The 57671-nt window shown below is 36.4% G+C and carries 56 protein-coding genes and 1 riboswitch (1 of these 57 only partly in view); of the genes, 37 read left to right on the top strand and 19 right to left on the bottom strand.

Going from position 1 to position 57671, the window contains the following annotated elements; translation table 11 throughout:
• Positions 1-300, bottom strand: partial view of a bZIP transcription factor gene (locus AMD00_RS20475; RefSeq protein WP_053418853.1) — the 5' portion only. 264 nt of this gene lie to the left of the window's left edge; only the first 300 of its 564 coding nucleotides appear in the window; it begins with the start codon at positions 298-300; the stop codon falls past the left edge of the window.
• A gap of 273 nt (positions 301-573) precedes the next feature.
• Between AMD00_RS20475 and AMD00_RS20470 the strand changes: the two genes are divergently transcribed.
• The 11 genes from AMD00_RS20470 (at position 574) to AMD00_RS20425 (ending at position 13150) form a co-directional block, all read left to right on the top strand.
• A complete protein-coding gene (locus AMD00_RS20470) occupies positions 574-1836 on the top strand; it encodes an alpha/beta hydrolase (RefSeq protein ID WP_053418852.1) in 1263 nt (420 codons plus the stop codon).
• 598 nt (positions 1837-2434) lie between these two features.
• Entirely contained in the window at positions 2435-3661 is a 1227-nt protein-coding gene (locus tag AMD00_RS20465; protein WP_053418851.1) for a hypothetical protein, read from the top strand.
• Between the two features lie 761 nt (positions 3662-4422).
• Entirely contained in the window at positions 4423-5019 is a 597-nt protein-coding gene (locus tag AMD00_RS20460) for a VanZ family protein (protein WP_053418850.1), read from the top strand.
• A gap of 57 nt (positions 5020-5076) precedes the next feature.
• On the top strand, positions 5077-5229 hold the full coding sequence (locus tag AMD00_RS23025; protein ID WP_083446317.1) for a Fur-regulated basic protein FbpA: 153 nt from the start codon (positions 5077-5079) through the stop codon (positions 5227-5229).
• A gap of 215 nt (positions 5230-5444) precedes the next feature.
• The gene (gene asnB, locus AMD00_RS20455) at positions 5445-7265 is read left to right on the top strand and encodes an asparagine synthase (glutamine-hydrolyzing) (RefSeq protein ID WP_053418849.1); all 1821 of its coding nucleotides are present in this window, start codon (positions 5445-5447) and stop codon (positions 7263-7265) included.
• Between the two features lie 95 nt (positions 7266-7360).
• Positions 7361-8293: a C39 family peptidase gene (locus AMD00_RS20450; RefSeq protein ID WP_245639569.1), complete on the top strand. Its 933-nt coding sequence runs from the start codon at positions 7361-7363 to the stop codon at positions 8291-8293.
• A 130-nt stretch (positions 8294-8423) separates the two neighbouring features.
• Positions 8424-9644, top strand: a complete 1221-nt coding sequence (locus tag AMD00_RS20445; protein WP_053418847.1) for a carboxylate--amine ligase — start codon at positions 8424-8426, stop codon at positions 9642-9644.
• A 3-nt stretch (positions 9645-9647) separates the two neighbouring features.
• Complete coding sequence (gene cuyB / locus AMD00_RS20440) at positions 9648-10349, top strand: cysteate racemase (RefSeq protein ID WP_053418846.1); 702 nt, start codon at positions 9648-9650, stop codon at positions 10347-10349.
• A 100-nt stretch (positions 10350-10449) separates the two neighbouring features.
• A complete protein-coding gene (locus AMD00_RS20435; protein ID WP_053418845.1) occupies positions 10450-11595 on the top strand; it encodes a DEAD/DEAH box helicase in 1146 nt (381 codons plus the stop codon).
• Between the two features lie 2 nt (positions 11596-11597).
• Positions 11598-12827 (top strand): aminopeptidase, encoded by a 1230-nt coding sequence (locus AMD00_RS20430; protein ID WP_053418844.1) that lies wholly within the window; start codon positions 11598-11600, stop codon positions 12825-12827.
• Positions 12828-12928: 101 nt separating this feature from the next.
• Positions 12929-13150 (top strand): hypothetical protein, encoded by a 222-nt coding sequence (locus AMD00_RS20425; RefSeq protein WP_053418843.1) that lies wholly within the window; start codon positions 12929-12931, stop codon positions 13148-13150.
• Positions 13151-13208: 58 nt separating this feature from the next.
• On the opposite strand, the gene AMD00_RS24060 is transcribed toward AMD00_RS20425, so the two are convergent.
• The 3 genes from AMD00_RS24060 to AMD00_RS20415 form a co-directional block, all read right to left on the bottom strand.
• Complete coding sequence (locus AMD00_RS24060; protein ID WP_245639568.1) at positions 13209-13343, bottom strand: hypothetical protein; 135 nt, start codon at positions 13341-13343, stop codon at positions 13209-13211.
• A 58-nt stretch (positions 13344-13401) separates the two neighbouring features.
• Positions 13402-13716 (bottom strand): DUF4870 domain-containing protein, encoded by a 315-nt coding sequence (locus tag AMD00_RS20420; protein ID WP_053418842.1) that lies wholly within the window; start codon positions 13714-13716, stop codon positions 13402-13404.
• Between the two features lie 69 nt (positions 13717-13785).
• Positions 13786-14856 (bottom strand): M20 family metallopeptidase, encoded by a 1071-nt coding sequence (locus AMD00_RS20415; RefSeq protein ID WP_053418841.1) that lies wholly within the window; start codon positions 14854-14856, stop codon positions 13786-13788.
• Between the two features lie 147 nt (positions 14857-15003).
• A riboswitch (TPP riboswitch) is annotated at positions 15004-15109 on the top strand.
• Positions 15110-15240: 131 nt separating this feature from the next.
• On the opposite strand from AMD00_RS20415, the gene thiT reads away from it, so the two are divergent.
• Positions 15241-15801, top strand: a complete 561-nt coding sequence (thiT, locus tag AMD00_RS20410) for an energy-coupled thiamine transporter ThiT (RefSeq protein WP_053418840.1) — start codon at positions 15241-15243, stop codon at positions 15799-15801.
• 204 nt (positions 15802-16005) lie between these two features.
• Positions 16006-16758: a type I methionyl aminopeptidase gene (gene map, locus AMD00_RS20405; protein WP_053418839.1), complete on the top strand. Its 753-nt coding sequence runs from the start codon at positions 16006-16008 to the stop codon at positions 16756-16758.
• A gap of 55 nt (positions 16759-16813) precedes the next feature.
• Here the strand turns inward: map and AMD00_RS20400 are convergent, their stop codons facing one another.
• Entirely contained in the window at positions 16814-17542 is a 729-nt protein-coding gene (locus AMD00_RS20400; protein WP_053418838.1) for a tryptophan-rich sensory protein, read from the bottom strand.
• Between the two features lie 242 nt (positions 17543-17784).
• Here AMD00_RS20400 and AMD00_RS20395 point away from each other — a divergent pair, with 242 nt between their 5' ends.
• From AMD00_RS20395 to AMD00_RS20385, 3 genes are all read left to right on the top strand, one after another.
• Complete coding sequence (locus AMD00_RS20395; protein ID WP_083446326.1) at positions 17785-18534, top strand: polyphosphate kinase 2 family protein; 750 nt, start codon at positions 17785-17787, stop codon at positions 18532-18534.
• A gap of 63 nt (positions 18535-18597) precedes the next feature.
• Positions 18598-20388, top strand: a complete 1791-nt coding sequence (locus AMD00_RS20390; RefSeq protein WP_053418836.1) for a M3 family oligoendopeptidase — start codon at positions 18598-18600, stop codon at positions 20386-20388.
• A 6-nt stretch (positions 20389-20394) separates the two neighbouring features.
• Positions 20395-20940, top strand: coding sequence for a GNAT family N-acetyltransferase (locus tag AMD00_RS20385; RefSeq protein ID WP_053418835.1), 546 nt, complete (start codon positions 20395-20397; stop codon positions 20938-20940).
• A 162-nt stretch (positions 20941-21102) separates the two neighbouring features.
• On the opposite strand, the gene AMD00_RS20380 is transcribed toward AMD00_RS20385, so the two are convergent.
• The 4 genes from AMD00_RS20380 to AMD00_RS20370 form a co-directional block, all read right to left on the bottom strand.
• A complete protein-coding gene (locus AMD00_RS20380) occupies positions 21103-21663 on the bottom strand; it encodes a beta-class carbonic anhydrase (RefSeq protein ID WP_053418834.1) in 561 nt (186 codons plus the stop codon).
• Positions 21664-21735: 72 nt separating this feature from the next.
• On the bottom strand, positions 21736-22743 hold the full coding sequence (gene mreBH, locus AMD00_RS20375; RefSeq protein ID WP_053418833.1) for a rod-share determining protein MreBH: 1008 nt from the start codon (positions 22741-22743) through the stop codon (positions 21736-21738).
• A gap of 240 nt (positions 22744-22983) precedes the next feature.
• Complete coding sequence (locus tag AMD00_RS24195) at positions 22984-23118, bottom strand: hypothetical protein (RefSeq protein ID WP_281173097.1); 135 nt, start codon at positions 23116-23118, stop codon at positions 22984-22986.
• Positions 23119-23311: 193 nt separating this feature from the next.
• The gene (locus AMD00_RS20370; protein WP_053418832.1) at positions 23312-24544 is read right to left on the bottom strand and encodes an aminopeptidase; all 1233 of its coding nucleotides are present in this window, start codon (positions 24542-24544) and stop codon (positions 23312-23314) included.
• A 181-nt stretch (positions 24545-24725) separates the two neighbouring features.
• Between AMD00_RS20370 and motA the strand changes: the two genes are divergently transcribed.
• From motA to AMD00_RS20350, 4 genes are all read left to right on the top strand, one after another.
• Positions 24726-25529, top strand: a complete 804-nt coding sequence (gene motA / locus AMD00_RS20365) for a flagellar motor stator protein MotA (RefSeq protein WP_053418831.1) — start codon at positions 24726-24728, stop codon at positions 25527-25529.
• Complete coding sequence (motB, locus tag AMD00_RS20360; protein WP_053418830.1) at positions 25513-26298, top strand: flagellar motor protein MotB; 786 nt, start codon at positions 25513-25515, stop codon at positions 26296-26298. The genes motA and motB overlap by 17 nt, the downstream gene beginning before the upstream one ends.
• 99 nt (positions 26299-26397) lie before the next feature.
• Positions 26398-27489: a carbohydrate kinase gene (locus AMD00_RS20355; RefSeq protein WP_053418829.1), complete on the top strand. Its 1092-nt coding sequence runs from the start codon at positions 26398-26400 to the stop codon at positions 27487-27489.
• Between the two features lie 3 nt (positions 27490-27492).
• A complete protein-coding gene (locus tag AMD00_RS20350) occupies positions 27493-28401 on the top strand; it encodes a pseudouridine-5'-phosphate glycosidase (RefSeq protein WP_053418828.1) in 909 nt (302 codons plus the stop codon).
• A 55-nt stretch (positions 28402-28456) separates the two neighbouring features.
• Here the strand turns inward: AMD00_RS20350 and AMD00_RS20345 are convergent, their stop codons facing one another.
• Both AMD00_RS20345 and AMD00_RS20340 read right to left on the bottom strand, forming a co-directional pair.
• Positions 28457-28681: a DUF1128 domain-containing protein gene (locus AMD00_RS20345; RefSeq protein WP_038178574.1), complete on the bottom strand. Its 225-nt coding sequence runs from the start codon at positions 28679-28681 to the stop codon at positions 28457-28459.
• Positions 28682-28752: 71 nt separating this feature from the next.
• Positions 28753-30135 carry an alanine/glycine:cation symporter family protein gene (locus tag AMD00_RS20340; protein WP_053418827.1) on the bottom strand — a complete coding sequence of 461 codons (1383 nt, stop codon included), beginning with the start codon at positions 30133-30135 and terminating at the stop codon, positions 28753-28755.
• 213 nt (positions 30136-30348) lie between these two features.
• Here AMD00_RS20340 and AMD00_RS20335 point away from each other — a divergent pair, with 213 nt between their 5' ends.
• Positions 30349-30699 carry a YtxH domain-containing protein gene (locus tag AMD00_RS20335; RefSeq protein WP_053418826.1) on the top strand — a complete coding sequence of 117 codons (351 nt, stop codon included), beginning with the start codon at positions 30349-30351 and terminating at the stop codon, positions 30697-30699.
• A gap of 23 nt (positions 30700-30722) precedes the next feature.
• Positions 30723-31664, top strand: a complete 942-nt coding sequence (locus tag AMD00_RS20330) for a YihY/virulence factor BrkB family protein (RefSeq protein WP_053418825.1) — start codon at positions 30723-30725, stop codon at positions 31662-31664.
• 22 nt (positions 31665-31686) lie between these two features.
• On the opposite strand, the gene AMD00_RS20325 is transcribed toward AMD00_RS20330, so the two are convergent.
• The 3 genes from AMD00_RS20325 to AMD00_RS20315 all read right to left on the bottom strand — a co-directional run bounded on the left by AMD00_RS20325 (position 31687) and on the right by AMD00_RS20315 (position 35686).
• Positions 31687-33591, bottom strand: coding sequence for a heavy metal translocating P-type ATPase (locus tag AMD00_RS20325; RefSeq protein ID WP_053418824.1), 1905 nt, complete (start codon positions 33589-33591; stop codon positions 31687-31689).
• Positions 33592-33834: 243 nt separating this feature from the next.
• Positions 33835-35370 carry a fumarate hydratase gene (locus AMD00_RS20320; protein ID WP_053418823.1) on the bottom strand — a complete coding sequence of 512 codons (1536 nt, stop codon included), beginning with the start codon at positions 35368-35370 and terminating at the stop codon, positions 33835-33837.
• A 127-nt stretch (positions 35371-35497) separates the two neighbouring features.
• A complete protein-coding gene (locus AMD00_RS20315; protein ID WP_038178566.1) occupies positions 35498-35686 on the bottom strand; it encodes an SE1561 family protein in 189 nt (62 codons plus the stop codon).
• Between the two features lie 428 nt (positions 35687-36114).
• Here AMD00_RS20315 and AMD00_RS20310 point away from each other — a divergent pair, with 428 nt between their 5' ends.
• From AMD00_RS20310 to AMD00_RS20300, 3 genes are all read left to right on the top strand, one after another.
• Positions 36115-37290 (top strand): MFS transporter, encoded by a 1176-nt coding sequence (locus tag AMD00_RS20310; RefSeq protein WP_211258681.1) that lies wholly within the window; start codon positions 36115-36117, stop codon positions 37288-37290.
• 128 nt (positions 37291-37418) lie between these two features.
• The gene (locus AMD00_RS20305; protein WP_211258680.1) at positions 37419-38306 is read left to right on the top strand and encodes a D-alanyl-D-alanine carboxypeptidase family protein; all 888 of its coding nucleotides are present in this window, start codon (positions 37419-37421) and stop codon (positions 38304-38306) included.
• 111 nt (positions 38307-38417) lie between these two features.
• Positions 38418-39257 carry a class I SAM-dependent methyltransferase gene (locus AMD00_RS20300; RefSeq protein ID WP_053418821.1) on the top strand — a complete coding sequence of 280 codons (840 nt, stop codon included), beginning with the start codon at positions 38418-38420 and terminating at the stop codon, positions 39255-39257.
• A gap of 44 nt (positions 39258-39301) precedes the next feature.
• On the opposite strand, the gene AMD00_RS20295 is transcribed toward AMD00_RS20300, so the two are convergent.
• From AMD00_RS20295 to AMD00_RS20280, 4 genes are all read right to left on the bottom strand, one after another.
• Positions 39302-41050: a methyl-accepting chemotaxis protein gene (locus AMD00_RS20295; RefSeq protein WP_053418820.1), complete on the bottom strand. Its 1749-nt coding sequence runs from the start codon at positions 41048-41050 to the stop codon at positions 39302-39304.
• A 266-nt stretch (positions 41051-41316) separates the two neighbouring features.
• A complete protein-coding gene (rlmD, locus tag AMD00_RS20290) occupies positions 41317-42687 on the bottom strand; it encodes a 23S rRNA (uracil(1939)-C(5))-methyltransferase RlmD (protein WP_157059306.1) in 1371 nt (456 codons plus the stop codon).
• Positions 42688-42720: 33 nt separating this feature from the next.
• Positions 42721-43542: a polysaccharide deacetylase family protein gene (locus AMD00_RS20285; RefSeq protein WP_053418819.1), complete on the bottom strand. Its 822-nt coding sequence runs from the start codon at positions 43540-43542 to the stop codon at positions 42721-42723.
• A 50-nt stretch (positions 43543-43592) separates the two neighbouring features.
• Positions 43593-44492 (bottom strand): TIGR01777 family oxidoreductase, encoded by a 900-nt coding sequence (locus AMD00_RS20280; protein ID WP_053418818.1) that lies wholly within the window; start codon positions 44490-44492, stop codon positions 43593-43595.
• 181 nt (positions 44493-44673) lie between these two features.
• Between AMD00_RS20280 and recX the strand changes: the two genes are divergently transcribed.
• From recX to AMD00_RS20265, 3 genes are read left to right on the top strand one after another with little or no spacing between them, the layout of a single operon-like run.
• Entirely contained in the window at positions 44674-45483 is an 810-nt protein-coding gene (gene recX, locus AMD00_RS20275) for a recombination regulator RecX (RefSeq protein WP_053418817.1), read from the top strand.
• On the top strand, positions 45476-45802 hold the full coding sequence (locus AMD00_RS20270; RefSeq protein WP_053418816.1) for a YfhH family protein: 327 nt from the start codon (positions 45476-45478) through the stop codon (positions 45800-45802). Before recX ends, AMD00_RS20270 begins: the two co-directional genes overlap by 8 nt.
• A gap of 1 nt (position 45803) precedes the next feature.
• Entirely contained in the window at positions 45804-46064 is a 261-nt protein-coding gene (locus tag AMD00_RS20265) for a YfhJ family protein (RefSeq protein WP_053418815.1), read from the top strand.
• Positions 46065-46799: 735 nt separating this feature from the next.
• On the opposite strand, the gene AMD00_RS20260 is transcribed toward AMD00_RS20265, so the two are convergent.
• Positions 46800-47777 carry a metal-dependent hydrolase gene (locus tag AMD00_RS20260; RefSeq protein WP_053418814.1) on the bottom strand — a complete coding sequence of 326 codons (978 nt, stop codon included), beginning with the start codon at positions 47775-47777 and terminating at the stop codon, positions 46800-46802.
• Between the two features lie 127 nt (positions 47778-47904).
• Here AMD00_RS20260 and mutY point away from each other — a divergent pair, with 127 nt between their 5' ends.
• The 9 genes from mutY to AMD00_RS20215 all read left to right on the top strand — a co-directional run bounded on the left by mutY (position 47905) and on the right by AMD00_RS20215 (position 57571).
• Positions 47905-48978: an A/G-specific adenine glycosylase gene (gene mutY / locus AMD00_RS20255; protein WP_053418813.1), complete on the top strand. Its 1074-nt coding sequence runs from the start codon at positions 47905-47907 to the stop codon at positions 48976-48978.
• Positions 48979-49043: 65 nt separating this feature from the next.
• Positions 49044-49268, top strand: a complete 225-nt coding sequence (locus tag AMD00_RS20250; RefSeq protein WP_053418812.1) for a hypothetical protein — start codon at positions 49044-49046, stop codon at positions 49266-49268.
• Positions 49269-49404: 136 nt separating this feature from the next.
• Positions 49405-49950 (top strand): nucleoside tri-diphosphate phosphatase, encoded by a 546-nt coding sequence (gene ntdP, locus AMD00_RS20245; RefSeq protein WP_053418811.1) that lies wholly within the window; start codon positions 49405-49407, stop codon positions 49948-49950.
• 55 nt (positions 49951-50005) lie between these two features.
• Positions 50006-51754 (top strand): ABC transporter ATP-binding protein, encoded by a 1749-nt coding sequence (locus AMD00_RS20240; protein WP_053418810.1) that lies wholly within the window; start codon positions 50006-50008, stop codon positions 51752-51754.
• A gap of 178 nt (positions 51755-51932) precedes the next feature.
• Positions 51933-52952, top strand: coding sequence for an ABC transporter ATP-binding protein (locus tag AMD00_RS20235; protein ID WP_053418809.1), 1020 nt, complete (start codon positions 51933-51935; stop codon positions 52950-52952).
• Positions 52927-53910 (top strand): ABC transporter ATP-binding protein, encoded by a 984-nt coding sequence (locus tag AMD00_RS20230; protein WP_053418808.1) that lies wholly within the window; start codon positions 52927-52929, stop codon positions 53908-53910. Before AMD00_RS20235 ends, AMD00_RS20230 begins: the two co-directional genes overlap by 26 nt.
• 31 nt (positions 53911-53941) lie before the next feature.
• The gene (locus AMD00_RS20225; protein ID WP_053418807.1) at positions 53942-55555 is read left to right on the top strand and encodes an ABC transporter substrate-binding protein; all 1614 of its coding nucleotides are present in this window, start codon (positions 53942-53944) and stop codon (positions 55553-55555) included.
• 97 nt (positions 55556-55652) lie between these two features.
• Complete coding sequence (locus tag AMD00_RS20220; RefSeq protein WP_053418806.1) at positions 55653-56657, top strand: ABC transporter permease; 1005 nt, start codon at positions 55653-55655, stop codon at positions 56655-56657.
• A gap of 26 nt (positions 56658-56683) precedes the next feature.
• A complete protein-coding gene (locus AMD00_RS20215) occupies positions 56684-57571 on the top strand; it encodes an ABC transporter permease (RefSeq protein WP_370588358.1) in 888 nt (295 codons plus the stop codon).
• The last annotated feature ends 100 nt before the right edge of the window (positions 57572-57671 follow it).

The following is a 57671-nucleotide window of genomic DNA, read 5'->3' as shown; positions in this document are numbered from 1 at the left end:
TTTTTGCAAGGCATCTACATCTGTTGCATTAACCGCATCCTCATATGAAGTAATTAAATCTGTAACTTCAGAGTCTAATTTCGAAAGATCGCTTTCATTTTCCAACGGTTTTGATGAATCTTCTGAGTCGATTTTTGCAGTTATAGATGTCATTTCTTTTTCTATTGTTTCAAGTTGTTGTTTAAGTGTATTGTTTTCTCTTTGAAGTGTATTCACTTTCTTTTCTAGTGCTTCTGTATCGCTTCCACAACCCACTAGTAATGCTGTCCCTAATACTATAGGAATCCATTTTAATTTCATTAAAAAAACCTCTTTTCTTCGCCTACACAGGTGTTTTTCTGTAAGTAAGGATATATTTATGTTATTCATCTTGAAATAAAAATTCACTTAACATAAAGCAATCTCAGATTATTTGATCAAATCAATTACACTTGTAAAAACATGAATTCCATAATATTTCCATAAAACATTTGAAATTACCAGTTGTATTTGTGATACTAAAGATAGAACAGATTGAACAAAGGTATAGTATACGTATTTATTATTTGAACCAGGTAGAAAAGGAGTTTATAAATGAAAAAATATGTAATTTGGCTTTGCGTGCTGGTGTTTTTAGTAGCTTGTTCTAAGGAAGAAAGTCCAGAGGTTAAGAAAGGTGTGAATGATGATATGTTAGGACAATGGCAAGGGAATATTGATCTTCCGCAATCACCATTAGAAATAGTTTTATCGCTTAAAGAGAAAAGTGGCACTTTATCAGTACCGGCTCAAGGGGTAAAGGACTATCCATTTAAAGAAGTTTCATATGACGGCAATAAAGTTGTGATTACAATTGATTTACAAGGTTCGAATATCGTAATAGACGGTAAGTTACAAGGTAATTTGATAACAGGAACATTTAAGCAAAATGGCAATACACTACCTATTAAATTAACTCCTTACAAAGAAGAGAAGGCGAGTTATGAATCCATTAATATCCCAGTTAATGGAGGGAATCTAAAGGCAGCTTTGCAACATCCTGAAAAGGAAGGCTCATATCCATTGGCGATTATAATAGCAGGGTCTGGCCCGACCGACAAAGATGGAAATACTATAGGCGCTGGCAAAAATAATAGCTTGAAAATGCTAGCTGAAGACCTAGCTAATCAAGGGATTGCATCAATTCGTTATGACAAAAGGGGAATTGGTGATAATGCTCCATTAACAACAAAAGAAGAAGATTTATCAATAGAAAAATATGTAGAAGACGTTAACCAAGTTATTAAATACGCAATATCAGAAAATAAATTTAAAAGTATTCATATTATTGGTCATAGTGAGGGCTCATTAATTGGCATGTTAGCAGCACAGAATAGTAACATTGCTTCATTTACTTCGATAGCAGGTGCAGGACGTCCAGCAGATGAGATATTACTTGAACAATTAGAAGGCAAATTAACATCGGATCTTACAAAAGAATCTACTGAAATCTTAGCATCATTAAAAGAAGGTAAACCTGTAGCAACCATATCAACAGAATTACAATCACTATTTAGACCTTCTGTTCAGCCGTATCTTATGTCTTGGCTAAAGTATGATCCAGCTAAGAGTATTCAAAAAGTAACAGCACCTGTCTTAATTATTCAAGGAGCACACGATATTCAAGTTCCAGTAAGTGATGCGAAAATATTAAAGGCCAATAACGAAGAGGCTAAACTGATGATTGTAAGCAAGATGAATCATATTCTAAAAGATGCACCAGAGGAGATACAAGGAAATATGGCTACTTATTCTGATCCGACACTTCCGTTATCTAAAGAATTAGTTGAGGCGATTAAAGAATTTATAAATGAGTAGATGTCAGTCTCTGTAGAAGTAAACTGAGGAATGACCTTTGTAGAGATTTAATTTGTATTAATACGATAGTAAAACATAATATAAAAAGACTGAACGCTGCGAACGTTCAGTCTAGTGGCTAGTAACCGCAGATGAAGCGGTTGGTCCGAGGTCAATAATAACCGTCAAACCTTATGTGGAGGGGACGGTTATTTCTTTTTTAATAGAAAAAAGAGTACCGACAACAAAACTGAAAGGAATGCTATCCATCCAACTGAAAGTTGAATCAATAAGCTTATTATTTCGAAAGTTGTCAATAGTATCACCTCCAATCCCTTGGAAGTGACCAACCGTCCAACCTGCACAACTAGTTATTATTATTTTACCAGATAAGGCATTTACGTTCTAATATTTACCCTGAATATATATATAATGGTATAATTTAGGTATATGTGTTTAGTGAACTAATAAATTTATTGTGAAAATAAGTTTCTTTAAAATGGAAAACTTATGATGAGTGGAATTAAATAATGTGAATAAATTTATTACAGACTGTGTTGTGCATGAAGATAGGCTTGAAAAGTACGGAGTAAAAATACTAAAATTGGAGGAATATAAGATGAAAAAAATGTTAGTAACAGCATCTATTGTATTGATGGCTACGCTCCCGGTGACAGCAAGTGCACAGAGCGTTCCAGCCAAGCCAATTCTTAATGGTCAAGGGGTTGCTCAGAATAAAGTGAAAGCTTCTCCGGGGACAATTGGTCAAATTACAAATTACGTAAACGATAAGACTGGGAAATTTATTACTGTAACTGGACATGGGCTTGTTACAACAGATCAAAGTGAAATAATTCTATCTATCACTAAAAGTACTAAAATTATCGATTCCAAAGGAAAAAAAGTGTCTTTTAAAAAAATCATCGAAGACAATAAGACTGTAAAGGCATATTATGATCCTAAAATTACGAAGAGCATTCCAGCGCGAGGAAAAGCACTAAAGCTAGTTGTTCAAGATCAGGATTTTACAGGAATTAATGGCACAATATCTGAAGTGAATGAAAATGGGATTGTTGTAGAAGGTACAGATATCTACACAACACATAAGGATAAGATTGTTTTGCATTTCGCTGATAAAGCGCAGATATTAGACCAAAATGGAAAAGCAATAAAGATAAGTGCTATCAAATCAGGCATGACGGTCAAAGCCTTCTATGGACCAGCTGTTACGATGAGTATTCCGGCTCAATCGACAACGGATTATGTCGTTGTTAACTTGGCAACTGATGAGGTGGTTCAAGAAGACGCTGTAGGTACAAACGGTATTATTACAAATGTAGCAGATAGCAAGTTTACCGTGATTGGGAATTCGATGAAAAAAGGCGGAGTGGATTATGTAATTCTATCGGTGGATGAGAATACGCAAATAGTCAACCAGCTAGGTAAATCATTAACCCTAGAAGCTTTGAAGACTGATGTTCGGGTTGAGGCCTACTACGGTGAAATGATGACCATGATATATCCAGCTCAAACACATGCAGAGAAAATTGTTGTGAAAGAAACGGAACACAATAAAGTTGAAGGCACAATTGTCACATCAAATAGTACGACAAAAGATCAGCTGTATATCAATGTTGGATCTGACCAAATCTCAAACAATGATGTAATTCTGAACATCTCGGAAGACACAAAAGTAATCTCATTACTAGGTGGAGAAACGGTATTGAGAGCAGGTATGAAAATTACGGCATACCATTCCCCGATGATGACGAAATCATTGCCAGGTATCACAAATGCTGAGATTGTGATTGTAACTTTTGATGATAAAGTAGAGGCGCCAAAATAATAGAACATGGCGATTATATAATATAAGGCAATACAATCCATTTATTGAAAATTTATTATCAGAATTGTATAATAGAGTTAGAAAAGCATACCATAACAAGACCGAACGCTGCGAACGTTCAGTCTACTGACTAGACACCGCAGAAAAAGCGGTTGGTTCGAGGTCAGAAATAACCGTCAAACCTTTTGTGGAGGGGACGGTTATTTTTTTGGGATTAAAAAATCAACAAGTAGATAATATAAAATGAAAATAATATTAAACTTACATATTTAATCGAGCATCTCACAGATGCTCGATTTTTTTGGGGAATAAAGTGGTCTAATTGAATAGAGAAAAGAAGGAGAAAACAGCAAATTATTATGGTATATAATTACATTGGCTCATGATGAATGGACTTAATTAATTGAATAGATGAGAGAGAAATAACATATAAAGAAATTGAACGTTTTATAGATGAAAGTATTCAGTTTTTTATAAGGTCAAATCTTACATATCCTTGTCAGTACTGAATTAGTAAAGAAATAAGAGACTATTAAATTTAACGTTTATTACTCACAAGAAAAAGAATAATATGCTATAGTTAAGTTAATTGGGATTGTTTAAATATGGCATTTGTATAAGACGATTCCCCTGTCTTAAGGTGAGTAAATTTATATTAAATTATTTTGATATAAGATTGTAATTGAATTTTAATATTTCCTTGCAACCAAATCCTATATAATTTGTCCTGTTAAATAGAAAGTATGAAATGAGTGAAAAGGTTGTCAGATATACTGTATTACCTACTTGAAATGATCCCTGTTATGCTTGTAGCGATTCCTTTTGTCGTTTATTTACGATTCAAGTCTCGCAAAAGAAAAGGGAATCCTCCGACTAATAGGTGGCATGAAATAGGATTATTGTTCTTTTCTGTGTATGTAATTGGTTTGTTTTATGAAACAATCGTACCTAGAAATGGAATAAGTCTACAGCATTTTCAAATGCGCTTCCAAGAGGATATGATTTTAGGTGTGAATTTAAAGTTGTTCCAAGTATTTAAGGATGTGTATAACGCCATTCATTATTTAGATTTATGGCAGCCTTTTTTCATTAACTTTCTTGGGAATATAGCCATTTTCATGCCAATTGGTTTTTTACTACCACTGCTATGGCGCAAGATGGAGAAGTTTCCTTATGTTTTTATTACAGCGCTGAGTTTATCTATCTTTATCGAAACGATGCAACTACCACAAATGCGTAGTACTGATGTAGACGATCTTTGGTTAAATACATTGGGCGCGATATTAGGTTATCTTGTATACAAAGGGATGAAAAAGGGGATGCCAAGTATCGGGCTAAAATGTAAGCAAATTGTTTAATATTCGAACTTTCGGGTATGGGTAATATAGCAATTTAAGTAAGAAGGGGTTTTTTATATGATTGAACAACGAGAACAATTAGAAGAAAGCAAAAAGATGCATATTATAGATGATTTAATGGCTTTAGGTGTTTTTAAAGTTAATGATCAACAGCTTTATCAAGTATCTATAGAGGAGCTTGTGGAAGAATATCAAAAGCATTGTCAATAAAAGATTGCTACTAGGTGGCAGTCTTTTTCAATTTTGTGAGAAAATAGTATAATAATCGTAGGTTTTAGGCGACAAAATGACTTTATCATCATAGACAAACATTGGAGAAATCGAGAAAATAGCGTATAATTACTATGTAATTTTTTATTATAAAGCAAACTAGTGCATGTTAAAAATATAAGACTGAATGTAACAAGATAGGAGAATTTAGATATATGTGTGGATTTACAGGATTTATAGGTGAGGTTTCAAACCCTGACGTAGTGTTAGAGAATATGATGAACCAAATTATTCACCGTGGACCAGACTCTGCAGGTACTTTTACAGATGATGAAGCTGCACTTGGTTTCCGACGTTTAAGTATTATTGACTTAGAAAATGGTAGCCAACCTTTGTATAATGAAGACCAATCTTTAGTATTAATTTTCAATGGTGAAATTTATAACTATCAAGATATCCGTAAAGACCTAATAGAAAAAGGGCATACATTTACAACTGAAACAGATAGTGAAGTTTTAATTCATGGCTACGAAGAATACGGTACTAAATTAGTAACTAAATTACGTGGTATGTTCGCATTCGTTATTTGGGATCGTAACAAAAAACGAGCATTTGCTGCACGTGATATGTTCGGTATTAAACCTTTTTACTATGCCCATATGAACGGTACTTTAATGTTCGGTTCAGAAATTAAAACCTTCTTGCCACATCCACATTTCGATAAAGTATTAAATGAAAAAGCGTTAAAACCTTATTTAACATTCCAATTCCCAGTGTTAAACGAGACATTCTTTAAAGGTGTTTTCAAATTGCCAGCAGCTCACTATATGACGTACGAAAACGGTAAAGTGACAACTACTCGCTACTGGGAACCAAAATTTAATCCTGAAGAGCGTCCACTTGATGAAATCGTTGAAGAGATCGATAGTGTCGTACGTGACTCAATTAAAGCACACCAAATCTCAGATGTTAAAGTTGGTTCATTCCTATCAAGTGGTGTTGACTCAAGCTATGTAGCATCTGTTTTAAAACCAGATAAAACTTTCACGGTAGGTTTTAGTGCTCAAAACTTCTCTGAAATTGACACTGCAAAAGAGCTATCTAAAGAGCTTGGTATTGAGAATGTCAATGAAGTACTTGATCCAGAGGAATGCTTTAACAAAATCGACGAGATTCAATATATTATGGATGAGCCACATTCAAACCCATCAATCGTACCACTTTACTTCTTAGCAGAGCTTGCACGCAAACATGTAACGGTTGTGTTATCTGGTGAAGGTGCAGATGAATTATTCGGTGGTTACGAAGAGTATGATGAATCAGCATCTATGAAAAAATATAAAAAAGTACCAGGCTTCATCCGTCGTCCTGTATCTGAAGTTGCGAAAATGCTTCCAGAAGTTAGAGGTAAACACTTCTTGATGAAAGGTGGCTTACCAGTAGAGGAAACGTTTATTGGACAAGCGCATATTTTCGAAGAGCAAGAAGCAGCTAATATTTTAACAGCAAAATATAACGATGCACCATCTGTCAAAGATATCGTGATGCCTGTTTATAAAAAAGCAGCGGGCGAAGACGATTTAACGAAAAAACAAATCTTAGACTTAAATTTATGGTTAGTCGACGATATTTTATTAAAAGCAGATAAAATGAGTATGGCGCACTCAATTGAATTGCGCGTACCGTTCTTAGACAAAGAAGTAATGAAAGTGGCTTCGAAAGTGCCATCTCGCTACCGTGTTAATGATGTTGATACGAAATATGCATTCCGTGTAGCTTCTAAACGCGCATTGCCTGAAGCTTGGGCTAACCGTAAAAAAATCGGTTTCCCAGTACCAATTCGTTTATGGATACAAGAAGAAAAATACTTCAACAAGATTAAAGAATCATTTGAATCTCCAGAAGCAGCACAATTCTTTGACCAACAAGCAATTGTTAAATTATTAACAGACCATTATGAAGGTAAAGCGAAAAATCAACGTAAAATCTGGACAATTTATATGTTCTTAGTTTGGTACAAAAAATATTTCAGCTAAAAACAAGCGATAAGTAGAAGGGATCATCAGCATTGGATAAGAGAAGTAAGATGCCAATGAGGCTGCTCCTCTTTTGCTTTGTACTGCTGGTAGCAGTGAGCGGTTGCAATAGTATTTCCACAGCAAAAGAAAAGCAGCAAGATGAGGGCATAAAAGTACTCATTGTTGAATTCGGCAGCCGCACGCCGATACCTGATATGAAAGTGACCGTCCGAGATATGGAGACAAATGAGGATGTAACGACAGCGACTGGAGATATAGAAGGAGAAGCTATCGTTACGGACTTACAGGAGGGGCATCAATATTTGTTTGTCCCTTCATCTATTTACACAGATGATAGTGAGCAAGAAAAAAGTGTCGGTAAAGTTGTGACGATTCAAGAAGATATGGGCTATGTAGTATTGGAGACGTATTTTGAGCGTGAGGAGCAGCAATTAGATGTGCCGATCATAATGCAAAACCCTGAACTACCCCATGGATGTGAAATCACGGCTTTAACTGCAGCACTTAATTATTATGGATTAAATCTGTCAAAAACAGATATGGCTAAAAATTATTTACCAAAACAAGAGATTGTTGATAAAGGGAATAAACGCATAGGTCCTGATCCAGCAAAAGCTTATGCTGGTGATCCCTTTAACAAACTTACAGGTACTTATGTCTTTGCACCAGTTATTGAAAAGGTAGCAAAGAAGATAGCAAAAGATAAGAACGTATCGTTGAAAGTAGAAAATGTAAGTGGTCAAAGTGCAGAGGAAATAATCTCGCTCGTACAAGAGGGAGTACCTGTCGTAGTTTGGGTTACACTTGATCTATCTAAGCCTACTTTTAAAGAGGGCTGGTGGATTAAAGGAACAAATAGAAAACTGGATATGTATCGTAATCTTCATGCTGTTGTTCTAACTGGGCATATGGATGATAAAGTAATTGTGATGGATCCGTTACACGGCTATGTTTCTCACGACGAAACTAGCTTTTTCAAAAGTTATAAGAAACTCGGATCACAAGCTGTTGCAATTTGGAAGTAATCATCACAGGGGATTAACCTCTGTGATTTTTTGATAAGGGTACATAAGTCGTATATGAACATTCAAAAAGAATTTACGAAATATGTTACACTAATGGCAAAACAATAGACTATAAGTGAGATGATATACAATGGCAGAACAACCATTTTTACCAATATTAATCGGATCTGATATGAATGCATATGGAATGGCTCGTTCATTTTATGAAGCATACGGCATTAAACCAATCGTTATCGGTCGTTCACATTTAACTGCAACACAAAATAGTAGTATTCTACACTTTGAACAAGTACCCAATATAAATAAACAAGAAAATTTTGTAGATGAATTGGTGAAAGTTGCAAAGAAATATTCTCATAAAAAATTATTACTACTAGCTTGTGGCGATGATTATGCAAAACTAATTATTAAAAACAAACCAGAGTTAATCAAATATTTCACAGTGCCATATATCGATGAATCATTAATGGATCAAATTTTGTTGAAAGAAAACTTCTACAAGATGTGTGAGAAATATAATTTCAGCTATCCAAAAACTGATACGTGCACGTACGAAACATATGAAAGCTTTGATGTGAAATTTAAATACCCTATTATTATTAAAGCGTCTAACTCAGTTGAATACTGGGCATGTAGCTTCCCAGGGAAGAAAAAAGTATTCGTTGCACATGATGAAGCGGAGAAAACTGCAATATTAAAAGCTATTTATAGCTCAACATATAAAGACCATCTAATTATCCAAGAATTCATCCCTGGTGATGATTCGTATATGCGAGTATTGAACGCTTATGTTGGACAAGATGGTAAAGTGAAATTGATGTCTCTTGGTAATCCAATCCTTGAAGAACATTCACCAGAAGGAATTGGTAGCTATGCAGCTATCATTAACACATATGATAAAGAAATTATGGACCGAGTACGTTTCTTCTTAGAAGATATCGGCTATACAGGCTTTGCTAACTTCGATATGAAGTTTGATTCTCGTGATGGTGAATATAAATTATTCGAAATCAATTTACGTAACGGTCGTAGTAGCTACTACGTAACAGCAAGTGGACATAACTTGATGAAGTATGTAGCAGATGATCGTATGTTAGGTAAAGATTTAGGTTTAACGTATGCGAAAGAAAAGCATTTATGGATGATTATTCCTAAAGGGGTTCTATTCAAATACGCTCAAAATGAGGAACTTAAAGCAGAAGCCAAACGTTTAATCAGAGCGGGTAAAATGACGAATTCGTTATTTTATAAAAAGGATTTTAACATTAAACGTTGGTTTAAATTAACGCTTAACAATTTAAACTACTACCGTAAATACAAAAAATATTTTAATAACAAGGGTTTGTCTTAAGTCATGAATAAAAAAACATTAGGTATTATTGGTGGAGTAGGACCGCTTGCAACAATGCTTGTAGGGGAAATGATTGTCCGCAGAACGAAGGCTTTCACAGATCAGGAACATGTGCACTTCATTATAGATAATGATACGCGTATTCCTGACAGAACAGCTCATATTCTGAATCCATCTGAACCAAGTCCGGTACCTTTAATGGTTGAGGATACGCATAAGCTAGCAACTGCTGGAGCAGAGCTAATTGCAATTCCTTGTAACACAGCACATACATTTTATGATGAGCTACAAGAAAACTCACCAGTACCAGTACTGCATATGATTCGAGAAACAGCTAATAAAGCAAAGCAACTTGGTGCAAAACGCGTTGGAGTATTAGCAACAATTGGTACCCTTACCTCTGGTGTGTATCAACATGCATTGGAAGAGGTTGGATTAGAACCAGTTATTCCAAATGAACAGCTGCAAAAGCAAGTCATGTCTATCATTTATGACTGTGTGAAAGCTGGAAAAACCGTTACACGTAACGAATGGAATATGATTGAAGAAGCGATAAAAGCTGAAGGCTGCGATCGTATAATTTTAGGATGTACTGAGCTATCAATAGTAAATCGTGAGCTTGCTCTTGATGATTCTTATATAGATTCGTTACTTGTACTTGCTGATTGTGCTATTGTTAGTTGTGGATATGAATTACTAGATTAGAGCGCAAAAACCTGTCCTTTCATCTCAATTAAAGGGCAGGTTTTTATATAAAAATTATATTTCACATTATTAAATGTGAATGAGAGAAGGTGGAACAGCAATGTCTTTTTTAACATTATTAAATGAAGATTTACAAAAAAAATGGACTTTTGAACATACAATGCCAATCCAAGATGAAATGATACCAGCATTACTTGAGGGCAAAGACGTCGTTGCAGAATCACCAACAGGAACAGGTAAAACACTTGCGTACCTTTTACCAATTTTACAAACAGTTGATGGTTCTAAAAAAGCGACACAAGCATTAATTATTGCTCCATCACAAGAGTTATGTATGCAAATTGTTGAAGTTACCCGTGCGTGGGTTGCAGGAACGAACATTACAGTTGTGCCATTAATAGGTGGTGCAAATCCACAACGTCAAATTGATAAACTAAAGAAAAAACCAACAATCGTTGTCGGAACACCAGGTCGTCTAAATGAATTAGTAAAAGCAAAAAAACTAAAACTTCATGAACTAACGAAAATTGTCCTTGATGAAGGGGATCAACTTCTAAGTCGTGACTATCGCGTATTAGTTAAATCATTTATCGATGGAGCAAGCCATGGTCGCCAAGTTGCTGTTGTTTCTGCAACAATTACGGAGGAAATCGAGCTAGTTGCTGCACGTATGATGAATGAGCCTGTACGCTTCAAAGTTAGCTTAGATGAAATGCCAAACCAAGGCAAAGTAACGCATTCATTTATGAAAATCGAAGAGAGAAATAAAACAGAAATGTTACGTAAGCTTTCAAATGTAGAAGGATTACGTGGTTTAGCATTTGTAAATAATTTAGATCAATTATTGATGAAAGAAACAAAATTATCATACCGTGCTGCACCAATTGTTGTTTTACACTCAGAAATGAAAAAAGAAGAGCGTAAAAAAGCACTAGATTCGTTCCGTAAAGGCGAAGCACGTGTTTTAATCGCGACAGATGTAGCTGCACGTGGATTAGATATTGAAGGTCTAACACATGTAATACATGTAGATGTACCACATACAATGGAGCAATACTTACATCGTTCAGGCCGTACAGGACGTGCAGGAGCAGATGGTGAAGTATTAACATTACTTGCACACCATGAAGAGCATACGTATCGTAAATGGACTCGTGAGCTGCCATCAAAACCCGTTGAAAAAACGTGGACAGCTGGAAAATTAATTGAAGGAACAACAAAACCTACTGTGAAAAGGGGCAAATAAGAATGACATTCCAGGAGAAATTAGCACAATTTGCTGAGCTTGCTGTAAAAGTAGGCGTTAATATTCAAAAAGGTCAAACACTTCTAATTAACACAACTACAGATACAATTGAGTTTACACGCTTAGTTGTAAAAGAAGCATATGCAGCAGGAGCAGGCCGCGTTACAGTCAATTTCTCTGATGGAGAGATTGACCGCGCTTTTTTTGATAATGCTCCTGAGGATGAATTCGCAAAATACCCTCGTTGGATTAGTGAACAGCGTGACGAACTAATCGAACGAAAAGGTGCCTTATTATGGATTGATGCCGCAGATCCAGATTTATTATCGGGTGTCTCTGTGTCTAAGTTATCTGCACAACAAAAGGCAGCAGGTAAAGCATTAGCGAATTACCGTAATGCTGTTATGAATGATAAAGTTGCATGGGCAATCATTGCCGTTCCGTCGAAGCAATGGGCGGCGAAAGTATTCCCGAATGTAGAAGCAGATAAGCAAGTTGAAGCCTTATGGGAAGCAATTTTCAAAACAGTTCGTATTGGCGAGGGAAATGCTGTTGAAAACTGGCAAGGGCATTTAGAGAATCTAGACACTCGTGCTGCAATACTGAATGCTAAACGCTTTGCAAAACTTCATTACACAGCACCAGGAACTGATTTAACAATCGAATTGCCTGACAAACATATTTGGCAAACTGGTGCTAGTAAAACACCAGAGAATACTTCATTTGTGGCTAATATGCCGACGGAAGAAGTATATACAATGCCATCAAAATATGGAGTAAACGGAACTGTATCAAATACAAAACCTCTAGTCTTCCAAGGTAATATCATTGATGACTTCAAATTAACATTTGAAAATGGCAAAATCGTTAAAGCTGAAGCTGGCGTGGGCAATGATCTATTACAAGAATTGATCAAAGCTGATGAAGGTTCAAAATATCTTGGTGAAGTAGCATTAGTGCCACATGAATCGCCAATCTCTGCTTCAAATATTCTTTACTACAACACATTATTTGATGAAAATGCTTCGAATCATTTAGCTATTGGTGAGGCATATCCAACATGCTACGAAGGTGGAAGTGCGCTATCTCCCGAACAACTAGAAGAGCACGGTATTAATACTTCTATTACACATGAGGATTTCATGATAGGTAGTGCCAACATGAATATCGACGGTGTTTTAGCAGATGGTACAGTAGAACCAATCTTCCGCAATGGTAGTTGGGCATTTTAAATAAATGAGTTAAAACTGGTACGCCTCCTTGATGGGGCGTACCAGTTTTTTTATTGTATAGAAGAATGTAAAGTGGAGGATGTTTAGCTGTAATTTGGAATGTGGGGGGACGTGAATATTCTGCTAAACAACAAACAGGCGAGTTAGCGCAACAAACAACTCGGTTAGCGCAACAAACAGGCGAGTTAGCGCAACAAACAACTCGGTTAGCGCAACAAACAACTCGGTTAGCGCAACAAACAGGCGAGTTAGCGCAACAAACAACTCAGTTAGCGCAACAATCATCTCAGTTAGCGCAACAAATCCCAGAGTTAAAGAAATAATCATAATTCCATAAAAAAACCCCTATGCTTGGATTTATCCGCATAAGAGCAATTAATACTATGGTTTATATCTTGTTGTGGGCGTTTGTTGTGCTTGTGATTTTGCTTTACGAGAATCAATAACTTTAATAACAATAGGATAAATAATTGGCGCTAATTTAATAGCAGTTTTTACTACGTTTCTTACCTTCATTTAGTAGCACTCCATTTCTTATAAGCTAATAATAATTTATTCCCATAGATGCTGCATCTTAAACACGTAGTACACGAACACCTTGGATGATATTCCAAATGATCACTGCTACAGATAGTAGGATTTCTAAAATGATAAACGAGACAATTAAAATAGGCCCTGTACTTATAAAATTATCAGAACCACTGCCATAAACTCCAAAAACGATAAAGAAAATAATGAAACCGATAATGGATGGGATAATGAGTAAAAGATGTGATATGAATGCTCGTTTCGCATGGTTTTTTACACTCGAATCAGCACTGATAAAATAAACAATTACTGGCAAAATAAATCCTGCAAAAAATATACTAAAGTAACATAATGCCGACATTACTCGATTGTTATCCAGCCCAAGCACCTCCATTCATATTATTATTTACGCTAGAAAGCCCAAAAAGATTCAACTCAATACATGTGCCTTTATTATATTTGCGTAACGGTATACAGATGAAATGCTGACATATTCAGCGGGACCATGCCAATCTGCTCCAGTAGGACCGAATTCAATGGCTCCTACGCCATCTGCAGCATAAAATCGAGTATCAGCAGATCCATGTTGTCCAAATAGTGTGGCTTGCTTGTCGCAAATTGCAGCAGTTGTTTTTAATAATGATAAAACAAATGGATCGTCAGCACTTGTTGTAACTGCAGGAGCAATACTGTGAATAATGATTTCAGCTTGGATTTTTTCTTCATCTAGAATTTTTTGAATATCATGTAGAATAACTTCAGCTGATTGTCCTGGAACGTATCGGATATCATAGCGTACATTGCACTGATCTGGAACGACATTAAAACGTTCACCTGCCTGTATTGTAGCCAAATTAATCGATGGAGAATCATAAAATGTATTATGAGCATTTGTTATTGGTGATTCTAACAGTTTTGAGTGGAAATGCATGGCTTGTAAAACAGCATTTAGTCCCTCCCAAGGACGACTACCATGGGATGCTTTACCCTTGAATTGAATTTCGAATTGAAGAATGCCTTTTGCTTGTAAACCAATTTGCAGTTGTGTAGGTTCACCACAAATAACAAATTGACCATTATACCCATTACGAACAAGCCAGCCTGATGTATTTTCACCACCGGTTTCTTCGTCTGTCACCAAGTGAAGTTGAAGGCGTCTAGGCAGCTTGTCAGATGATTTAGATAGCTCTACAAAACTGAACATCATCGCCGCGACTCCGGCCTTCATATCAGCAGCTCCACGCCCGAATAAAAGGTCCCCATCTACAAAGGGGGTATATTGTTCAATTGCTGCTGGTACGACATCGACATGGCCGTTCCAGATAAGACAATCTGCGCCTTGTCCAATTTCAGCTGTTAAAATATCAAGTCCGTTATTTTGATGTAGGTTAACTTCTATACCTTGTTGCTCTAGCCAATTAGCACAAAATTGTAAAGCTTCATTTGCCCCAGTAGGAATATCACTTTTGTGTATTATTAGTTTTTTTAGTAAATCAATCATTTAATTACCACTCCTATAATTAAATTCCATTTCGTTTATTATATACGTTTTTGAAAGAGATCTGTCATTCATTTCAGAGTAATCTATTGAAATAAAAGAATTGTTTGAGTACAATAGGGGTGTTCTACAATTACAATTAAATGATGTATTTACCACAAGGGGAGCCGAAATGGTCGGCTGAGAGTGAACCCAAAGTTCTAACCCTTTGAACCTGTAAGTTAATGCTTGCGTAGGAATGTGGATAGAAACCGACATATAACCGATGTCAGGACCTGTCCTGATGTCGGTTTTTTATTTCTAAGTTTTACTATCTAGAGCCCATTACAAAAGGGATACGTTTAGGTCTTGTGTGTTCTACATCAGAACTACGGGAGGATATTTATTTTGGATAAAAAGAAATTGTTGTTTTTAATTGAGATTGCAATTTTTTCCGCAATCGGTTTAATTTTAGATCAGCTGTCATTTAAGCTGTGGGCTCAAGGCGGCTCTATTAGCCTCGTTATGGTACCAATTGTATTAATGGCGTTCCGATGGGGTGTATCAGGTGGTTTGATTACCGGTTTTTTAATTGGATTATTGCAAGTGGCGATGGGCGCTTCAATTTTTACACCGATTCAAGGATTTATCGATTACTTTATAGCATTTACTGTAGTCGGACTTGCTGGAGTGGTGAGACATCTAGTGTTTGCTGCAAGTAAGCAATTAAACAAAAAAGCAATGACTTTGTACATTGTGCTAGGTACAACACTTGGTGGTTTGCTGAGATACATTGCTCATACTACAGCAGGGATTGTCTTCTTTGGCGAATATGCAGGAGATCAAAATGTATATTTGTATTCTATAATTTATAATGGTACGTATATGTTGCCAGCTACTATACTAACAGCAGTTGTAGCTGTACTTTTATTTACATCAGCACCTCGTTTATTACAACAACAAAATTGATAAAAAAGAGGATTCCTTATAGATGGAATCCTCTTTTAGCACTTTCAGTAACGTATTTTCATATGTTTAATATAAGAACTAAACAAAATTATTCTAAATATATAGACATTTGAAATAGCAAGATACTCGGTTTTCATGTTCTTCATTTCGCAAAAAAAGTGTTATAGTAGAGAGTAGACATATGAGAAGAAGGGATCGTATAAAATGATAGCTATAACTCAAGAGGATATTGCAGGATTAAAAAAAGCTGGACGTGTGATGGCCCAAATTCGTGAAGCGATGAAGGCAGCAACAAAACCAGGAATTACAACTAAAGAATTAGATGAAATTGGTGGCCGTTTATTTGAAGAAAATGGAGCCGTTTCAGGACCTAAAAGTGAATATGATTTCCCCGGATATACATGCATAAGTGTGAACGAACAAGTTGCACACGGCATTCCAGGGAACCTTACTCTAAAAGAGGGAGACCTTATTAATATCGACGTTTCTGGTCATGTTGATGGCTATTTTGCAGATACTGGCGTGTCATTTGTTGTTGGTGGTGGATCTTACCCAGAAATCGACAAACTTTGTCAAGTTGCAGAAAGTGCATTTGATCGTGCGATGACAAAAGTAAAACCAGGTGCTCGTTTAAACCAAATTGGTAAAGCGGTTGAACGTGAAGCAAAAGCAAACGGTCTAGCGGTTATTATGAACTTAACAGGTCATGGCATTGGCCGTTCACTTCATGAAGATCCACAACATGTATTAAATTATTTTGATGCATGGGATCGCACAATTTTAAAAGAAGGTATGGTTTTAGCTGTTGAACCGTTCATCTCTCAAAAAGCAGAACATATCGTTGAATCAGGTGATGGTTGGACATTTATAACGCCTGACAAATCACTAGTTGCACAATATGAACATACAATCATCGTAACAGATGGTGAACCAATTATTACAACTAAATTAGACTAAAATATTGAAAAGCCTCCCTTGAATATCCGCCAAGGGAGGCTTTTTTTTTCAATTGTTATTTAGCAGGCTTTTGTTTTTTTATAAACAAGATTCCTGCCAATAATACACCACTTAGAAAAAGTGCTGCTGTTGTTACTAATAATTCCTCAAAGCCATTTTTTATCGCAATTCCTATATAAGCCCAAATGAAGACGATAGGAAAATAAATATCATAATGATGGAAACGAATATGAAGTGCAATAGCCGTACCTAGGGTAAGCATAATAACAGCCCACAAAGGATTACTTAAACCTAATCCATTCCAATGATTAGATGTTAAAACGAAAGAGATATTTGTTATTGTTGCTACGCAAATCCAAGCAAAGTAAATGGAAATGGGTATGCGTTTTGACCACTTTTGTTCATCATTACTATATGAGAAATATAGAAGTGCTAAACAAGTTAACAATAGTAGCATTACGACAATAGTCAGTTGGAAGTAATTAAAATGCCATAGGAAAATCCACAAAATATTAAGTAGTGAACTGGCTGTAAATAACAGTGTTTGTTCAATAGAAATTGAGTTCTTAATCTGATGATTGTTCCAATGTTTATAAATCCAGTAAGCTAAAATTATGTATATAAAGCCCCAAATAGTAAAAACATATCGTGCTGGAGTGAAAAGAACCGTATAACTGTCGGAGATTTCGCCAGTAGTTTGACCATTTAGTGGAAGAATATTAGCAGTTAAGTTCACGGTTACCATTGCAATATAAGCGATGGTAATAATAATTAATCTCCCCAATAAAATCTCCTCCTTCATGTTGAGAATAGTATAAAAATCTGAATTTTGTTGCACTCTGAAGTAGAAAAGTATCTAGGTATCCATTGCGTAAATATACAAACAATCTCTTCGAATTTTAAAGTGTATGTTTAAATTATACATTCGATTAGTTAGAACAACAAATATCATTTCAGAACAATTTACTGTAAAATAATAGTATAAAAGTAAAAGGAGTGGTTAAAGTGAGTAAACGCATTGAAGATATGAAATTAGACAAACATCTAAACGATAAACCTTCCTACAAAAAGGAACTAAAAAAATTACAATTAGAACTATTAAATATTCAACAGTTCTTGTTCAATCATAATATCGGGCTTGTATTAGCATTTGAAGGAATGGACGCAGCTGGTAAAGGTGGAGCCATAAAACGTTTAACACAACGACTGGATCCTCGAGGATACATCGTACATCCAATTGCCGCACCACAACCCTTCGAGCTGAAATACCACTATCTACATCGCTTTTGGACGCGCTTACCTTACAAAGGGCAAATCGGCATTTTCGATCGTTCATGGTATGGACGAGTACTAGTAGAACGTATAGAAGGCTTTGCTGAACAAGAAGAATGGCAACGTGCCTACGAAGAAATTAACCAATTTGAAAAACTACTTACAGATGATAACTATATCGTAGCAAAATTCTGGATTCAAGTGTCAAAAGAAGAACAATTAAATCGATTTAAAGAACGACAAGAAGATCCTTATAAAAAATGGAAATTAACAGATGAAGATTGGCGAAATCGTGACAAGTGGCCACTCTATGTAGAAGCAGCAAATGAAATGTTCAAGAAGACAGATAAACCTCATGCACCATGGATTTTAATCTCTGGTGATGATAAAAAGTACGCACGAATTCAAGTGTTAAAACAAGTAATTGCACATGTTACAAGAGAATGTGAACTAAGAGGATTACAAATTACTGATCCTTCTGAAACTATTAGCAAAGAAGTCTAACTATTTCGGGTCCGGAAGTATTATACTGAATATGTAAGATAATTTGGTAATGGAGGCTTGAATATGACAAATGTAAAATTTCCAGAAGTATGGGATTTAGAGAGCGTATTTGCAGGAGGTAGTAATTCAGAAGAATTAAGAATCCAATTAGACAAAATCCAAGTTGAATTAGAAGAACTACAAAATGCAGTTTCAAGTATTGTAGCAGAAGATTCGAAATCCATTTTAAATGTTCTAGAATTAATGAAAGAAGTATATATTAATATGGGGCAAACCGGTTCATTTGTATCGTGTTTACAAGCACAAGATATGACTGATAAAAAAGCATCTTTACTACGTAGTGAGATTTCATCATTAGCTGCGAATTTCGCTCCAATTAAATTGCAATTTCAACAAGTACTAAGTGGCATAGAAGAAGGAAAATGGGCAGAACTACTTGCAACTGAGGAGTTATCACAATTTAAATTCACTTTAAATGAATGGCGCGATGAAACTAAGTTAAAACTTTCTGAGCAGGAAGAGAATATTATTTCCGCTTTAAAGGTAGATGGTTATAGTGCTTGGGGAGAAATGTATGATCTATTGATTAGCGATATTAAAATCCCTTTTACAATTGATGGTGAGGAAAAAGAGCTTTCTGTAGGTCAAGCAAATAACTTAAGTTCACATCCAGATGCTACAGTGCGTCAAGCGGCTTATGAAGCTCTTGAAAAAACATGGACTGAAAAAGAGGAATTCTTTGCAAAAACGTTGAATCATATAGCAGGGTTCCGGTTAGCTACATACAAAAAAAGAGGTTGGGATTCGGTATTACAAGAGCCGCTTCAAACTAACCGTATGCAACCTGAAACAATTGATGCAATGTGGGGTGCAATTATAGATCATAAAGCACCTTTCGCAGAATATTTAAAGCGTAAAGCAGAGCTATTAAACACAAGTACAATGGATTGGTTCAATTTAGATGCTCCAATTACTGCATCAACTGAAACGATTTCTTATCAAGAAGGTGCAGCATTTGTTATCGAAAATTTCGGAAGATTTGGCAAGAAGCTAGAAGCCTTTGCTACAAATGCAATTGAAAACGGTTGGGTTGAAGCTGAAAACCGCCCAAATAAACGTCCGGGTGGATTTTGTACCGGACTACCATTAACGAAGGAATCACGTATTTTCATGACTTATAGTGGTACTATGTCTAATGTTGCAACATTAGCGCATGAACTAGGTCATGCATTCCATTCGTATGCATTACGCCCTATTCATACTTTGAATACTGGCTATGCAATGGGTGTGGCAGAAACAGCTTCTACATTTGCTGAAATGATTGTTGCAGATGCAGCTGTTCAAGAAGCAAAATCAGAAGATGAAAAAATAGCATTACTTGAGGATAAAATTCAGCGTAGTGTAGCATTCTTCATGAATATTCATGCTCGTTTCTTATTTGAAACACGTTTTTATGAAGAACGTGAGTCAGGAATTGTACCGGCTCATCGATTGAATGAAATAATGGAAGAGGCACAGAGGGAAGCATATGCAGGTGCGCTAAATGTTGCTCATCCACATTTCTGGGCTTCAAAATTGCATTTCTATATGACAAGTGTGCCGTTTTATAATTTCCCATATACATTTGGCTATTTATTCTCATTAAGTATTTATGCTAAAGCAAAAGAAGAAGGTAGTAGTTTTGAAGATAAATATATCGCTTTATTACAAGATACAGCTGTTATGTCAGTAGAAGATTTAGCGATGAAACATTTAGGTGAGGATATTACAGAAAAGGCATTCTGGGAAAAGGGAATTCGTATATGTGAACAGGATGTTGAACAGTTTTTAGAATTAACCACTCAAAAAGGGTGATCTAACATGGTATTTCTTGAAGGGAATCGCTGCTATTTACGAACATTAGAAGAAGCCGATGTTTCGGCATTCACAAATCTAGTAAAGCGTAATAAGCGTTATTGGTCGATTTATGAGCCATTACATGAGGATGAGTTTTACACAGAACACACTCAAAGAAAGAAAATTATTGAGTCTATTCAACGTATGAGACTCAACCGTGAGTATAGTTTTGCAATATTTGCAATGGGAACGTCGGATCTTGTAGGACATATATCGATTTATTCTATCAAGAGATTACCATTTGCAAGTGCTTTTGTAGGTTATTCAGTAGATAAGCGTTATATTGGTCAAGGAATTGCATCTGAGGCGCTAGAGCTAGTAATTAAATTCGGCTTTGAAGATTTGTCACTACATCGAATAGAAGCTTATGTATCGCCTAATAACATTGGCTCTGTCCGCGTTCTAGAGAAAGCGGGATTCCTACGTGAAGGATTATTAAGAAAACTATTGTACATTAATGGAAACTGGGAAGATCATTATTTGTATTCTTATATAGATGATGATTTTTGAAAGGGCAAGGCTGTCTGGCGGAGATGGAAAAGTACTGTCAGAGGGATGCTGTACGGAATGAAATAATTAGCGAATCATTTCCTGGGAAATGCGTCGATTTCTGTTTGAAAAAGAAGAAGCGAGGGTCACTTAAAAGGTGGCCCTCGCTTTTTGTCTTATCTATTATTTTGAACCGTCTTCAACTACATCAAGACGACCTGTACTTGGGTCAATTACTAAACCGTGAACGGGAATAGAGTCGATAACTAGCGGATGACTTCGAATCATTTCAACACTATTTCGAACGTTTTCGGTTACATCATCAAAGCCTCTTAACCATTCATATAAGTTTGCACCTGAGTAATTTAGAAGGTCAATGGTATCTTGTGAAACACCACGATCAACCATTTTAGCTAACATTTTGTCAGGGTTAACTGCGCTCATACCACAATCGTAGTGCCCAATAACAAAAATTTCATCTGCTTGTAACTCATAAATTGCAACAAGTAGACTACGCATAATACCACCAAATGGATGATTTAATGTTGCACCCGCACTTTTAACGATTTTGACATCGCCATTACGTAAATTCATCGCTTTTGGTAATAGTTCTACAAGGCGAGTATCCATGCACGTTAATATAACAAAATGCTTATCTGGAAATTTACTGGTAATAAAAGGCTCGTATTGCTTTTCTTCTACAAAAGTTTCATTGAATGTAAGAATCTCATTAATAATGGACATTAAACCGTTCCCCTTTCCTTACATACTTATTTTAGAATAACTATTCAGAAAAGAGAATAAGTTTTAACGAATTTATGAATTCAATTTTTGTAAAAGGTTCATTGTATCTAGAGATCTTCCAGTACCAATTGCAACAGATTCTAATGGTGATGGAGCTAGAATAACAGGAACAAGTAGTTCATCTGAAAGCCATTCAGGCATACCTTTTAAAAGAGAACCGCCACCAGTTAATACAACGCCACGGTCTACAATATCTCCAGATAACTCTGGTGGGCAGCTTTCTAATGTTCTACGGATAACCTCTAAGATTGAAAGAAGAGATTCTTTAAGACAACTTTGAATTTCTTCTGAATTTATAGTGATCGTTTTTGGTAAGCCAGTAACGATATCTCTACCGCGTACTTCCATGAACTCTTTGTCATGTTGGATTAAAGCATAACCAATTTCTTTCTTAATATTCTCAGCAGTACGTTCACCGATTAGCACACTATATTCCTTACGTGCAAAATGAATGATCTCATCATTCATTCGGTCGCCACCTAGTTTCATAGTGTTTGAAGTAACAACACCACCAAATGAAATGATTCCAACCTCTGTTGTTCCTCCACCGATATCAACGATGACACTTGCGATAGGTTCACTAACGGGAAGATCAGCACCAATTGCAGCAGCAACCGGTTCCTCGATTAAGAAGACTTCTTTAGCACCACATTGTTTTACAGCATCTTTTATAGCTAAGCGCTCAACTGAAGTAGCTCCAGAGGGAGTGCAGACAATTACACTCGGTTTACGGATTGAGCCACCTATAATTTTCCCGACCTTTTGCATAATGACTTTAATCATTTCGGTAGTCATATCAAAGTCGGCAATGACACCATCACGAAGGGGACGGATTGCTTGAATATTTGCGGGCGTTTTACCGATCATATTCTTCGCTTCAGTACCGATTGCGATGACTTCATTTGTAGTTGTATTTACGGCAATAACTGATGGTTCGTTTAATAAAATTCCTTTGTTTTTTGTATATACTAACGTATTGGCTGTGCCAAGATCGATTCCAATTGCAGTTGTTGAAAACATTGTATACTTCCTCCCTTATAACATTGCCTCATAAGTATAGAGGAAAAACGATAAAACACATATGTTACATTTTGGAAGTTGTAAATCGTATTAAGGAAATATGTGAAATTAGTATTTTTTGATAATCATTTTTTGGTAAAAATATAGGTAATTAGATTTATTATGTCACAAGTTTGTTACAAAATTGTGAGGAAAATATAAAAAAACAGTTACTTATTAGTAACTGTTTTGGATTAAAAGTTAGTTTTTTGGTTTTGGATCAACAAGAGTTGCCGTTGAAGAATCTAATCCTACTAGTAAATAGTGAATAAGGATTCCACAAGTGATTAGGATAAGTGCTGAAAATCCTAATACTGTTACTATAAATGTACCCATGATAAAACTCCTCTCTACCATTATTAAAGATTCATTAACTACCAGTATACATGATATTTTGCTTCAACATAAGTCTAATTTATGGATTACCATTTACCTTCTACCATATATGTACGTAAGTTGTACAATTTAGTGGGATTTAGGTTGTAAAATTAAAGATATATTGTTTTTTAATAGACTACTAGTTTGAATATTAAAATGCCCAGCTTCCTTGGCGGAATATTGGTTCTACGTTGTTATCTTCAGTAATACCGTCTATATCCATCTTGTCAGAACCAATCATAAAATCTACATGTGTTAGACTTTGGTTTAAGCCGTTCTCGGCAATATCTTCACGGGACATGGTTTTACCACCTTCTATGTTGAATGCGTAAGCACTACCAATAGCTAAATGGTTGGAAGCATTTTCGTCAAACAGTGTGTTATAGAATAATAGACCCGATTGCGAAATAGGTGAATTGTGTGGAACTAAAGCAACCTCACCTAAATAATGTGAACCTTCGTCAGTAGCTACAAGTTGTTTAAGTACTTCCTCACCTTGCTCAGCAGATACGTCCACGATTCGACCATTTTCAAAGGTGATTTTAAATTGATCAATAATATTGCCACCATAGCTTAATGGTTTAGTACTAGAAACAAAACCGTTGACGCCGGTTTTAAAAGGTGCAGTAAAGACTTCTTCTGTAGGCATGTTAGCCATAAACTCTTTACCTTTCACATTGACACTTCCGCCACCACACCATAAATGGTTTTTAGGAAGCTCGATTGTAAGGTCTGTTCCAGGTGCACGGTAATGCAATTTATGGTATTTTTTTTCGTTTAAATAGGATACTTTATCGTGTAGTGATTCATCAAGTGTTTTCCAGGCTTGGATTGGATCTGCTACATCGACTCTTACAGCTTTGAAAATTGCGTTCCAAAGTTGCTCAACTTGTTGGTCTTGAGGTAGTTCAGGGAAAACTTTGGCAGCCCAATCTTTAGAAGATGCTGCAATAACATTCCAACTAATTTTATCAGATTGTGCATATTCTCTATATTTACTCAAGGCTTTACCTGTAGCTTTTTGGAATGCAGAGATACGGCTAGATTCAATCCCCGCTAGTAAATCTGGACTTTGGGAAACAATGCTTATGAAAGCAGCACCTTGTTCTGCTAACCAATTGCGTTCTTCCGTTTTCCAATGTGGGTAAAAGTCAAAAGAGTCTGCGGGAGCTAACTCATAACGTAAACGGTTAATTTGATCATCTGCGAAATCAACAAATACTTGTTTAGCGCCAGCTTCATAAGCTTTTTTAGTAATTAAGCGGACTAACTCTACATTATCAGTAGAAGTGCTGATGTAAAGAAATTGATTGGGTTGGATGTTGACACCTATTTTAACAGCAAGTTCAGCATAACGATCTAATTTCTCATTGAATGAAATCATGACGACATTCCTCCTTAATTTAAGTCAATTGTAACAATTTTTGAAAGATTATAAAAGAAAAAGTGGAGGACCATAATTTTGACCTTTTCACGAAATATCTTCTATTGTTTACAATAGATTATTAAAATAATGAAATATAAACCGAAATAAAAAAAAGAATGACGATTTTGGGGGTACTAAAATGGATTTATCATCGATTATTGGTTTAATAATAGCTTTTGTTTCGCTATTAGCAGGAATGTATTTTAAAGGTGTTACTCCTGATGCATTACTGAATCCAGCAGCGATACTTATTATCATCTTCGGTACGATCGCAGCGATTACGATCGCATTTCCTAAGAGTGAACTAAAACGTATACCTAAGCTGTTTGGTCTTATCTTCAAGGAGCAAAAGTTAGTAAGTGATGTAGAGATTATTAAAATGTTTTCGCAATGGGCAGATTTAGCTCGTCGTGAAGGGCTACTTGCACTTGAAAGTAAAGTATCGGAAATTGATGATCCATTTTTGAAAAATGGATTGACTTTGGCTATTGATGGACAAAATGCAGATTATATCCGCGACGTCTTAAATGAAGAAGTGGAAGCGATGGAAGATCGCCATGCAAGTGGAGCTTTGATTTTCTCACAAGCAGGTACATATGCCCCAACTTTAGGGGTACTTGGTGCAGTAATTGGTCTTATCGCAGCACTAAGAGATTTAAACGATATTGAAAAATTGGGACATGCTATTTCAGCAGCGTTCGTAGCAACACTTCTAGGTATCTTCACAGGATATGTATTATGGCATCCATTTGCAAATAAGTTAAAACGTAAATCTAGCCAAGAAATTCGTCAAAAAACAATGATGATTGAAGGTATTTTATCGGTTCTAGAAGGTGAAGCTCCTCGCGTAATCGAACAGAAATTGGCATCTTATTTAACCAAAGAAGATCGCGCTCAAATAATGGACGAAAGCGGGGCGAGTGGCCTTGGCAAAGAGATCTAAAAGAAGAAAAAAGCATGAAGAACATACAGATGAATCTTGGCTAATTCCATATGCCGATATCCTAACATTATTATTAGCGCTCTTTATTGTCTTATTTGCTTCTAGTACTGTCGATGTACAAAAAATGCAACAACTTTCTACAGTTTTTAGCTCTATTTTCGATTCAGGTGAGGGCGTATTTGAGCAGCCCTCACCAGTTGAACCACAAAAACCAGAAAGTGCTGAAAAAGATAGCGACTCAGCATATTTAGAAGATCAAGAAGCCTTATCACAGATAAAAGGGAATGTAGATGAATTTATTGCTGTGAATGAGCTTGAAAAGCAATTCGCAACAAAGCTGACAGATGAAGGGTTACTCGTAACAATTCGTGATAGTATTCTCTTTGATCCAGGTAAAGCTAATGTAAAAGATGAATATCAAAATATTGCGAAAGAATTATCCAAGTTACTTGTATTCGATCCACCACGTCATGTAATTATTACAGGTTATACAGATGATGTACCAATGAACAATGCAGAATTTGCTTCGAATTGGGAGCTAAGTGTTATGCGTGCAGTTAATTTCTTGAAATTAGTTGTAGATGAAAATGTTAAACTTGATCCAGCATTTTTTAGTGCAAAAGGATATGGAGAAAATGAACCTGTTGCATCTAATAAGACAGATGAAGGTCGTTCGAAAAATAGACGTGTAGAAGTACTTATTCAGCCTTTAGTGAAAAAAGAAGATACAAATACAAACGAAAAAGAAACATCAGCAAAATCAGAATAAGAAAAAACGATATGTATTTTACATATCGTTTTTTTTTTTTTTTTTTACATTTTAAAAACAAAAGTTTATAATCTAAACAAAAGTAATAAGGGTGATGACATGAATGAAAAAGAGTTAATGATCCTAAAGCTTATTCGCCAAAACCCTTTTTTGTCCCAACAAGAAATGGCCGAAGAGTTAAATATGTCTAGACCCGCTTTAGCGAATATTATCTCAGGGTTAACACGTCAAGGTAAAATTGTCGGGAGGGCGTATATATTGCCGGAAGAAAATGAAGTAATTTGTATCGGTGGAGCTAATATGGACCGTAAGTTTCATATTAAAGGTAAAGCTCAGTTGGGAACCTCTAATCCAGCTGCCGTTACACAAAGTATCGGTGGTGTAACTCGAAACATTGCTGAAAATTTAGGGCGCCTAGGACACCATGTTTCACTTTTAACAGGTGCAGGCAAGGATTCAGATTGGAATGCTATTAAAGAAGCTTCAGCAAGCTATATGAATGTTTCAAACGTAGAACAATTCCAAAACGCTTCAACGGGCTCTTATACGGCAGTTTTAGATGAGCAAGGTGAAATGCTTTTAGCTGTAGCGAATATGGATGTATATGATCTATTAGTGCCAGAGTTGCTGATGAAGCACGAGGCAGCAATGTCAAATGCAGCATGTATCGTTATGGATTTAAATTGTCCTAAAGAAACAATTGAGAGTATCAAAGAACTTGCATTGGTGAGACAAATTCCATTTGTATTAATTCCAGTATCGTCACCTAAGATGGATCGTATGCCAAAAGATTTAAATGGTGTAACATGGTTTATCTGTAATCGCGATGAAGCAGAAACGTATTTGGATAGTGCGATCACTTCAGAGGAAGACTGGAAGAAAGCAGTACAAGCTTTATTGGAAAAAGGCGCAGAAAATGTTGTTATTACAGCAGGTAGTAAAGGCGTCTATGCAGCATCTAAAGATTTGCCTGTGAAGAGCTATGCTGCAATTCAAATTGATCATGTTGAAGATGTAACTGGTGCGGGAGATGCTTTTGTAGGAGCATTGCTACATAGCTGGATTCTACAAGAACCTTTCGCTGAAAATATTCAAAATGGTTTGATGAATGCAGCAAAAACTTTACAAAGTGCATTTACAGTAAGACCAGAGTTATCTGCAAATAAACTAAAAAATGAGCTGGAGGAATAATTCATGAAACAATACTTATCATTCTCAGAAGAAGTAAAAGCTGCACAAGAAAAAGGGCTACCAATCGTAGCGTTAGAATCTACAATCATTTCACACGGTATGCCATACCCACAAAACGTTATTACTGCACGTGAAGTAGAACAAATCATCCGCGATAACGGTGCAGTACCAGCAACAATTGCTATTTTAGATGGTAAAATCAAAATCGGTCTTTCTGATGAAGAGTTAGAAGTACTAGGTAACTCACCAGACGTAGCAAAAACATCTCGTCGTGACCTTGCTTATTTATTAGCAACAAAACAAAAAGGTGCTACAACGGTAGCTGCAACAATGATCTGTGCAGAATTAGCTGGCATTGAAATGTTCGTAACTGGTGGTATTGGTGGTGTTCACCGTGGCGCTGAAACAACAATGGATATTTCAGCTGACTTAGAAGAACTTTCACAAACAAATGTAGCAGTAGTATGTGCGGGTGCAAAATCTATTCTAGATATCGGATTAACTTTAGAGTACCTTGAAACAAAAGGTGTTCCAGTAATCGGTTATGAAACAGACTTAGTACCTGCATTCTACACACGTGAAAGTGATTTCGCTGTAAACTTCCGTGCAGATAATCCTGAAACAGTAGCAGAAACTTTACGCGCAAAATGGGATCTTGGACTTAAGGGTGGAGCAATAATTGCTAATCCAATCCCAGAAGCAGATGCAATGGATCATGATTTCATCACGAACATCATTGAAACAGCATTGCAAGAAGCTAAAGAAAATGGTATTAGTGGTAAAAAAGTAACTCCATTCCTATTAGGTAAAGTAAAAGAATTAACAGAAGGCAAGAGCTTAGTAGCTAATATCGCATTAGTAAAACATAATGCTGTAGTAGGTTCTAAAATTGCTGTAGCTTTAAATAAATAATTAGATGAAAAAAGCTAGGAACAAGGCCGTTATATTATGGCTGTTCCTAGCTTTTTTATGATTTTCGAAGTGAGCCTAACTCACTTACGATTGCTTGCATTTCACTTGGGCTAAATGCATCGCGTTTCATAACCATTTCATAAAGATAGACAAGGTCTTCGTATTGCTCGGTATCAAAATGCTCTGGTTTCATTGCATCAGCATTAACCATACGAAGTTTATCTTTGATCATATCAATCATATAGATGACATTCTCAGTAGAGGGTTCAGTTAAATTCATTGGATTCCCTACCTTTCGTTACATACATAGTATCATTTCATGCAATGAATTGAATGTCAATTACAAATTGATTAGGCTTTTGCAGATTGCTCAGCTTTGTTATTTAATTTTTCTTCTTTCTCTTCTTTTAGCTTTGCTTTAATACGTTTCGTTTCAAAAACAACTATCCCTGATAAGCCAATAAGACCTATTAAGTTTGGAATGGCCATTAAACCATTTGCAACATCGGAGAATGTCCAAACGATATCAAGTGGAATAGTCGCACCGATAAATACGAAACCTACAAAAATAATGCGGTAAATTAAAAGAGCAAACGGATTTTTAAATAAATATTGGAAGCATTTCTCTCCATAGTATGCCCATCCTAAAATAGTTGAAGAAGCAAAGAAAATTAATCCGATTGCTACAACAATTGGTCCCCAACTACCTAAGAAGTGACCAAACGCTTGAGTTGTAACTGCATTAGCTTCTAATTTGGGGTTTGTATAAACACCCGACATAACAATTGTTAAGCCAGTAATTGAACAGATTAAGAATGTATCAAAGAAAACCTGTGTCATTGAAATAAGTGCTTGTCGACCAGGTAAATCTGTTTTTGCAGCCGCAGCAGCAATTGGAGCAGAACCTAGACCCGCTTCATTGGAGAATACTCCTCGAGCAACACCGTAGCGAATTGCCGCACCAATTGCACCACCTGCAGCAGCTTCCCCAGAGAATGCCATTTTAATAATTGTCATAAATGCTTCAGGTACTGCCGTAATATTCATAATAATAATGATTAAACCAGAAGCTAAATAGAAAATAGCCATAACTGGAACAAAAACTGCAGTTACTTTACCGATAGATTGAATTCCACCTAGAATTACAAGACCTACAAAAATAGTTAAAATAATACCAGTAATCCATGGATCAATTTTAAAAGTAGAATTTACAACTCCAGCAACTGAGTTAGATTGTGTACCATTACCGATACCAAATGAAGCTAACACTCCAAATAATGCGAATAATACAGCTAGCCATTTCTGTTTAAGACCATGTTCAAGATAGTACATCGGTCCTCCAGCCATTTGTCCCTTCGAATCTTTTACGCGGAAGCGAACTGCTAAAATAGCTTCGCTATATTTTGTTGCCATACCAAAGAATGCAGAGAACCACATCCAAAATATAGCACCAGGTCCACCGAGAATAACTGCTGTTGCTACACCAACGATATTCCCGGTACCAACTGTAGCAGCTAGTGCTGTTGTTAAAGCTTGAAATTGTGAGATATCGCCTTCAGCATCTGTAGCGTGTTTTTTAGAAAATACAAGTCTAAGAGCTGTAGGTAATAGTCTAAGTTGTAATACGCCCACTCGAATAGTGAGATAAATACCAGAACCGACGATTAAGACAATTAATGGGATTCCCCATAGAACGCCTGATATTGATCCTAAAATTTCATTTAACTTATCCATTTAATAATTCCCCCTTATCCACTTCTTTATTTGTAAATTATTCCTCCTTTTTCTATTAATTTCCCCATCACATACTATTATTCTTAATTTTCTGTCTATAAGTCAAGAAATATTTTTTAAAGAGATTACATTGTATAGCCATCACTTTAGTTTTATTGTTAAAGTAGAAGGGCATACTATTTCAAAAGGATTAAATGCAAGGAGGAATTTTTAATGTCGAATAAGTTATTTGTAGGAATCACAATTGGTGCAATTGCTGGAGCAGCAATTAGTATGTTGGATCGCAGTACTCGTGAGAGCACATGTAAAAAAGCTAAAAGCATTTCAAATGATGTTAAGTACTATGCAAAAAATCGTGATGAATTTGTTGAAAAAGTACAAAATAAAGTTGAAAAGTATCAAACTTTATATGATTCATTTTCAACAGAAAAAGATTATTTAATGGAAAAAGTTGATGAGATTCGAACATATACACCACAAGTGAAAAATCTAATAGAGGATACTAAAAATGCGTTTGTATCTCCAAAAGAAAAAGAGGAAGATCCTAACATAATTCATCTTTGATCTGAACAAAGGGGGAGAGATCAATGAGTAGAAACAATCGTGATGATTCAAGGTCTTCAACTGTATTTAATAAAGTAAAGATGATGCAAATAGAGAAAAAGGATAAGGATGAAAAGGTTAATGATATAACGACATCAAAAGGCTTTTTGATGGAGTTTATACAGCGTATAAAAAATGCAGATATTACGGGATTTAGTGCGCAGTTAGCGTATTTCTTCCTATTATCTTTTTTTCCATTACTCATTTTCTTAGTGACATTACTGCCGTTTTTAAATATTGATCCAGATCAAATTTACTTGTTTTTGAATGCCATTTTACCTGATCAAGTGTACTCATTGATAAATGGGACAATTAGTGAAGTTTTAGAAAATAGGAACGGTGGATTATTGTCGATAGGTATTATCGGTACGATTTGGTCAGCATCTAAAGGTGTAGATGCGTTGATCAAATCGATAAACCGTTCTTATGATAAAGACGAAACAAGGCCATTCATCATAGTGAGATTTGTGTCGGTTATTTTCACGTTTTTATTAGTAGGATTGATTATTGTGGCATTGCTACTATCAGTCTTTGGTAAGCAAATTGGTGTTATACTATTCTCTTACTTTGGGTTAGAGGTGGATTTCCTAAAGATTTGGAATAGTATTCGTTCGATCATACCACCGCTATTGATTTTCACAGTATTAACAACGATGTATTGGATTGTACCTAATATAAAGTTGTATTTACGCAGTGTATTACTCGGTTCGGCTGTTGCGACGTTCGCATGGATAGTATTATCTTATGGATTTTCTTACTATATTAGTAATTTTGCGAATTACTCTGCAACGTATGGTAGTATCGGGGGAATTATCATATTAATGTTATGGTTATATTTCACAGGCATGATTTTAATGGCCAGTGGACAAATTAATGCCATTATGCAGAAGAGACTAGAAATATTGGGAGTACGAAAAAAAGAGTGACCTTAAATGGTCACTCTCTTTTTTATATGTTTTTATTTAAAAGTCTCAAACCGTTTAAAATCACTAAAATTGTACTACCTTCATGTCCGATAACACCTAAAGGTAAATCTACTGCTTGTAGGAAGTTTGAGATAATAAGCAAAGCAATGACCGAAATAGAAAATGCAATATTTTGCTTAACGGTTTTTTGCATTTTACGCGATAGTTTAATTGCATAAGCAATTTTAGAAAGGTCATTTTTCATTAATACAACATCCGCTGTCTCTAATGCAACGTCTGTTCCTTCACCCATCGCAATCCCTGTAGTAGCTGTTGCTAGTGCAGGTGCATCATTAATACCGTCACCAACCATTCCTACATGTTTGTACTTAGCCATTAAATCTTTCATATGTTGTACTTTTGTTTCAGGTAAACACTCTGCAATATAAGCATCAACGCCTGCTTCTTTGGCAATCACTTTAGCGGTATTTTCATTATCCCCAGTCAACATAATTGTGTGAATACCTAGCTCTTTTAGAAGAGCAATTGCACGTTTTGCTTCTTCACGAACCGTATCTTTCATCGCAGCGATGGCAACAATTCCTTTTTCATCACGAACGAAAATAACCGTTTTACCTTCATCCGCTAAGGTAAGTGCAATCCCATTAGCAAAACGCATTGCGTCTTCACGACCAACGAAATCAGCTTTGCCTACTTTATAAGAAATGTTATCTACATTTGCTTTCATACCCCAACCAGGAATGTCTTCAATTTGAGCTTTATGGAAGGATGTCAGCCCTTGTTGCTTTGCATAAGCTGTAATCGATTGTGCAAGAGGGTGATTTGATTGTGATTCAATACCAGCGACTATAGAGAGCATTTGTTGTTGATCTATACCTTCACGAACTATAAACTCAGTAACAATTGGTTTACCTCGTGTAAGTGTTCCTGTTTTATCAAATGCGATGGCGTTTAATACACTCAAATTTTCTAAGTGAACGCCACCTTTAAATAGAATACCGCTTTTTGCACCATTAGAAATGGCCGATAGTGTAGCTGGCATTATGGATGCTACAAGAGCGCAAGGTGATGCAACAACTAGTAATACCATTGCGCGATAAAAGGTAGTTGTCCAATCCCAATCAAGTAAGAAGTGGGGGATGAACATCATTAGCAAAACGGCGATTAATACAAATTTTACATAAGTACCTTCAAAGCGTTCAATAAATTGTTGAGAAGGTGATTTCTCATCTTGAGCAGATTGAACAAGGTCAATGATTTTCTGGAATAGTGATTCGGAGTTTGGTTTCGTCATTTCCATTGTCACTGCACCACTCATATTGACGGTACCTGCAAATACTTCATCACCTTCAAGCTTAGTAACAGGAATTGCTTCGCCGCTAATCGCAGCTTCGTCAATCGCGGTAGTACCTTCAAAAATTACGCCATCAGCTGGAACTCTTTCACCCGGTTTAATAAAAAGATGGTCACCTTTTTTTAGAGTAGAGACAGAGACGCGAGTGAGTTCACCTTGTTCATTTACTAGCCACGCTTCTTCAGGTTGTAAATTCATAAGTGCTGAAATTTCTTTGTGACTTTTATTCATTGCGTATGTTTCAAGTGCGCCACTTACTGCAAAGATAAAGATTAAAATTGCGCCCTCAGTCCAATAACCAATAATTGCTGAACCGATAGCGGCTAAAATCATAAGGAATTCTACATTTAGTTCCTTATTAGCAATTGTTTCTTCAACACCTTCTTTTGCTTTTGCGAAGCCGCCAATTATAAATGCAAGGACATAAACAAGTATAGATAAAGTGTTCAAATCATTTTTTCCTAGTAACCAAGCAATTAAAATGAATAAACCTGAAGCTAGAGCAGCGATTAGTTCAGCGTGTTCCTTCATATTCTCAATTAGCGGGTGGTTTTGTTGTTTTATAGTTTCCATTGTTATACCTCCTGATAATGAATATCAATATCAAAACCTTTATTAATGAACAAAACTGGCTTACCACAAGGGCTTACCAGTCATTTTTACAATCATTTTTAATTTAGAATTATTATAACATAGAGGTGATAATTGTGGAAGTGCATTGTTTAATAAATGTTAGTTTGTGAGAAAATGTGCATGTAGAAAATGAAAAACTCTTGAAAACTATAAATAGTCCCCAAGAGTTCCATAAAGATTCTATTAAAATACGCGTTCAGCGTGTAGTGCTAATTTATCAAGAGATGATTTTTGAACATCTGCGTGTAATGAGTTACCGTGAGAGTCCATTGTTACAACAGCTGTGAAACCTTCAACTGATAAGTGCCACATTGCTTCTGGAATACCGAATTCCATTAGGTCTACGCCATCGACTGATTTGATACAATCCGCATAGTATTGTGCAGCGCCACCGATTGCATTTAAGTAAACGCCACCGTGTTCAGCTAAAGCAGCAAGTGTTTTTGGTCCCATACCGCCTTTACCCATAACTGCGCGGATACCGAATTTTTTCATAATATCGCCTTGGTAAGGTTCTTCACGGATAGAAGTTGTTGGACCAGCAGCTTTTACTGTCCAATTACCATTTTCGTCTTTCGCCATTACTGGGCCACAGTGGTAAACGATTTGTCCGTTTAAATCGACTGGAGCGTCATGACTCATTAAGTGATGGTGGATAGCGTCACGGCCAGTATACATACGACCAGTGATTTTAACTACATCACCAACATTTAATGAACGAATTTGTTCTTCAGAGATTGGTGCTGTTAATTCAACAACTTTTTTCTCTGATTTTGGTTCTTCTGTTTGTGGTTCGTCTTTGAACGAGATTTTCTCGCCGTCTTGGTAATGCCAGTTTTTGATTTCACCAGTAGTAGCATCAACATCGATTGCCATACGACGGTAAGCCCAACAGTTATAAGCTACAGATACGTAGAATGATGCTGGGATACGGTTCATAACGCCAACTTTACAGCCAAGTAATGTTGCTTCACCACCGAAGCCCATTGTACCAATACCTAATGTATTAGCTTTTTCAAGTATGTAATCTTCTAATTTAGCCAAATCAGGATTTGGATTTGTATCATCAACATGACGGAATAATTGTTCTTTCGCTAAATCATATCCAGATGAGCGGTCTCCACCAATCCCAACACCGATGAATCCAGCTGAGCATCCTTGTCCTTGTGCTTGGTATACAGAGTGAAGAACACATTTACGGATTCCATCTAAGTCACGACCAGCGCGTCCAAGTCCTTCTAATTCAGTAGGTAAGCTGTATTGAATATTTTTGTTTTCACAGCCTCCACCTTTTAATATTAACTTAATTTCGATGAAGTCATTTTCCCATTGTTCAAATTTCATAACAGGAAGACCTTCACCTAAGTTATCACCGCTGTTTGCACCAGTTAATGAGTCTACTGAGTTTGGACGAAGCTTAGCATCAGCAGTAGCACGAGCAATTGCCTTTTTGATAACCTTTTTGATTTCAATTTGGTTTACACCAACAGGAGTTTTAATTTTGAATGTTGGAAGTCCAGTATCTTGACAGATTGGTGAAATATTATCGTCAGCCATATGAATGTTAGTAGCGATTGTATCTAAACTCATAGCAGCACGAGTGCCAGCATTTTCGGCATCTTTTGCTTTTTTTATTGCACGGCGTACATCTTTTGGTAAGTTTGTAGATGTTTCAGTTACTAAATCATAAATGCTTTGTTCAAGCTTTTCTAAATTCATGTAAATTGCCCCCTCAAATAAGGAAATGTTTTAATTCCAATACTCATTATACCCTTTTCAAAATATGAAAAAAAGAGCGTGAATTCACGCTCTTTTTTTACTGATAAAAATTATTCATTTTCACTAATTAGTTTTCAGGTCTGTCATTGAATTGATCCATTTTTTCTTCTAAATCGTCCATCATCTGAATAAGACGATCGATATCTTCTAATTCAGTAGTTTCAGGGTCAATTGCGTCTAGCACTTCTAAAAAGATTTGAAGACGTTCTTTTAGGTAGGTCACTTGTTGATCTTTATCTGTAATTGATTTACCCATCATTACACCTCATTTCTTCTACCCAATAGTAGCTGATTTGTATAGTTTTTTCAATTGAATTACGGAAATACTAGGACTTATTAAATGTTTTAATGTTATTTGTATTTAGAAAATTTACATTATTCAAGTATTGTGGTAAAGTGAATACAAGAATAAGAAAGGAGAAAAATTAGAAAAGCAAATTGAAAATCCAGTAGTAGAAGGAGGGAGATAGCAGTTAACGGCGAACTACCGCTAAGGATTTAAAGGCAACTGCAAATTAAAATGAATATTAGTTATTGTTAGAGGGCTCAGTACACATGTTATCAATGTGAACTGGGCCTTCATTTTTTGTGGGGAAAATCATATCAGCTTCCAACCGAGTTATGATAATATTGTACAAGAATTAAGTAGTACTTATATTGATGTATATTCGCAAGGAGGAAGAAATGGAGCATAGTATTAATTTTGAAAAGAGAAGATTTTGGATTTTGGTAATTATGGTCTCCATTTCAGGCTTCTCTCAAGGTATGTTATTGCCGCTTGTGTCGGTGATTTTTGAGCAGGATGGTGTTTCTTCTGCTTTAAATGGTTTGAATGCAACAGGTTTATATATTGGAACATTATTAATAGCTCCTTTTATTGAACAACCGTTACGCAAATTTGGATATAAACCAATTATTGTGATAGGTGGAGCTCTCGTTTTTTTATCTTTACTCATGTTTCCGTTATGGAAAAGTATAACGTTCTGGTTTATATTACGATTGCTGATCGGTATTGGGGATCATGCATTGCATTATGCAACACAAACGTGGATTACAAGTACGGCTCCAGCAAATCGACTTGGTAAGAGTATCGCAATTTATGGCTTATCATTTGGTCTAGGTTTTGCAGTCGGACCTTTATTTGTACCATTGATGAACGTTTTCGAGGCACTACCATTTATCGTGTCATCGGTTCTTTGTTTAGTAGCATGGTCACTTATTTTTCTATTGAAAAATGAGCGTCCAGAGGCGATTCAAATGACAAATGCAGATGAAAAAGCATGGGGACGTTATGTATCGACCCTGAGATATGCTTGGGTAGCATTTTTACCACCATTTTGTTATGGCTTTTTAGAATCTTCATTAAATGCATTGTTCCCGGTTTATGCACTACGACTTTCATTTGATGTAGCAATGTTATCATTTATTTTAGCAGCTTTCTCAGCAGGAGGGATTATCTCTCAAGTGCCATTAGGTATGCTTGGAGATAAGATTGGACGTCGTAGAATCCTATTAATTGCATTAGCAGGTGGAGGAACGATTTTCGGTATCGGCAGCTTTCTAGAGGGATCTGAAATTTTAGTAGCAGTTGTCTTTTTATGTGCAGGGTTATTTGCAGGTTCATTATTCTCATTAGGAATTACATATATGACAGATTTAACTCCAAAAGAATTGTTGCCAACTGGTAATTTACTATGCGGTATATTTTTTAGCTTAGGTAGCTTGAGTGGACCATTTTTAGGGGGACTTTATTTACAATTTGTAACGCAATATAGCTTCCTATTACTTGTATCAATCATGTTACTTGGTGTGTTTTTCATTTCTCTAATTGGTGGAAGAACAGTAAATCGAGCTATATAATTTAGGGTCTTTGTTACTTTGTATGTAACAAAGACTTTTTAATTTGAAAAATTAAGAAAAAAATCAGATTTCCTTTAATCTTCCTTCATTTCTATTTGGTTTAATAGAAGTGAAAGGAGATGTTTCAGGTGAAGAAAAGAAAATTGAAATTAAGAACTAAATTAGTGATGGTTCTATTAGTATTAGGTTTACTATGGATTGCTAATTTATTTATAGATGAAAGGCAACAAATAACACAGGCAGAATCGGGGCTATTCAGTGAAAATGCCATTTTAGTTGATTTAAATAGTGGAAAGGTTTTGTTTGATAAACAAAGTGAAATGGAAATATATCCTGCATCTTTAACGAAAATGATGACCGCCATTGTAGCAATAGAGAACTTACCTGATTTAGAACAACGAATCACAATACCGGATGAGATATTTGATAAAATTCGTGCTGAAAATGCTTCAGTAGCAGGGTTTGTATCACAAGAGCAAGTAACAGTACGTGATTTATTATACGGAAATATTTTGCCTTCTGGAGCAGATGCGGCGATTAGCTTAGCTATTGTAGTTTCAGGCTCAGAGAAAGGCTTTGTAAAGTTAATGAATGATAAGGCAAAACAGCTTGGTATGAATGATACGCATTTTATGAATGCTACAGGTTTACAAGATAAGGAGCACTTTTCAACTGCTAAAGATTTATCGAAATTACTACGTTATTCTTTACAGGATGAAACATTCTATAAAGTGTTTACGGCTAAGCGTTATACTACTTCAGCAACAAATGTACATCCAAATGGCATTACTTTTAATAGCTCAATGTTTGAAAAGCTACCCTCCACTACTATTGAAGGTGGAATGATTTTAGGTGGCAAAACAGGCTATACAGATAAAGCGGGGCTTTGTTTGGCAAGTTTAGCTGAGAAAGATGGGAAGCAGTATATATTCATTACAACGGGAGCACCTGGAGATCATAATACGGAGCAGTTTAATATGACTGATGCGATTGCGGTTTATAATCAAATATTCTAATGATTTGGATTGTACTTGTGAGTGCGATCCTTTTTTCGTTGCGGCGGTGGTGTTGTCACTATATGATAAATATAATGAATAATTTGAATATAGTGGAAAAGGAAGTGTGGAATGATTATTGAGACACGTGAAAAAGTAGATTTCGAAAAGGTTTGGCAAGAAGGGATGAAAGATTGGTCTGGGAAGATGCCAGAGCGCATGGTCAATGATGCTTTAGAAGAGCAATTTTGGGCTCAATATATTCAAAAAAATGCTGGTAAAGAGACAGATCCTTATGCAGAGGGTATCTTTCAAACCATTAAAAAGCGCATCGACCAAACTGATACGGTTCTAGAAATTGGACCTGGTTGGGGGAATTATACATTTCCACTTGCAAACCACGTAAATAAGCTGACTTGTGTAGATAGTTCTGCAAGTATGATTGATTATTTGCAAAATAAATGTACTACCGATAATTACAACAATATTTCCTTTATTCATGAGAAGTGGGAGGATTATAAGAGAACTGAGCAATATGATATTGTTTTTGGAATGAATTGTTTTTATCGTATATATGAAATAAAGAGAGCGCTACAACAAATACATAATAGTGCCAAGAAGTTAGCCATCATTGGTGTGACTTTTGCACCGATGCGACCTCATTATATAGATTTACAAAATAACTTTGGTTATTCGTTGAAGTACCCTAGAAGAGACTACATAGATTTGATGAATATTCTCTATGAATTGGATATCCATGCAAATTGTCAGATAGTAGATTTAGAGAAAACGTATACGTATGATTCTTACGACGAGATGATTGATGCTAATAGTGTGAAGCTATTGACGCCAAATGTAGAGCAGTCGCGAGTTGAGGTAGCAGTGCAGAAATATGTTGAATACAAAGAAGGTAAATATATTTATAAGCATCAATTTAAAGCTGCTCTTTTGTATTGGAGTCCTAGTCAATAAAGAAGAAAGCCGTTCTCATTAAATCGAGGACGGCTTTTGTCTACTTATTTTAGCTTGAATTGTGCAATAGATGATTTTAATGAATTAATTTCATTCGATAACTGCGATGCAGATTTAGCCACAATATCCATGACATGTTGCTGTTCATCAACCGAGGCGAACACTTCCGTTGAAGCTTTGGCATTTTGATCACTTACTTCAGCAATGCTTTCAATCGCAAAAGTGAACATCTCCGTAGAAGCCATTAATATATTGACGCTCTCTGTGACATTTTCGATGGAGGAAATGATGGTACCTACATTCGATTTAATATCCTCAAATGACATTTCAGTATTTGAAACAGCTATATTTTGTTCTTTGACAATCAAAGATGTTTTGTCAATTTCTTGGTTTGCAAGTAAGGTTTCCTGTTCAATACCACGTAACGTTTGTTGAACACTTTCTGTGGATGCTGCAGTCTGTTCGGCTAGTTTTCTGACTTCATTTGCTACAACAGCAAATCCTTTACCGTGCTCACCAGCTCTAGCAGCTTCAATGCTTGCATTAAGAGCTAGTAAATTTGTTTGGGCAGAGATTTGATTAATCGTTTGTATAATATTTTCAATATCTTTCATTTTGGAAGATAGGGATTGGAATACTTTTTGTACATGCTCTACTAGGTCAGCTGATTTTGTTGATTTCTCTTTTAATAAAGTTAAATTATTTAGCCCTTGTTCATTTGAATTTTGCATCTGTTCAGAAGACTGTTGCATATATTCATTTTTTTGATATAGATTTTTAATTTGTTCTGAGATACCCATAATGACTAGTTTTGTTTCCTCAGCATCTCTTGCTTGCTGTAATGATCCAGCTGAGACATCCGATACAGCACGCGTAATTTCTGTTGTAGAAGCAGTTGCCTCTTCTGATACAGCGGTTAATGTTGATGAGGCGTCTTGTATATCATTTATCGTTGTATCTACTTCACTTATTAATGTTTTTAGTTGTGTTACCATCACATCAAAATGAGTATTCAATTGTCCTAACTCATCTCCGCGATTTACTTCATGTAATTGGACAGTTAAGTCACCCGTAGAAATCTCTTTTACCTTATTCGTTAGTCTTAAAATAGGATTACCAAAATGTTTAGCTAATAAGTACATAATAATAGTCGCAATGATAAGCGAGGCGGTAAAGGCTATCCCCATGACAATAAGTAAATTTTGTGCGGATGAGTTAAAGTCTTTTTTGTAGCTTCCGGCACTTACAATCCAACCCCAGTGTGGGTCGATTTCAGCATATGTAATTTTTTCAGCAAGCTTCTTTTCATCTTCAGGTAGATGGAATGGATATTCGACAAAACCACCACCTGCTTTTGCACTTTTAATAATATTCTGGATAAAATATTGTCCATTACTGTCTTTTAACTCCCACGATTGTTGATTTTCAATATTGGGATGGGCAAGCATTAAGCCATCTTCTTGCAAAATGAATATATAACCACTTTTTCCTAAATCACCGGGATATGTAATCTCTCGATGTCCATCCTCTATCTTTTCACCAATGATTTGAACCTTAACAGCTTCTTGCGCATCTTCTAGGGATAAGTTTCCTTTCTGTACTTCAGCATCTAGTGAAGCAATTAGCTGCATCGTCGTCTGTACGCTGTTTTTCACAATCGTTTCACCTAATTTATCCATATTAGATTTGGCGCTTTGATAACTGAAAAAACCAATAATGATACAAGGTATTGCGACAAGAAGTAATGAATTTAACATGAGCTTCCATTGAATAGAGTTACGTATCCTTTGCATTAAGCCCCCTCCTTAATTGTAAAAAATCTGTTAATACTATTATGGATTTGTAAACTATGATAAGCAATGAGAAAAAATGCAGAAAAATGTAATAACTTGTCGAGAAGTAGCTATAAATGTGTTATTTCAGTAAATTGTTCTGTGTGATAAGTAGGAGAATGTACTTTTTTTATTAAAACAATTCAGGGATTTGAATCTATGGAAGGGGGTAATAAGTAATAATTAAAAAGATTGAAGCTCATAAGAACTTCAATCTTTTTAATGGATTATTTCAATGTTAATAATGTGACTGATTCAACATGAGCTGTTTGAGGGAACATGTCAATCGGTTGAATATATTCAATGTTATATACCTTTGTAAGCTCCTGTAAGTCCTTTGCTAAAGTCGATGGATTACAAGAAGTATAAACAAAGCGTTTTGGTTTAACTTGTAAAATTGTATTTAGAAGGCTTGGTGCAAGGCCTGTTCTTGGAGGATCTACTGTTAATACATCCGGTACGAATTTTTCTTTGCGCCATTTTGCTAACCATTCTTCAGCGGAGCCTGTCACATATTTAACATGGTTAAAGCCATGCTTTTTGGCGTTTAGCTTAGCATCTTGAATACTTTCGGGAATAATATCCATTCCACGTACTTCTTTTGCGTCTTTTGCTAACCAAAGGCCGATTGTACCAACACCACAATAAGCATCAACAACAGTCTCTTTACCTGTTAATGCAGCCGCTTTTTTTATCTCATTATAGAGATGGACAGTTTGGGTAGGGTTAAGTTGGAAGAAGGCACGTGCCGATAAATCAAAAGCAAGTTCACCAAGTTCTTCATGAATCGTCTCTTTTCCAGCTAGTGTATATGTCTCGTCACCAAATATTAACGAGGTTTTTTCAGCATTAATATTTTGCACGATGGATACGACAGCTGGATCAATTTGTTTTAATCGTTCAACAAGCACTTCTTTTTTAGGGAAGTTTTTACGTGTCGTAATAAGCACGAGTTGTACTTCGCCTGTTTTTATTCCAGTACGAACAACAATTGTACGTACAATTCCTTTTGAGCGACCATCGTAAATAGGGATGTTAAGCTCATCTAAAATATTTTTTGTAGCCGTAGTGATTTTCGTTGTTGCAGGGTGTTGTACAACGCATTCTTCAATGTTCAACAGCTTATGGCTATTGGCAGAATACAAACCAGCAAGCACTTTATTGCCTGGCTTCCGTACTTGGAATTGGCTCTTATTTCGATAATGCCAAGGATCTTCCATGCCCATTGTAGGACGCACATCGATTTTGTTTGCTTGTGATTTTACATACTTTGTTAGAGCTTGAACGATGACATCTCGTTTTGCTGCTAACTGTCCTTTGTATGTTATATGTTGTAATTGGCAACCGCCACATTCCTCATAAACTGGACATGGTGGTGTTTGGCGTATCGGTGATTTTTTGTGAATTTTCACAACTTCTGCTTCTGCAAAGTTACGATTTACTTTCGTCACTTGTGCGATGACGTCTTCACCAGGAAGAGCGCCTTTGACGAAAACAACGTTACGTTTATAGTAGCCGATTCCTTCACCATTAATGCCGAGCCTTTTAATTGTTATAGTAAGTTTTTGTCCCATTTCCATAATTGATTGTTGCGTCAAAAATTACACGTCCTTTTTCGCTATGTTCCTTCATTATAACGAACGGTCGTGTGTTTTGAAAGAACCAGCTAAACCTGCTTCTTTGTTTACAAGATTATTAATGGAATCAAATCGATAACCTTTTTTGCGTGCAGCTTCGATGAATTTTGGTAAAGCTTCCGCATTATCAGGCGACACGGTATGCATGAGGACGATGGCACCAGGATGTAGCTGTGACATAAGGTTGTCATATGCATATTTCCAGCCTTGAGGTTTGTCTTTAAGCCAGTCTTTAAAGGCAACAGACCAGAAGATATGTCGGTAGCCAGCATCATTACCTACTTGAAGCAGTTTTTCGTTAAAGGTGCCTTCAGGTGGTCTTGCAAAAATAGTTCGTTCGACTTTTGTAATCTCTCTTAGCTTATCATCGAACTTCTTCCATTCCTTTAATATTTCTTCTTCACTTAGTCTTGCCATATTCGGATGGCCATATGAATGGTTACCAATATCATGACCTTCATCTATCATACGCTTAACAAGAGGAGTAGCACTCGTTAAATAATGACCTGTCAGGAAAAATGTCGCTTGAATTTTCTCCTTTTTTAAAGTGTCAAGTATGCTTGCTGTATAACCATTTTCATAGCCATTATCAAAGGTTAGATAAATAACCTTTTCATCAGAACTTCCTTTATAAATAGCGCCGTACTTTTCTAATGTTTGATCGAGTGCTGCACCAGCTTCTGCCGGTTGTTCGTTCTGAGCTTTTTTAAAACCCCAATGAAGTTCATCTGCAGAAGCGCTAAACGGATTGACGATAGCACCAATAAAAACAATAGCACTTGCAATGACAATTCCGAGCAAATGGTTTTTCCACATATAAACGCAACCTTTCTATTTTTAAAGTAGGTTGCGCTAAGGAACGATCTTTATGCGTACAAATTTTCTAATGCAGCTTCTAATGTTGGATATTCAAAATGAAAGTTTTCCGTTAGTAAAACTTTAGGTAAAACCTGCTGTCCTTCTAAAACGAGATTACTTTTTTCACCTAATGCAATTTTTAGTAAAAATGATGGAGTAGGAAACCAATGTGGTCTACCAAGAATGGATGAAATTATTTCGCCTACTTGCTTCATCCTAATTGGATTTGGAGCGGTTACATTAAATGGCCCTACAATACGATTATTTTCTAATGCAAAACATAATGCCGATGCGACATCTTTGACATGTACCCAAGATACCCACTGGGAACCAGAACCAACTGTACCACCTACATAAAGTTTATACGGTAAAACCATTAGAGAAAGTGCACCAGCATCTTTACCTAAGATGACACCGAAACGTGCCATAGCTACACGAACTCCAAAGTTTTCGGCTTTTTTTGCTTCTTGCTCCCAGTGTTTGACGGTTTTACCTAAAAAGTCTTTTGCCACTTGAGGTGAGCCTTCAGTGTAGGCAGCAGCTTTTGAAGATGGATAGATGCCAATTGCACTTGCATTAATCAGTACTTTAGGTTTCACATCAAGTGTTTCAATAATACGTAGGACTTCCTTGGTGGCAGTGATGCGACTGTCGTAGATTTCCTTTTTACGCTTATCTGTCCAACGTCCTTCATTTAAAGAAGTACCTGCCAGATTAATAAAGGCATCTATCCGTTGTAAATGTGCTTCAGGCATTGCATTATCTGTTAGCCATTGTATATAGCGAATACCATTTGCTTCATAGCTTTTTTTCCGCGTTAAGATAAAAATGTCATGACCTTGTTGCTGTAAGAGTTTTGTAAGCTCACGTCCTACAAAACCAGTGCCACCTGCAATTGCAATTTTCATAATTTTAACGTCCCTCCATGTAAGATTGGGTAGTGAAAAAACATGAACTATTTGATTGCTTTAATCAAAACAAGTGAAATAGCTTTCCATACATATGTATGCTTTCATTATATATAAGTATAGATGAAATGAAGGTAACTTAGAAAAGATGTATACTATATTTAAGTGAAGGAGTGTTTCGATGACTCGAGTAATCACAAAAATTACGCGCCAAAAGAAAAACCAAGAGCGCTATAATATCTTTTTAAATGAAGAATACGCTTTTAGTGTTGATGAAACCATTTTAATTCAGTTTGGCCTGACAAAAGGTAAAGTGATTGAAGGGCTAGAGCTAGATGAGATTGCCTTTGATGATGAAATTCAAAGAGCGTATAATCGGGCACTCGGCTTTCTAAGTTATCAAATGCGCAGTGAATATGAAGTAAAAAAGAAGCTTCTTGATTTAGAATTTGGAGAGGCTGTTATTCAAGAGGCTATTCAAAAATTAAATAAACATGGTTTTTTAAATGATGCCACATATACAAAAGCACTTCTTGAAACGAAGAAGAAGACTGCCAAAAAAGGCCCTCGTGCAATTAGACAAGATATGCAGAAAAAGGGTATTGATAAAAAGTTACAAGAAGAAGTGCTCGAAACCTTTTCTGAGGAAGAGCAGCTTAGTATTGCCTTGAAGTTAGGAGAGAAGGTGGCTTTTTCTGAACGACGTAAAACGCCGACTCAAGTAAAACAGAAAATTCAAGATAACTTAATGCGAAAAGGCTATTCCTTTGCGATAATAGAGCAAGTACTTGAACAAATTGAATTTTCACGAGAAGATGATGAATGGCAACAAATGATTCAAGTGCAAGGTGACAAAGCATGGCGTAAATATGCTACGAAATATAGTGGATATGATCTGCATATGCGTGTAAAGCAAACTCTATATCAAAAAGGCTTTCCGGCTGATATTATAGAAACTTTCATTGAAGAGAAGGAGCAAGAAAATGGATAAAAAATATAGCGATATGACACCAACAGAATTACGAACAGAAATCGCAACATTAAAAGAAAAAGCGAGAAAAGCAGAGCAACTAGGTATTCTCAATGAATTTGCTGTTTATGAACGAAAAGCATTGATGGCTCAAGCATTTTTATTGAACCCAGACGATTTTAAACCTGGTGAAATGTATCGTATAGAAGGTGATCCAGGTGTGTTCTTTCAATTAGAATACTTAAAAGGACGCTTTGGATGGGGATATCGACTTGGTGGCGATCATTATGAAGAAGCTTTACCAATCTCAATGTTAACACCAGTAAAGGAAGGTATGTAAATTGGAAGCAATAGTAGATCAACTTGTAATGGAACTAAAAGATAGTAATGAATTACTAACAGAAGAACGTGCACGCGTGTGGATCGAATTATTATGGTCTGATTTTGAAGCGACATACGCAAAAGCGGGTTATGATTATCAAGGTACTGAAATGACTGAGAAAATCATTCGCCAATGGATTCAAGGCTACGGTCATCAACTACATGAATTCGCAGGGCGTAATCCAAAATACGCTCACTTACTAGATGCAACTGACAACTGATTACAATAAACTGACCGCTACGTTAATGTGTAGCGGTCAGTTTATTGAGGATGTTTATTAGTCGATAGCATTTTTTTGAATGAGATACTTGATTAAAATTTATAATATTTATCAAGCAACTTCATTATAAACACGCAAAGCTGCCGATTTTGGCAGCTTTTCTAAAGGTTGGATAAATAAAAGGGATATCTCGTTTTGGTTAGACTAGAATTACGTCAGTCTTAGGACGTGAATATTCTGCTAAATAACAAAGAGGCGAGTTAGCGCAACAATCACTCGAGTTAGTACAACAAAGAATGAAGTTAGCGCAACAAATAGCGGTGAAAATGCAACAATCACTTGAGATAGTGCAACAGTTGGTACTAGCTACTCGCGAAGTTTCAATCTGGCGCTCGCCGTCAAAGAGCGCCTTCAGCATTTAAGATATCCAGCTTCAGGCGCTAGACTCTCGAGGTCACTTCCACCTTCTCGGATGAAAACTGAAAAAGCGTTTTCGATTCGAAGGTTCCAGTGCTTGTCGAGTCTGAACGAGCGCCTTCAGCATTTAAGATATCCAGCTTCAGCGGCCAGCCCCTCGAGGTCACTTCAGCCTCTCGGTCACAGGCAAAAAGCGCCTTTGATTCGAGCCTTCCAGTGCTTGTCGGAGGCCAATAGGATGTTGGTCAGATAGCCGTTGCCACAGGACGTGGCGTACTTAGGCTATCTTCCTCTGAACGGGCCGCTTCAGCATTTAAGTTAATCCACAATCAGTTTCTTTCGTAGTTTGTCTTCGCTAAATATCCAGCCTGTGTAGGATTGGATGACATCATTATTGTCGTTTAGTAGTGCGACGGCGACGAATGGATAATGATTTTCGCTTCGATAACGCAGATCGATTAGTCGTACTTCATGGTAATTATCTTCAAGCTCGCTTACTTCCCAACGGTATAAGGGAGAGAATGATACGAATGCAGCTAAATTGGAATCTTCTAACGCTGCGTGGAATAATGGAGTATCTGGTAGTGGTTCTATTGGGAATTTATCGTAAATGGTGATAGACCGCCCATATGCTCGTCCGACGTAGTGTGTGGAGCTTGAGTTGACCGCAACACGCCATTGGAAAAAGCGCATTGTTGGTGAAAGTATTATTTTTTCGGCGTCTGGAATGGTGTTTTTAACAGCATGCTTAACGGATCGCTGTAAGATAAAGCGGATTAAATAGTAAATCACAATAACGCTATATAAACTGGTTATTGTCCAAACGGGATCGGAGCCAAATGCCCATAGCATTAGTGCTATTACATGTAATCCGAAAATTATAGGATCGAATGTGTTAATAACACCGAGCGCAATCCATTTTTTCGAAATTGGCCGAAATGCTTGTGTTCCATAAGCGTTAAAAATATCAACGAAAACGTGAAGAAAAACAGCCAAAAATGTCCAAAGCCATAGATGCAATATATTAGCGCCTTGAAATAACAAAGCTAATACGCCTGTAATTAGAATAGGCCATAATATAACAGCGGGAATTGAATGTGTAATCCCGCGATGGTTCCGAATATAAACAGCATTATTACGCAATTTTAAAACTGTATCGATATCGGGTGCTTGTGATCCAATGATTGTTGCTGTAATAACAGCAGCTGTTGTCATGGAACTATCAGCTACTACTGGGTCAGCTAATGCTAAGCCACCTAGTGCAATACCCATTACTAAATGTGTACCTGAATCCAAAAATAATCAGCTCCTTAAATATTGGGAGAGAAATTGTTTCAATTTTATTAGATAAAATAATCAGTTGGTTTACATTTTATTGCTATATGCATTGTTAAAATAAATCGAAAATACCTAGGAGGAAAAAGTGTACTATCAATATAAACATCAATTCCAACAAGCATTAGTCGAGTGGTTTAAAAAAGAAAAACGGGATTTACCGTGGAGAAAAACGAACGACCCTTATAAAATTTGGGTGTCAGAAGTGATGCTTCAACAGACAAGAGTCGACACGGTTATCCCATATTATGAACGATTTTTAAGTGAATTTCCAACAATTCGACATTTGGCAGACGCACCAGAGGAGAAGTTGTTGAAGCAATGGGAAGGGCTAGGATACTATTCGCGTGCCCGCAATTTACAAGCAGGTGTTCGAGAAGTGGTCGAAAATTATAACAGCAAAGTACCTGATAGTCGACCAGAAATTTCGAAACTAAAAGGTGTTGGCCCGTACACTGCAGGAGCGGTTCTTAGTATTGCCTATAATAAAGCGGAGCATGCTGTTGATGGCAATGTTATGCGTGTACTAAGCAGAGTTTTACTAATTGAAGAAGATATTGCACTTCCTAAGACGAAAAAAACATTTGAAAATGCAGTTATGGAACTTATTGACCCAATTCATCCATCCGAATTTAATCAAGGTTTGATGGAGTTAGGTGCGATGATTTGTACTCCGACTTCTCCTAAGTGTTTATTATGCCCAGTAAGAGAATTTTGTACCGCTTTCAATGAGGGGAATCCGGAGAAGCTACCTATTAAAACGAAAAAAATAAAGATGAAGCACATTCCTTATGACGTGTATGTTGTAAGAAATACTAAAGGCCAATTTTTAATCGAAAAGCGTCCTGAAAAAGGTCTACTAGCGAATATGTGGCAATTTCCAATGATTGAGCAAAAAACGGATACCGGAACGACAAACGAAATGAAATTAGCAGAACAATATAGCTTAAACTTATTATCACGCGAAAAATTAACTTCATTCAAACATATTTTTTCACATTTAACTTGGCATATAGAAAGTTACTTTGTTAATTGTGAGGAGCAACAAATCATTCCTGATAATTGCCAGTGGTTCACGGTTGAAGAGATGGCTGCTTTACCAATGCCAGTACCAATGCAAAAAGTGTGGCAATGTTATCAAATTGAATCAACAAATTTATAAAGGAAATATTACCAAGAATAAATAACTCCAAGCTACGCAAATTAGATAGCACGGAGGTGATTTCCATGAAAAAGAATCAAAACAGTGCAAACAAATCACAAAACAATGCGCAAAACAATGCGCAAAACAATGCGCAAAACAATGCGCAAAACAATGCGCAAAACATGTTTGAGGAGTTTGGAGCTGAAACTGATTTCAGCGAAGTAGCAAAGCAAAATAATAAAGCTGAGCAAAACAAGCAAAAAGCTTCGGGTAAATTTGCTAAGAACAATCAAAATAACTCGAACTAATCATGGGACACACCCTAATGAGCGAAGGCTTTTGGCCTTCGCTTATTTTTTGCTACAAGTTTTTAATCATGATTGTTATAATGTTAAGCAAAGAGCGCTTTTCCAATAAGTGTTTATCGAAAAGGTGGGCATTAGCATGGCGATTCCATTAGAAGGTGAAACAATACAAATACATAGTTATAAACACAATGGCCGTATCCACCGTGTCTGGCAAGAAACGATGGTATTGAAAGGCACAAAAAATATAGTCATCGGAGCGAATGAACGTACACTCGTAACGGAGGCGGATGGTCGAACATGGTTAACACGTGAACCGTCCATTTGTTACTTTCATGCAGAGCACTGGTTTAATATTATTTGTATGTTGAGAGAAGATGGAGTATATTACTACTGTAATATGAGCTCTCCATTTGTTTTTGATAATAACGCTATTAAGTATATTGATTATGACTTAGATGTAAAAGTGTTCCCCGATATGTCTTATACTTTACTTGACGAAGATGAGTATGAACAACATAAAGAGGAAATGAGTTATCCATCTGTAATTGATCAAATATTGAAATCAAATGTTGATAAGTTACTTAGCTGGATTCACCAAAGACGTGGACCATTTGCGCCTGACTTTATAGAAGCTTGGACGAGCCGTTATCAATTTCAAAGAAAGCTTCATGATAATGACTAATAAATGCCTGTTGGTGAAAACCAGCGGGCTTTTCGCTTGAAAAGGGAGTGACTTTTTGGACAGTATTAAACGCTATATGCGATTTGTAAAGCCTTATAATTGGGAGATTCTATTAACACTTGTTATAGGAATTGTAAAATTTGCAATCCCGTTATTTATTCCAATATTAATTAAAATTGTAATTGATGATATTGTGATGGCAGAAAATTTAACAAATGATGAAAAAACATTACAGCTATTCTATTGGTTAGGTGGAACAGCTGTTGTATTTTTTGTTTTAAGACCACCAATAGAATATTACCGCCAATACTTTGCTCAGCATGTGAGTAATAAGATATTATATGATATTCGTAAAGAATTGTATGGACATCTCCAAAAGTTAAGCATGAACTATTATGCAAATTCACGTGCTGGTGAAATCATTTCACGTGTTATTAATGATGTGGAGCAAACGAAGAATTTTATCATGACTGGTCTGATGAATGTTTGGCTGGACTTAGCAACAATTCTAATCGCTATTGGGATTATGCTAACGTTAGATGTGAAATTGACATTAGTAACATTAATCGTCTTTCCATTCTATGCGTTTTGTGTAAAATACTTTTTTGGTAGATTACGTGATTTAACACGCAAACGTTCACAAGCATTAGCAGGAGTACAAAGCTATTTACATGAACGTGTTCAAGGAATGAGCATCATAAAAAGCTTCACATTAGAGAAGCACGAACAGAAAATTTTCGATGAGACTAACGGGGAATTCTTGGACAAGGCACTTGATCAAACCAAATGGAATGCTAAAGCTTTTGCAGTGATTAATACGATTACTGAAGTAGCTCCGTTACTAGTTATTGGATTTGCAGGTTACATGGTTATTCAAGGACCACTTTCAGTCGGTGCGATGGTAGCGTTTGTTGCTTATATCGATCGACTATATGGACCATTACGTAGACTTGTAACTTCTTCAACGACACTTACTCAATCAATCGCTTCGATGGACCGCGTATTTGAATTGATAGATGAGAAATACGATGTAGAAAATCAACCAAATGCAGCAGCACTACCTCCACTAAAAGGTGATGTACAATTTGAAAAAGTTTCATTCCGATATACCGAAGAGGAACAGAATGTACTGAACAATGTAAGTTTCAATATTCAAGCAGGACAAACAATTGCGCTTGTTGGAATGAGTGGTGGAGGTAAATCAACGATAGTAGGGCTAATACCGCGATTTTACGACGTGGTGGAAGGTTCTATAAAAGTTGATGGAGTTGATATTAAAGAGGCAACAATCCATTCGTTACGCTCACAAATTGGAATCGTACTCCAGGATAATATTCTATTTAGCGATTCTGTTAAATCAAATATTTTAATGGGACGACCAAATGCCTCTGATGAAGAAGTAATTGCAGCAGCTAAGGCAGCTAATGCTCATGATTTCATTATTTCATTACCAGAAGGTTACGATACAAAAGTTGGAGAACGTGGTGTTAAATTATCTGGTGGACAAAAACAACGGGTTGCCATTGCCAGAGTCTTTTTAAAAAATCCGCCAATCCTTATTCTGGATGAAGCAACTTCAGCTTTAGATTTAGAAAGTGAATCACTAATTCAAGAATCATTAGACAAATTAGCTCATGATAGAACAACAATCGTCGTAGCTCACCGTTTATCAACAATCACACATGCCGATCAAATTCTAGTTATAGATCATGGTGAACTAAAAGAACAAGGTACACATGAGCAATTGATAGAACAACAAGGTATTTATCATAACTTGTTCCATATGCAAAGACTAGATGCATAATAAGTATGTAATATAGCATAAAATAAAGACTTCTCATTCTTGGGGAGTCTTTATTTTTTGTCATAAAAATACTTAAATATGAAAAGTATTGCAATTTTTCAAATTAACAGTATAAAATAGATAAAAAGAATTGAATATTTAGAAAATATCGAATTATCGAATTTAAGAGGGGGACTATATGAGTGATCGTAAAGAATTACTACGGGTGAGAGGACTTCAGACGACATTTTTCACAGATGATGGTGAAATCCCTGCAGTAGATAATATTAATTTTTCGGTAAGAGAAGGTGAAATACTTGGCATTGTAGGAGAGTCTGGCTGTGGCAAGAGTGTAAGCGCTTTATCGATTATGGGGCTTGTACCATCTCCGCCGGGTAAAATTACAGGTGGACAAATAGAATTTGATGGCAAGGATTTAACTAAGCTTTCTCAAAAAGAAATGCGTAAAGTACGAGGGAAAGATATAGCAATGATTTTCCAAGAACCAATGACGTCACTGAATCCACTATTTACAATAGGGAATCAATTGATGGAAGCAATATTAATCCATCATAAAGATTGGTCAAAAAAACAAGCTAGAAATCGGGCAATTGAAATGATGAAGTTAGTAGGTTTACCAAGATCTGAAGAGTTAATAAAGGAATACCCACATCAATTATCTGGTGGTATGCGCCAACGTGTGATGATAGCGATGGCACTTGTTTGTGATCCAAAGGTACTTATTGCTGATGAACCAACGACAGCATTAGACGTAACGATTCAAGCACAAATTTTACAATTAATGAAAGACTTAAATGAGCGATTGAATACAGCAGTTATTATGATTACACATGATTTAGGTGTTGTTGCAGAAACTTGTGAGCGAGTTGTCGTGATGTATGGCGGGCAAGTAGTGGAGGAAGGGCCAGTCAAATTATTATTCAACGACCCACAACATCCATATACAAAAGGACTTATTCAATCTGTACCAGATATGCGCTTCAAAAAACAACGTTTATATTCCATACCTGGAAATGTGCCAAAACCGGGATCTGTTAATACGGGTTGCCGTTTTGCTGCTCGTTGTGAATTTGCATTTGAACAATGCCGTGTAGAAAATCCGAATTTATATCAAACAAGCCCAGAACATAAAACGAGATGCTTCTTGCACGAAAGAAAGGAGGTGTCTGCAGTTGACAGAGCCGTTGTTGAAAGTTAAAGGGTTGAAGAAATACTTTCCGATTCGCCAAGGGGTGCTTGGAAAAGTATCCGGTCAGGTCAAAGCGGTTGATGATGTTTCCTTTTATGTTAATGAAGGTGAAACGCTTGGGATTGTTGGAGAATCTGGATGTGGAAAATCTACTACAGGACGTATGCTTATGAGATTGCTAGAGCCAACAGAGGGAAGTATTGAATTTGATGGTAAGTTGCTATCCGATTTATCTAAAGAAGAAATGCGTAAAGCTCGTAGGGAAATTCAAATGGTTTTCCAAGATCCTTATGCCTCATTAAATCCTCGGCATTCAATAGGCAAAATTCTAGAGGAGCCTTTAGTTGTTCATGGTATTGGAGATGTAAAAGAACGTAAGAAAAAGGTCAATGAGTTCCTAGAAATTGTTGGCCTCAGTAGCTACCATGCCAGACGATACCCACATCAATTTAGTGGGGGACAAAGACAACGTATTGGTATAGCTAGAGCGCTAATGACAAATCCAAAATTGATTATTGCAGATGAACCTGTTTCAGCTCTAGACGTTTCGATTCAAGCTCAAGTTTTAAATTTAATGCAAGATTTGCAAAAAGATTTAAAGCTTACTTATATATTTATAGCGCATGATCTAGGTGTTGTTCGTCACATTAGTGACCGTGTAGGGGTCATGTATTTAGGGAAGATGGTTGAGCTAGCAGATAGTGAGTCTTTATATAGCAAACCATTGCATCCTTATTCAAAGGCTTTATTATCAGCAGTTCCTGTACCAGATCCGAACTTTACACGGGAGCAAATATTGATAACAGGGGACATTCCAAGTCCTTCAAATCCTCCTGCGGGATGTACGTTCCATACAAGATGTCCATTTAAAATGGATATTTGTTCGAAAACAGTACCTGTATTAAAGGAAGTTGAGAAAGGTCATTCTGTTGCTTGTCATTTATATAATGAGCAAGGTCAACAATGATAATAGAGCAAAGTGTGGAGGGGTTATGTATATGAGGAAAAAGAGATGGTTAGCGCTAGGCTTGATGTTATTACTAGTATTGTCTACGGCATTAGCAGCATGTTCTTCTGATGAAAAGGATGATGTTAAGGGCGATGATAAAGGCGGCGGAGAGAAAAAAGAAAAAACGTTAGTCTTTGGTCGTGGGGGAGATTCTGTATCACTTGATCCTATTGCTACAACAGAGGGAGAGACTTACAAAGTAACAGAGAACTTATATGAAAAACTAATCAACTTTGGTGAACAAGATACAACATTAAACCCTGGTTTAGCTAAGTCTTGGGAGGCTGCTGAAGATGGTTTAAGCTACACATTTGACTTACAAGAAGGCGTAAAATTCCATGATGGAACTGATTTCAATGCTGATGCAGTAGTGAAAAACTTTGAACGCTGGATGAACGGCGATGCAGAGAAATTCCCTTACTTTAAATCAGTATTTGGTGGTTTTAAAGATGATAAAAGTCTAGTAATCAAATCTGTGAAAGCTGACGGCGATTTAAAAGTAGTTATCACTTTAAAACAACCTCAAGCTCCATTCTTGAAAAACCTTGCAATGAGTCCATTCGCTATTGCGAGCCCGACGGCATTTGAAAAGTTTGGTGATAAGTTTGGTGATAATCCAGTAGGTACTGGACCATTCAAATTTGTCTCTTGGAAACGTAATGACTCAATTACAATCGAAAAGAATCCAAATTATTGGCGAGAAGGCTTGCCGAAACTAGATAAAGTAGTATTCCGCTCTATTCCAGATAACTCAACCCGATTAAACGATTTACTTTCAGGTGCAATTGATTTAGCAGATGGTATTAGTCCGTCGGATGCGGCATCGATTGAAAGTAATGCAAATTTACAATTGCTTAAACGTCCATCTATGAATATTGGTTATCTTGGTTTAACTGTAACGCGACCACCTTTTGATAATGTAAAAGTTCGTCAAGCAATGAACTATGCAGTCGATAAGCAAGCGATTGTTGATGCTTTCTTCGAAGGTCAAGCTGAAGTTGCGAAAAACCAAATGCCACCAGTAATTGGTGGTTACAATGAAGATGTTAAAGGCTATGAATATGATCCAGAAAAAGCTAAGGCTCTATTAAAAGAAGCTGGCTATGATGGTAAAGAAATTGAATTATGGGCAATGCCTGTACCACGCCCGTATATGCCAGATGGTAAAAAAATTGCTGAAGCAATTCAAAAGAACCTAGCTGACGTTGGTATGAAGAGTAAAATTGTTTCATATGAATGGGGCGTATATTTAGATAAAGCTGAAAAAGGGGAAGCAGATGCATTCTTACTTGGCTGGACTGGCGATAACGGAGATGCGGATAACTTCTTATATGCTCTTCTAGACGAGGATAGCATCGGTAGTAATAACTACACTTACTACAAAAATTCTAAAACTCACAAATTATTAATTGAAGCTCAAACAGAAGTAGATGAAGAGAAACGTAATGAGATATATAAAAAAGTTCAAGAAATCTTTAATGAAGAAGCACCTTGGGTTCCACTGGCTCACTCTACACCACTTTTAGCTAGTAAGTCAGATGTCATTAACTTATTACCACACCCAACTGGTTCTGACAGATTAGAAAACGTAGATTTTAAATAAGCTAGACAATTAAACTACGCCTTTCGCTTATTTGGCGGAAGGCTAGTTTTTTCAAACGAGAGTTATTCAACATGATTGAGATGGAGAGGTGAAGAAAATGCTTCACTATATTGGAAAAAGACTATTGCAGTTAATCCCGGTTTTGCTCGGAATGACCTTTATTGTATTTTTAATAATACGTGCAATTCCAGGCGATCCTGCTCAAGTAATTTTAGGACAGCAGGCTACAAAAGAAGCGAAAGCGGCATTGCGAGCAAGCCTAGGATTGGATAACCCTTGGTATATTCAGTACGTAAATTATTTAGGTGATCTATTGACAGGTGATTTAGGTGAATCGATGCGTACGAAAGCAACGGTATCAAGTGAATTGTGGCCGTATTTAGCAGCGACATTTGAATTGGCTCTTTTTGCAATGATTTTAGCAGTAATCATTGGAGTGAATGCAGGAATTGTTTCAGCATGGTTCCAAAATTCTTGGTTTGATTATTTTGCAATGATTTTAGCACTTATCGGTGTATCTATGCCTATTTTCTGGTTAGGTTTAATGGGGCAGTGGGTATTTGGTATTCAAATGGATTTACTCCCTACATCAGGTAGAGAGGATGCCAGGAATCCTGTCGATCCCATTACATACATGTATGTTGTAGATACGATTATTCATGGTCGATTTGATCAGCTTTGGGATGTATTAAAACATTTAATATTACCTGCAATTGCATTAGCGACAATCCCGATGGCAATTATTGCGAGAATGACTCGTTCAAGTATGCTTGAAGTGATGCGTTCTGATTATGTTCGAACAGCACGAGCTAAAGGGCAAAATATGTTCTGGGTTGTTTATAAACACGCTCTCAAAAATGCCATCATTCCTGTATTAACAGTAATTGGTTTGCAAATGGGACTACTATTAGGTGGGGCTATTTTAACAGAGACGATCTTTAGTTGGCCAGGTATTGGTCGCTACATTTACGATGCTATTGGATACCGTGATTATCCGGTTATACAATCCGGTATTTTAGTGATCGCTTTTGTTTTTGTTATGATCAATTTAATCGTAGATATTTTATATAGTTTTATAGATCCGAGGATTAAATATGACTAGGAAGGGAGGAGTTCGTTATGTCTGAAATGGCACCGAATGCAACTATAGATGTAGTTATTAAACAAGATCAATCGGTTGGTCCATGGAGAGAAGCATGGCGTAGCTTTAAGAAAAGTAAAGCTGCGCTTGTAGGGGCAGTAATTGTTGCGTTCTTCATCCTTCTAGCTATAGTTGGTCCATTTTTTGTTCCAGAAGGAATTAATGACCAAGTATTAAAGAATCGTTTACAACCACCATCTGCTGAGCATTGGTTTGGCACAGATGATTTTGGTCGGGATATTTTTTCACGGGTCGTGCACGGCGCTAGAATATCATTATGGGTTGGATTTTCTTCAGTTATTGGATCAGTTGTAGTGGGAAGTATGTTGGGGATTATTGCTGGTTATTATGGTCGCTGGATTGATACCATCATCTCACGAATTTTCGATATTATGCTAGCGTTCCCAAGTATATTACTTGCTATTGCAGTTGTATCAATACTTGGCCCATCTTTGCAAAATGCTTTAATTGCTATTGCAATTATTAATGTTCCGAACTTTGGAAGGCTCATTCGTTCGAAGGTATTGAGTATTAAGCAAGAAGAGTATATAACTTCTGCAAAAGCGATTGGTATGAAGGATGCTCGGATTCTATTTTCTCATATTTTACCGAATTCAATGACGCCGGTTATTGTGCAAGGAACACTTGCCGTCGCATCTGCAATTATTGAAGCAGCTGCACTTGGCTTTCTTGGACTTGGAGCAGAAGCACCTACACCAGAGTGGGGTAAAATGCTAGCTGATGCACGTATCTATTTAATCAATGCTCCTTGGACTATGATTTTCCCAGGTTTAGCGATTATGCTAACTGTTTTAGGGTTTAACTTAATGGGTGATGGTTTAAGAGATGCTCTTGATCCAAAAATGAAAAACTAAATGATAAAAGCATCCAATGTGTCGATGAACTGACCCAAGAAAGTTAGACATATTTAGTTAAGCAGCTTCTAAGACCTGAGTTCGGTATTCCACCGGGCTT

The organism is Viridibacillus arvi, from assembly GCF_001274945.1.
GTDB classification, from domain to species: Bacteria; Bacillota; Bacilli; order Bacillales_A; family Planococcaceae; genus Viridibacillus; species Viridibacillus arvi.
The sequence above is the reverse complement of the archived record's forward strand: the minus strand, read 5'-3'. Positions and strand labels throughout refer to the sequence as shown.

What these genes read in the sequence shown, in the direction of transcription:
- AMD00_RS20470 (WP_053418852.1), top strand. Translation starts at nt 574, where the DNA reads ATGAAAAAATATGTAATTTGGCTTTGCGTGCTGGTGTTTTTAGTAGCT.
- AMD00_RS20465 (WP_053418851.1), top strand. Translation starts at nt 2,435, where the DNA reads ATGAAAAAAATGTTAGTAACAGCATCTATTGTATTGATGGCTACGCTC.
- AMD00_RS23025 (WP_083446317.1), top strand. Translation starts at nt 5,077, where the DNA reads ATGATTGAACAACGAGAACAATTAGAAGAAAGCAAAAAGATGCATATT.
- asnB (WP_053418849.1), top strand. Translation starts at nt 5,445, where the DNA reads ATGTGTGGATTTACAGGATTTATAGGTGAGGTTTCAAACCCTGACGTA.
- AMD00_RS20445 (WP_053418847.1), top strand. Translation starts at nt 8,424, where the DNA reads ATGGCAGAACAACCATTTTTACCAATATTAATCGGATCTGATATGAAT.
- cuyB (WP_053418846.1), top strand. Translation starts at nt 9,648, where the DNA reads ATGAATAAAAAAACATTAGGTATTATTGGTGGAGTAGGACCGCTTGCA.
- AMD00_RS20435 (WP_053418845.1), top strand. Translation starts at nt 10,450, where the DNA reads ATGTCTTTTTTAACATTATTAAATGAAGATTTACAAAAAAAATGGACT.
- AMD00_RS20430 (WP_053418844.1), top strand. Translation starts at nt 11,598, where the DNA reads ATGACATTCCAGGAGAAATTAGCACAATTTGCTGAGCTTGCTGTAAAA.
- AMD00_RS24060 (WP_245639568.1), bottom strand. Translation starts at nt 13,343, where the DNA reads ATGAAGGTAAGAAACGTAGTAAAAACTGCTATTAAATTAGCGCCAATT.
- AMD00_RS20420 (WP_053418842.1), bottom strand. Translation starts at nt 13,716, where the DNA reads ATGTCGGCATTATGTTACTTTAGTATATTTTTTGCAGGATTTATTTTG.
- AMD00_RS20415 (WP_053418841.1), bottom strand. Translation starts at nt 14,856, where the DNA reads ATGATTGATTTACTAAAAAAACTAATAATACACAAAAGTGATATTCCT.
- map (WP_053418839.1), top strand. Translation starts at nt 16,006, where the DNA reads ATGATAGCTATAACTCAAGAGGATATTGCAGGATTAAAAAAAGCTGGA.
- AMD00_RS20395 (WP_083446326.1), top strand. Translation starts at nt 17,785, where the DNA reads ATGAAATTAGACAAACATCTAAACGATAAACCTTCCTACAAAAAGGAA.
- AMD00_RS20390 (WP_053418836.1), top strand. Translation starts at nt 18,598, where the DNA reads ATGACAAATGTAAAATTTCCAGAAGTATGGGATTTAGAGAGCGTATTT.
- AMD00_RS20385 (WP_053418835.1), top strand. Translation starts at nt 20,395, where the DNA reads ATGGTATTTCTTGAAGGGAATCGCTGCTATTTACGAACATTAGAAGAA.
- AMD00_RS20380 (WP_053418834.1), bottom strand. Translation starts at nt 21,663, where the DNA reads ATGTCCATTATTAATGAGATTCTTACATTCAATGAAACTTTTGTAGAA.
- mreBH (WP_053418833.1), bottom strand. Translation starts at nt 22,743, where the DNA reads ATGTTTTCAACAACTGCAATTGGAATCGATCTTGGCACAGCCAATACG.
- AMD00_RS24195 (WP_281173097.1), bottom strand. Translation starts at nt 23,118, where the DNA reads ATGGGTACATTTATAGTAACAGTATTAGGATTTTCAGCACTTATCCTA.
- AMD00_RS20370 (WP_053418832.1), bottom strand. Translation starts at nt 24,544, where the DNA reads ATGATTTCATTCAATGAGAAATTAGATCGTTATGCTGAACTTGCTGTT.
- motA (WP_053418831.1), top strand. Translation starts at nt 24,726, where the DNA reads ATGGATTTATCATCGATTATTGGTTTAATAATAGCTTTTGTTTCGCTA.
- AMD00_RS20355 (WP_053418829.1), top strand. Translation starts at nt 26,398, where the DNA reads ATGAATGAAAAAGAGTTAATGATCCTAAAGCTTATTCGCCAAAACCCT.
- AMD00_RS20350 (WP_053418828.1), top strand. Translation starts at nt 27,493, where the DNA reads ATGAAACAATACTTATCATTCTCAGAAGAAGTAAAAGCTGCACAAGAA.
- AMD00_RS20345 (WP_038178574.1), bottom strand. Translation starts at nt 28,681, where the DNA reads ATGAATTTAACTGAACCCTCTACTGAGAATGTCATCTATATGATTGAT.
- AMD00_RS20340 (WP_053418827.1), bottom strand. Translation starts at nt 30,135, where the DNA reads ATGGATAAGTTAAATGAAATTTTAGGATCAATATCAGGCGTTCTATGG.
- AMD00_RS20335 (WP_053418826.1), top strand. Translation starts at nt 30,349, where the DNA reads ATGTCGAATAAGTTATTTGTAGGAATCACAATTGGTGCAATTGCTGGA.
- AMD00_RS20330 (WP_053418825.1), top strand. Translation starts at nt 30,723, where the DNA reads ATGAGTAGAAACAATCGTGATGATTCAAGGTCTTCAACTGTATTTAAT.
- AMD00_RS20325 (WP_053418824.1), bottom strand. Translation starts at nt 33,591, where the DNA reads ATGGAAACTATAAAACAACAAAACCACCCGCTAATTGAGAATATGAAG.
- AMD00_RS20320 (WP_053418823.1), bottom strand. Translation starts at nt 35,370, where the DNA reads ATGAATTTAGAAAAGCTTGAACAAAGCATTTATGATTTAGTAACTGAA.
- AMD00_RS20315 (WP_038178566.1), bottom strand. Translation starts at nt 35,686, where the DNA reads ATGGGTAAATCAATTACAGATAAAGATCAACAAGTGACCTACCTAAAA.
- AMD00_RS20310 (WP_211258681.1), top strand. Translation starts at nt 36,115, where the DNA reads ATGGAGCATAGTATTAATTTTGAAAAGAGAAGATTTTGGATTTTGGTA.
- AMD00_RS20300 (WP_053418821.1), top strand. Translation starts at nt 38,418, where the DNA reads ATGATTATTGAGACACGTGAAAAAGTAGATTTCGAAAAGGTTTGGCAA.
- AMD00_RS20295 (WP_053418820.1), bottom strand. Translation starts at nt 41,050, where the DNA reads ATGCAAAGGATACGTAACTCTATTCAATGGAAGCTCATGTTAAATTCA.
- AMD00_RS20285 (WP_053418819.1), bottom strand. Translation starts at nt 43,542, where the DNA reads ATGTGGAAAAACCATTTGCTCGGAATTGTCATTGCAAGTGCTATTGTT.
- AMD00_RS20280 (WP_053418818.1), bottom strand. Translation starts at nt 44,492, where the DNA reads ATGAAAATTGCAATTGCAGGTGGCACTGGTTTTGTAGGACGTGAGCTT.
- recX (WP_053418817.1), top strand. Translation starts at nt 44,674, where the DNA reads ATGACTCGAGTAATCACAAAAATTACGCGCCAAAAGAAAAACCAAGAG.
- AMD00_RS20270 (WP_053418816.1), top strand. Translation starts at nt 45,476, where the DNA reads ATGGATAAAAAATATAGCGATATGACACCAACAGAATTACGAACAGAA.
- AMD00_RS20250 (WP_053418812.1), top strand. Translation starts at nt 49,044, where the DNA reads ATGAAAAAGAATCAAAACAGTGCAAACAAATCACAAAACAATGCGCAA.
- ntdP (WP_053418811.1), top strand. Translation starts at nt 49,405, where the DNA reads ATGGCGATTCCATTAGAAGGTGAAACAATACAAATACATAGTTATAAA.
- AMD00_RS20235 (WP_053418809.1), top strand. Translation starts at nt 51,933, where the DNA reads ATGAGTGATCGTAAAGAATTACTACGGGTGAGAGGACTTCAGACGACA.
- AMD00_RS20225 (WP_053418807.1), top strand. Translation starts at nt 53,942, where the DNA reads ATGAGGAAAAAGAGATGGTTAGCGCTAGGCTTGATGTTATTACTAGTA.
- AMD00_RS20220 (WP_053418806.1), top strand. Translation starts at nt 55,653, where the DNA reads ATGCTTCACTATATTGGAAAAAGACTATTGCAGTTAATCCCGGTTTTG.
- AMD00_RS20215 (WP_370588358.1), top strand. Translation starts at nt 56,684, where the DNA reads ATGGCACCGAATGCAACTATAGATGTAGTTATTAAACAAGATCAATCG.